The organism is Stutzerimonas sp. Brlt_14 (assembly GCF_051948915.1).
GTDB classification, from domain to species: Bacteria; Pseudomonadota; Gammaproteobacteria; order Pseudomonadales; family Pseudomonadaceae; genus Stutzerimonas; species Stutzerimonas stutzeri.
Genome location: NZ_JAYJLM010000009.1, coordinates 54,738 through 96,123, shown reverse-complemented (window position 1 = coordinate 96,123; position 41,386 = coordinate 54,738). Strand labels below are relative to the sequence as shown.

General features: G+C 66.4%; 41 protein-coding genes and 1 riboswitch (1 of these 42 running past the window's edge). Of the genes, 18 read left to right on the top strand and 23 right to left on the bottom strand.

Annotated elements, in window-relative coordinates; translation table 11 throughout:
* Positions 1-148: 148 nt before the first annotated feature.
* The 3 genes from VF716_RS20025 to VF716_RS20015 form a co-directional block, all read right to left on the bottom strand.
* Entirely contained in the window at positions 149-1,558 is a 1,410-nt protein-coding gene (locus VF716_RS20025) for a sodium-dependent transporter (protein ID WP_013981771.1), read from the bottom strand.
* 128 nt (positions 1,559-1,686) lie between these two features.
* Positions 1,687-2,781 (bottom strand): Glu/Leu/Phe/Val dehydrogenase dimerization domain-containing protein, encoded by a 1,095-nt coding sequence (locus VF716_RS20020; RefSeq protein WP_014595825.1) that lies wholly within the window; start codon positions 2,779-2,781, stop codon positions 1,687-1,689.
* 119 nt (positions 2,782-2,900) lie between these two features.
* Positions 2,901-6,371, bottom strand: a complete 3,471-nt coding sequence (locus tag VF716_RS20015; protein WP_108241463.1) for an indolepyruvate ferredoxin oxidoreductase family protein — start codon at positions 6,369-6,371, stop codon at positions 2,901-2,903.
* A gap of 241 nt (positions 6,372-6,612) precedes the next feature.
* Here VF716_RS20015 and VF716_RS20010 point away from each other — a divergent pair, with 241 nt between their 5' ends.
* Positions 6,613-7,083, top strand: a complete 471-nt coding sequence (locus tag VF716_RS20010; protein ID WP_014595823.1) for an Lrp/AsnC family transcriptional regulator — start codon at positions 6,613-6,615, stop codon at positions 7,081-7,083.
* Between the two features lie 236 nt (positions 7,084-7,319).
* Here VF716_RS20010 and VF716_RS20005 read toward each other — a convergent pair whose 3' ends face one another.
* Positions 7,320-7,736, bottom strand: a complete 417-nt coding sequence (locus tag VF716_RS20005; protein ID WP_011912054.1) for a DUF192 domain-containing protein — start codon at positions 7,734-7,736, stop codon at positions 7,320-7,322.
* A gap of 110 nt (positions 7,737-7,846) precedes the next feature.
* Between VF716_RS20005 and VF716_RS20000 the strand changes: the two genes are divergently transcribed.
* The 5 genes from VF716_RS20000 (at position 7,847) to VF716_RS19980 (ending at position 14,362) form a co-directional block, all read left to right on the top strand.
* On the top strand, positions 7,847-9,187 hold the full coding sequence (locus tag VF716_RS20000) for a short-chain fatty acid transporter (RefSeq protein WP_011912053.1): 1,341 nt from the start codon (positions 7,847-7,849) through the stop codon (positions 9,185-9,187).
* 270 nt (positions 9,188-9,457) lie between these two features.
* Positions 9,458-10,849, top strand: coding sequence for a GntP family permease (locus VF716_RS19995; protein ID WP_440552890.1), 1,392 nt, complete (start codon positions 9,458-9,460; stop codon positions 10,847-10,849).
* Between the two features lie 154 nt (positions 10,850-11,003).
* The gene (locus VF716_RS19990) at positions 11,004-11,774 is read left to right on the top strand and encodes a 3-hydroxybutyrate dehydrogenase (protein ID WP_440552888.1); all 771 of its coding nucleotides are present in this window, start codon (positions 11,004-11,006) and stop codon (positions 11,772-11,774) included.
* Positions 11,775-11,885: 111 nt separating this feature from the next.
* On the top strand, positions 11,886-13,466 hold the full coding sequence (locus VF716_RS19985; RefSeq protein WP_045633062.1) for a thymidine phosphorylase family protein: 1,581 nt from the start codon (positions 11,886-11,888) through the stop codon (positions 13,464-13,466).
* Positions 13,466-14,362 carry a ribose-phosphate pyrophosphokinase gene (locus tag VF716_RS19980; protein WP_125460459.1) on the top strand — a complete coding sequence of 299 codons (897 nt, stop codon included), beginning with the start codon at positions 13,466-13,468 and terminating at the stop codon, positions 14,360-14,362. Before VF716_RS19985 ends, VF716_RS19980 begins: the two co-directional genes overlap by 1 nt.
* 49 nt (positions 14,363-14,411) lie before the next feature.
* Here VF716_RS19980 and VF716_RS19975 read toward each other — a convergent pair whose 3' ends face one another.
* The 3 genes from VF716_RS19975 to VF716_RS19965 form a co-directional block, all read right to left on the bottom strand.
* Positions 14,412-15,194 carry a DNA-formamidopyrimidine glycosylase family protein gene (locus VF716_RS19975; protein ID WP_125460458.1) on the bottom strand — a complete coding sequence of 261 codons (783 nt, stop codon included), beginning with the start codon at positions 15,192-15,194 and terminating at the stop codon, positions 14,412-14,414.
* Positions 15,195-15,258: 64 nt separating this feature from the next.
* The gene (locus VF716_RS19970; RefSeq protein ID WP_185750605.1) at positions 15,259-16,143 is read right to left on the bottom strand and encodes an RluA family pseudouridine synthase; all 885 of its coding nucleotides are present in this window, start codon (positions 16,141-16,143) and stop codon (positions 15,259-15,261) included.
* 150 nt (positions 16,144-16,293) lie between these two features.
* Entirely contained in the window at positions 16,294-16,557 is a 264-nt protein-coding gene (locus VF716_RS19965; protein WP_014595814.1) for a PepSY domain-containing protein, read from the bottom strand.
* Positions 16,558-16,769: 212 nt separating this feature from the next.
* On the opposite strand from VF716_RS19965, the gene VF716_RS19960 reads away from it, so the two are divergent.
* The gene (locus VF716_RS19960; RefSeq protein WP_053528042.1) at positions 16,770-17,549 is read left to right on the top strand and encodes a DUF899 domain-containing protein; all 780 of its coding nucleotides are present in this window, start codon (positions 16,770-16,772) and stop codon (positions 17,547-17,549) included.
* A gap of 1 nt (position 17,550) precedes the next feature.
* Here VF716_RS19960 and VF716_RS19955 read toward each other — a convergent pair whose 3' ends face one another.
* Complete coding sequence (locus VF716_RS19955; RefSeq protein ID WP_045159153.1) at positions 17,551-17,910, bottom strand: copper-binding protein; 360 nt, start codon at positions 17,908-17,910, stop codon at positions 17,551-17,553.
* A 162-nt stretch (positions 17,911-18,072) separates the two neighbouring features.
* Between VF716_RS19955 and VF716_RS19950 the strand changes: the two genes are divergently transcribed.
* Genes VF716_RS19950 through VF716_RS19935 form a run of 4 tightly spaced genes read left to right on the top strand, consistent with a single transcriptional unit; the run spans position 18,073 to position 20,674 of the window.
* A complete protein-coding gene (locus tag VF716_RS19950; protein ID WP_014595811.1) occupies positions 18,073-18,381 on the top strand; it encodes a PepSY domain-containing protein in 309 nt (102 codons plus the stop codon).
* A 9-nt stretch (positions 18,382-18,390) separates the two neighbouring features.
* Positions 18,391-18,696 (top strand): PepSY domain-containing protein, encoded by a 306-nt coding sequence (locus tag VF716_RS19945; RefSeq protein WP_011912042.1) that lies wholly within the window; start codon positions 18,391-18,393, stop codon positions 18,694-18,696.
* Positions 18,696-19,361: a response regulator transcription factor gene (locus VF716_RS19940; protein ID WP_011912041.1), complete on the top strand. Its 666-nt coding sequence runs from the start codon at positions 18,696-18,698 to the stop codon at positions 19,359-19,361. The genes VF716_RS19945 and VF716_RS19940 overlap by 1 nt, the downstream gene beginning before the upstream one ends.
* Positions 19,358-20,674 carry a sensor histidine kinase gene (locus VF716_RS19935; RefSeq protein ID WP_049341574.1) on the top strand — a complete coding sequence of 439 codons (1,317 nt, stop codon included), beginning with the start codon at positions 19,358-19,360 and terminating at the stop codon, positions 20,672-20,674. The genes VF716_RS19940 and VF716_RS19935 overlap by 4 nt, the downstream gene beginning before the upstream one ends.
* 7 nt (positions 20,675-20,681) lie before the next feature.
* On the opposite strand, the gene VF716_RS19930 is transcribed toward VF716_RS19935, so the two are convergent.
* A complete protein-coding gene (locus tag VF716_RS19930; RefSeq protein ID WP_014595808.1) occupies positions 20,682-20,897 on the bottom strand; it encodes a hypothetical protein in 216 nt (71 codons plus the stop codon).
* Between the two features lie 312 nt (positions 20,898-21,209).
* Between VF716_RS19930 and VF716_RS19925 the strand changes: the two genes are divergently transcribed.
* From VF716_RS19925 to VF716_RS19910, 4 genes are all read left to right on the top strand, one after another.
* Positions 21,210-22,082, top strand: a complete 873-nt coding sequence (locus tag VF716_RS19925) for a helix-turn-helix transcriptional regulator (RefSeq protein WP_125886482.1) — start codon at positions 21,210-21,212, stop codon at positions 22,080-22,082.
* A 1,033-nt stretch (positions 22,083-23,115) separates the two neighbouring features.
* Positions 23,116-24,351, top strand: coding sequence for an exonuclease SbcCD subunit D C-terminal domain-containing protein (locus VF716_RS19920; protein WP_440552881.1), 1,236 nt, complete (start codon positions 23,116-23,118; stop codon positions 24,349-24,351).
* Positions 24,348-28,001, top strand: a complete 3,654-nt coding sequence (locus tag VF716_RS19915) for an AAA family ATPase (RefSeq protein ID WP_440552879.1) — start codon at positions 24,348-24,350, stop codon at positions 27,999-28,001. The genes VF716_RS19920 and VF716_RS19915 overlap by 4 nt, the downstream gene beginning before the upstream one ends.
* Positions 28,002-28,073: 72 nt before the next feature.
* Positions 28,074-28,290, top strand: a riboswitch (cobalamin riboswitch).
* 98 nt (positions 28,291-28,388) lie between these two features.
* On the top strand, positions 28,389-30,254 hold the full coding sequence (locus VF716_RS19910; protein ID WP_440552878.1) for a TonB-dependent receptor domain-containing protein: 1,866 nt from the start codon (positions 28,389-28,391) through the stop codon (positions 30,252-30,254).
* A gap of 19 nt (positions 30,255-30,273) precedes the next feature.
* Here the strand turns inward: VF716_RS19910 and VF716_RS19905 are convergent, their stop codons facing one another.
* The 12 genes from VF716_RS19905 to nrdR all read right to left on the bottom strand — a co-directional run bounded on the left by VF716_RS19905 (position 30,274) and on the right by nrdR (position 39,353).
* Positions 30,274-31,074, bottom strand: coding sequence for a cobalamin-binding protein (locus VF716_RS19905; RefSeq protein WP_440552876.1), 801 nt, complete (start codon positions 31,072-31,074; stop codon positions 30,274-30,276).
* Positions 31,074-31,481 carry a hypothetical protein gene (locus VF716_RS19900; RefSeq protein ID WP_049340828.1) on the bottom strand — a complete coding sequence of 136 codons (408 nt, stop codon included), beginning with the start codon at positions 31,479-31,481 and terminating at the stop codon, positions 31,074-31,076. Before VF716_RS19900 ends, VF716_RS19905 begins: the two co-directional genes overlap by 1 nt.
* Complete coding sequence (gene ribA, locus VF716_RS19895) at positions 31,478-32,095, bottom strand: GTP cyclohydrolase II (RefSeq protein ID WP_017244894.1); 618 nt, start codon at positions 32,093-32,095, stop codon at positions 31,478-31,480. The genes VF716_RS19900 and ribA overlap by 4 nt, the downstream gene beginning before the upstream one ends.
* 123 nt (positions 32,096-32,218) lie before the next feature.
* A complete protein-coding gene (locus VF716_RS19890) occupies positions 32,219-32,866 on the bottom strand; it encodes a retropepsin-like aspartic protease family protein (protein ID WP_045159147.1) in 648 nt (215 codons plus the stop codon).
* Positions 32,867-32,955: 89 nt separating this feature from the next.
* Positions 32,956-33,453 (bottom strand): phosphatidylglycerophosphatase A family protein, encoded by a 498-nt coding sequence (locus VF716_RS19885; protein ID WP_011912031.1) that lies wholly within the window; start codon positions 33,451-33,453, stop codon positions 32,956-32,958.
* 51 nt (positions 33,454-33,504) lie between these two features.
* On the bottom strand, positions 33,505-34,467 hold the full coding sequence (thiL, locus tag VF716_RS19880) for a thiamine-phosphate kinase (RefSeq protein WP_095460580.1): 963 nt from the start codon (positions 34,465-34,467) through the stop codon (positions 33,505-33,507).
* A gap of 12 nt (positions 34,468-34,479) precedes the next feature.
* The gene (gene nusB / locus VF716_RS19875; RefSeq protein ID WP_011912029.1) at positions 34,480-34,965 is read right to left on the bottom strand and encodes a transcription antitermination factor NusB; all 486 of its coding nucleotides are present in this window, start codon (positions 34,963-34,965) and stop codon (positions 34,480-34,482) included.
* On the bottom strand, positions 34,962-35,438 hold the full coding sequence (ribH, locus tag VF716_RS19870; protein ID WP_003289143.1) for a 6,7-dimethyl-8-ribityllumazine synthase: 477 nt from the start codon (positions 35,436-35,438) through the stop codon (positions 34,962-34,964). The genes nusB and ribH overlap by 4 nt, the downstream gene beginning before the upstream one ends.
* Before the next feature lie 59 nt (positions 35,439-35,497).
* Complete coding sequence (gene ribBA, locus VF716_RS19865) at positions 35,498-36,577, bottom strand: bifunctional 3,4-dihydroxy-2-butanone-4-phosphate synthase/GTP cyclohydrolase II (protein WP_013981740.1); 1,080 nt, start codon at positions 36,575-36,577, stop codon at positions 35,498-35,500.
* 11 nt (positions 36,578-36,588) lie between these two features.
* The gene (locus VF716_RS19860; RefSeq protein WP_011912026.1) at positions 36,589-37,251 is read right to left on the bottom strand and encodes a riboflavin synthase; all 663 of its coding nucleotides are present in this window, start codon (positions 37,249-37,251) and stop codon (positions 36,589-36,591) included.
* 537 nt (positions 37,252-37,788) lie between these two features.
* Positions 37,789-38,889, bottom strand: a complete 1,101-nt coding sequence (ribD, locus tag VF716_RS19855; protein WP_125842094.1) for a bifunctional diaminohydroxyphosphoribosylaminopyrimidine deaminase/5-amino-6-(5-phosphoribosylamino)uracil reductase RibD — start codon at positions 38,887-38,889, stop codon at positions 37,789-37,791.
* Positions 38,886-39,353 (bottom strand): transcriptional regulator NrdR, encoded by a 468-nt coding sequence (nrdR, locus tag VF716_RS19850; RefSeq protein WP_003304016.1) that lies wholly within the window; start codon positions 39,351-39,353, stop codon positions 38,886-38,888. Before nrdR ends, ribD begins: the two co-directional genes overlap by 4 nt.
* 113 nt (positions 39,354-39,466) lie before the next feature.
* Between nrdR and VF716_RS19845 the strand changes: the two genes are divergently transcribed.
* From VF716_RS19845 to thpR, 3 genes are read left to right on the top strand one after another with little or no spacing between them, the layout of a single operon-like run.
* A complete protein-coding gene (locus tag VF716_RS19845) occupies positions 39,467-39,892 on the top strand; it encodes a YbaY family lipoprotein (protein ID WP_014595795.1) in 426 nt (141 codons plus the stop codon).
* Positions 39,889-40,542, top strand: a complete 654-nt coding sequence (locus VF716_RS19840; protein ID WP_014595794.1) for a class I SAM-dependent methyltransferase — start codon at positions 39,889-39,891, stop codon at positions 40,540-40,542. Before VF716_RS19845 ends, VF716_RS19840 begins: the two co-directional genes overlap by 4 nt.
* 15 nt (positions 40,543-40,557) lie before the next feature.
* Positions 40,558-41,079, top strand: a complete 522-nt coding sequence (thpR, locus tag VF716_RS19835) for an RNA 2',3'-cyclic phosphodiesterase (RefSeq protein WP_049340838.1) — start codon at positions 40,558-40,560, stop codon at positions 41,077-41,079.
* Positions 41,080-41,098: 19 nt separating this feature from the next.
* Here the strand turns inward: thpR and yedF are convergent, their stop codons facing one another.
* Both yedF and yedE read right to left on the bottom strand, forming a co-directional pair.
* Positions 41,099-41,338, bottom strand: coding sequence for a sulfurtransferase-like selenium metabolism protein YedF (gene yedF / locus VF716_RS19830; RefSeq protein ID WP_125876776.1), 240 nt, complete (start codon positions 41,336-41,338; stop codon positions 41,099-41,101).
* Positions 41,307-41,386: the 3' portion of a selenium metabolism membrane protein YedE/FdhT gene (yedE, locus tag VF716_RS19825; protein ID WP_125882543.1), read on the bottom strand. Its footprint extends 1,147 nt past the window's final position; 80 of the gene's 1,227 nt are visible here — the last part of the coding sequence; the start codon falls outside the window, past its right edge; it ends in the stop codon at positions 41,307-41,309. Before yedE ends, yedF begins: the two co-directional genes overlap by 32 nt.

Here is a 41,386-nt window from a genome sequence, read left to right as displayed (position 1 = left end):
GGTGGGCTGAAGCCCACCCACCAAGGCCGGCGTCGGCCTCGATGGATGGACCTGAGCCCACCAAAAGGGCTTCGATAGAAGCCCGCAGCGTCCTTGTACCGTGGGCTTCAGCCCACCGGCGCGTTCTGCACGGACGACCGAGGTCGCGCTAGATCAGCCCGAGCAGGTTGAGGAATACCAGCACGATGGCCACCGGCGTGCCGTAGCGCAGCAGCTTCCACCAGGCCTGGAACAGCCCGGCGTTGCGAATGCCGATGGCCTCGCTGACCACGTGACGCTGCAGCACCCAGCCGGTGAACAGCACCGTGCCCAGCCCGCCCAGCGGCATCAACCAATTGGTGGTGAGGTAGTCCAGGGTGTCGAAGAAGGTCTTGCCGAACAGCTGGTAGTCCGCCCAGTGGTTGAACGAGAACACGCTGCCCAGGCTCAGCAGCCAGAGCACCAGGCCGCTGCCCAGCACGGCCTTGGTCCGGCTGATGCGAAAGCGCTCGGTGAGCCAGGCGATGCTCGGCTCCGAGAGCGAAATGGCCGAGGTCAGCGCGGCGATCACCAGCATCACGAAGAACAACCCGCCGACGACCTGCCCCAGCGGCATCTGGCCGAAAGCGATCGGCAGGGTGACGAAGATCAGCCCCGGCCCGGCCCCCGGTTCCAGCGCGTTGCCGAACACCAGCGGGAAGATCGCCAGGCCGGCCAGCAGCGCCACCGCGGTATCGGCCAGCGCCACCAGAATCGAGGTCTTGGCGATTGAGGTGCCTTCCGGCAGATAGGAGCCGTAGACCATCATCGCGCCGCAGCCCAGGCTCAGGGTGAAGAAGGCATGGCCGAGGGCGACCAGCACGCTCTGCGCGGTCAGCGCGGAAAAGTCCGGCACGAAAAGAAACTGCAGCGCCTGGGCGAACTCGCCTTCGATGGCGGCGTAGACCACCAGCACCAGCATCAGCACGAACAGCCCGGGCATCAGAAAGCGCAGCGATCGCTCCAGCCCGCCGCGCACGCCGAAGCCGACGATCAGCATGGTCGCCGCCAGCACCAGCGTGGCACAGACCACCAGGCGCAGCGGGTCCGCCAGCAGCGCGCCGAACAGCGCACCACTGGCCTCCCCGCTGACCCCGGTGAAGCCGCCGCTGAACGTCGCCGGCACATAGGCCAGCGCCCAGCCGGCCACCACCAGATAGAAACTCAGGATGAGAAAGCCGGTCAGCCCTCCGAGCCAGCCCACCACCCGCCAGCGCGAACTGGCCCCGGCCTCGCGCGCCAGCCGCGCCACGGCGCCATCAGGGTTCGCCCGACCACGGCGGCCGATCATCACCTCGGCCATCAGCAGCGGAATGCCGATCAGGAGGATGCAGGCGAGATAGACCAGCACGAAGGCGCCGCCGCCGTTCTGCCCGGTCACGTAGGGGAATTTCCAGATATTGCCCAGGCCCACCGCGGAGCCGGTGGCGGCGAGGAAGAACACCCAGCGGGAGGACCACAGGCCTCGGCTGGCATTGTCCTGGATGCGTGCGCGCGCGCCGGCGAAGGTGCCGGCCGCGAGGCTGGTTTTATCGGTCATTGCGGATTCCTGCTTGTTGTTTTTGTCAGGGATGGTGCGAACGAACGGAGCGGGTACGGCGCTGGCGATCAGAGCCCGCCGCCCCACTCAGCGAAGGCCGGCGCGCTCGGGCGACCGGCCATGTGCCGTCATGAAGCCTGCCGCTGCAGCGTCGCGACCTGCGGCGCGCCGCCGGCCTGCAAGCGCTCGAGCGCCAGGCGGTCGGCGATCACCGAGGTGCACTCGCCACTGGCGGCGGCCCGCTCGAAAATCTCGCGCAGCGTGCCGGCGATGGCGTTCACATGGGCATCGATCTGTGCGGCGCTGCCGCCGTTGCGCTGGTAGTAGACGTCGATGATGCCGCCGGCGTTGATTGCGTAGTCCGGCGCGTAGAGCTGGTTGCGCCGCTGCAGTTCGACGCCGATCTCGGCGCTGGCCAGCTGGTTGTTGGCCGCACCGGCGATCACCGGGGCACGCAGCACTTCCAGGGTCTGCTCGTTGAGGATGCCGCCCATGGCGCAGGGCGCGAAGACGTCAACATCGAGACCGTAGATGTCCTGCGGGCGCACCACGTTGGCTCCCAGCTCGTCCATTGCCTGCTTGACGTTGGCATCGAAGATGTCCGCCACCCACAGTTCGGCGCCCGCCGCTTTCAGGTGCCGCGCCAGCCCCAGGCCGACATGGCCGACGCCCTGGATCGCCACCTTCAGCCCGGTCAGCTCGTCGCGACCGAGGCGCTGGCGCACCGCTTCCTTGAGGCCGACGAACACGCCGTAGGCGGTAGACGGCGACGGGTCGCCGCTGGCGACGCTGCCATCGAGCAGGGTGCGCGGCGTGGCGCCGACCACATGGCGGGTGCGCTGGGCAAAGGCCTGCATTTCGGCATCGCCGGTGCCGGAGTCGGCGGCGGTGATGTAGCGCCCGCCAAGGCTGTCGACGAAGTCACCCATGGCGTGCAGCAGCGCCTGGCTCTTGCCGGTATGCGGGTCGCCGATGATCACCGCCTTGCCGCCGCCGAGCTTGAGCCCGGCCAGCGAGGATTTCAGCGTCATCCCGCGCGACAGCCGCAGCACATCGCGCAGGGCCTCGTCGTCACTGGCATAGGGGAACATCCGGCAGCCACCCAGCGCCGGCCCGAGGCGCGTGTCGTGGATGGCGATGATGGCTTTCAGACCCGACGCCTGGTCATGGCAGAAGACCACCTGCTCGTGGCGGTCGAAGTCAGGATGAGCGAAGACGGACATTGGGTTACCTCGTTCTTGTTGGTCTGGTGGCCTGTCACGGACAGGGCCTCGTTAGCGGGTATCGCCTGCGGCGGTGGCCATGCGGGGCGACCGATTTCACCCCGCTAGCGCACTGCGAGCTACGCCGCCGGCTGGAACAGCCGTACGCTCTGCACCTCGTCGCCTTTGGCCAGCTGCTCGCGGAGCAACTTCTCCTGCTGGCGGGCCTTGGCGATGGAACGCTCCTTCACCGGGCCGTAGCCGCGGATCTGTTCCGGCAGCGCGGCGATGGCCACGGCGGTGCGGTAGTTGGTCGGCTTGAGCTGGGCCAGCAGCTCGTCCACGGTCTTCTCGTACTCGCCGATCAGCTGGCGTTCGACGCGGCGGTCGTGGCCATAGCCGAACGGATCGAGCGGTGTGCCACGCAGGTAGCGGAACTTGGCCAGCACGCCGAACACATTGAGCACCCACGGCCCCAGCTCGCGCTTGCGCGGCTCGCCGGTAACCGCATCACGCTTGGCCAGCCAGGCCGGAGCGAGGTGGAACTGCAGCTTGTAGTCGCCCTCGAACTGCGCCTGGAGCTGCTGGCGGAATTCCGGCTCGCTGTAGAGGCGTGCCACCTCGTACTCGTCCTTGTAGGCCAGTAGCTTGAAGTAGTAGCGGGCGACGGCCTTGGACAGCGCCAGATCGTCCGCGCTATCGGCATCGCGCACGCGCTCGACCAGCTGGCGATAGCGGCGCGCCAGCCCGGCGTTCTGGTAGCGGGTAAGGAAATCCACGCGCCACTCGACGATCTCTTCCAGGGTCTTGCAGATCGGCTCCGCTATTTCGGCCGGACGCGCCAGCTGTTCGACTGCTTCACGATCTAGCACGGCACGGCGGCCCCAGCGGAAGGCCTGCAGATTCAGCTTGGCGGCAACGCCATTGAGCTCGATGGCCTTCTCGATGGCCTCGGCGCTGATCGGCAGCAGCCCCTGCTGATAGGCAAAGCCGAGCAGGAACAGGTTGGTGGCGATGCTGTCGCCCAAGAGCCGCGTGGCCAGGCGGGTGACATCGACGAAGTGGGTCTTGTCGGCGCCGACCGCGTCGCTGATCGCCTGGCGCATGGCCGCGCCGGGCACCTGGGCGTCCGGGTTGCGAGTGAACTCGGCGGTGGCGGACTCGTGGCTGTTCACCACGGCATTGCTGATCTGCTCGTTGAGGCGGGTCAGCGATTCATCGCCCGCCGCGACGATCAGGTCGCAGCCCAGCAGCAAGTCTGCTTCGCCGGCGGCGATACGCACCGCGTAGATGTCGCTCTGCTTGGCGGCGATGCGCACGTGGGTGGTCACCGGGCCGAATTTCTGCGCCAGGCCGGCCTGGTCGAGCACGGTGCAGCCCTTGCCTTCCAGGTGCGCGGCCATGCCGAGCAGCGCGCCAAGGGTGGTCACGCCGCTGCCGCCAACGCCGGGGATCAGCACATTCCACGGCCGCTCCAGCGACGGATGCTGCGGCTCGGGCAAGGTCGCCGCCTCGATACCGCCAGCCACGGCTTCGGGCTTGCGCAACCCGCCGCCATGCACGGTGACGAAGCTCGGGCAGAAGCCCTCGACGCAGGAGAAGTCCTTGTTGCAGGCGTTCTGGTCGATCTCGCGCTTGCGGCCCAGCTCGGTTTCCAGCGGCAGCACAGCCAGGCAGTTGGACTTCTCGCCGCAGTCGCCGCAGCCCTCGCAGACCGCCGGGTTGATGAAGGCGCGCTTGGCCGGGTCTTCCAGCTTGCCGCGCTTGCGCCGACGACGCTTCTCGGTGGCACAGGTCTGGTCGTAGATGATCACCGAAACGCCCTTGAATTCACGCAGCTCACGCTGCACCGCATCCAGTTCGCGGCGATGGTGGAAGCTGGTGATCGGCGCGAAGGTATCGCGGGTCGGGTACTTGTCCGGCTCGTCGCTGACCAGGGCAATGCGCTTGACGCCCTCGTGGAAGATCTGCCGGCTGAGCTGGTCGACGCGCAGCTCGCCGTCGATGGGCTGGCCGCCGGTCATGGCCACGGCATCGTTGTAGAGAATCTTGAAGGTGATGTTGACGCCGGCTGCCACTGCCGCACGCACCGCGAGGCTGCCGGAGTGGAAGTAGGTGCCGTCGCCGAGGTTCTGGAACATGTGCGGGGTGTCGGTGAACGGCGCCTGGCCGATCCAGTTGACGCCCTCGCCGCCCATCTGGGTAAAGGTCTCGGTGCGCCGGTCCATCCACTGCACCATGTAGTGACAGCCGATACCGGCCGAGGCGCGGCTGCCCTCGGGCACCTTGGTGGAGGTGTTGTGCGGGCAGCCGGAGCAGTAGTGCGGCGTGCGCACGGTGCTGTAGCTGCGCGCGGCCAGGGCCTTCTCCTTGGCGGCCAGGAAGGCCAGGCGTGCCTGGATGCTGTCGCTGGTGTAGATCGGCGCGAGGCGCTTGGCGATCACCCGGGCGATCATCGCCGGGGTCAGCTCGGAGAGGTTCGGCAGCAGCGAGTTGCCCTGCTCGTCGAACTCGCCGACCACCCGCGGACGCTTGCTGACGGGCCAGTTGTAGAGCTGTCCGGTGAGCTGGTCCTCGATGATGCTGCGCTTCTCCTCGACCACCAGAATCTCGTCCAGCCCCTGGGCGAACTCGTGCACCGAGACCGGTTCCAGCGGCCAGCTCATGCCGACCTTGAGCACCCGCAGGCCGACCGAGGCGCACAGCGCTTCGTCCAGGCCCAGGTCGTCCAGCGCCTGACGCACGTCGAGATAGGACTTGCCGGTGGTGATGATGCCAAGCCGCGGATTCGGCGAATCGAGCATCACCCGGTTCAGGTTGTTGGCCCGGGCGAAGGCGCGTGCGGCGTAGATCTTGTACAGGTTGAGGCGCTTTTCCTGAGCCAGCGGCGGGTCCGGCCAGCGGATGTGCACGCCGTCCTCGGGCAGCTCGAAATCTTCCGGGATACGCGTCTGCACGCGCAGCGGATCGACTTCCACCACGGCGGAAGAGTCGACGTTCTCGGCAATGGTCTTCAGCGCCACCCAGCAGCCGGAGTAGCGCGACAGCTCCCAGCCAATGATGCCGTAGTCGAGGATTTCCTGAACGTTGGCCGGGTTCAGCACCGGAATCGAGGCGGCAATGAAGGCATGCTCGCTCTGGTGCGGCAGCGTCGAGGATTTGCAGCCGTGGTCGTCACCCGCCAGCAGCAGCACGCCACCCTTGGGCGACACACCCGCCGCATTCGCATGCTTGAACACGTCGCCGGCACGGTCGACGCCCGGCCCCTTGCCGTACCACATGGCGAACACGCCGTCGTACCGGGCGCCGGGGAACAGGTTGGTCTGCTGGCTGCCCCACACCGCGGTGGCGGCCAGCTCTTCGTTGACGCCCGGCTGGAAGTGGATGGCGTGTTGCTTGAGGTAGTTGCGGGCTTCCCAGAGGCTCTTGTCCAGCCCGCCCAGTGGCGAGCCGCGATAGCCGGAGATGAAGCCACCGGTGTTCAAACCACGGGCCTGATCACGCTGATGCTGCAGCATCGGCAAGCGGGTCAGCGCCTGGGTGCCGGTGAGGTACAGATGACCGGTAGCAAGCCGGTACTTGTCGTCCAGACGGATCTCGGCCAGAGACATGGGGCGCTCCTAATTTGTTGTTATCGGAGTCAGGGTGGCGTTGTTCGCTACCCGCCTGACGCAGTCATGGAGAAACCGCACGGTTGTCTCTCCACGCCGGCAATCGGCAGGGGATCACCCCACCGTCGCGTGTCGATTAACAGTCTGGCCGTGACGCGGAGAGATTTTCTTTCTACTTTTGCGGTAGAACAGCGGTTCTGTGCATGACCCATTCGCAAACAACAACAAAACAGGAACGACCATGCAGTCCACACCTCTGAGTAGCATCGATCGCAAGATCCTCCTGCTGCTGCAGCACAACGCCGATCTGTCCGCTGCGGAAATCGCCGAGAAGGTCGAGCTGTCGCAATCGCCCTGCTGGCGACGCATCCATCGCATGCAGGAGGAAGGGCTGATCGAGCGCAAGGTCGCCCTGCTCAACCCGAAGAAGCTCGGGCTGAACATGACGGTGTTCGTCAACATCAAGCTCTCGGCCCACGGCCGCAGCAACCTCGACGAGTTCGAGCGGGCGGTGGTGGGTTATCCCGAGGTGCTGGAGTGCCACACCATGGCCGGTGAGTCGGATTACCTGCTCAAGGTGGTGGCGCGCGACATCGACAGCTACGAGCGCTTCCTCCGCGACCAGCTGCTGCAGCGCCCACATGTGCAGGAAGCGCACTCGCACATCGCCATGAGCGAGGTGAAGCGGACCACGGAGTTGCCGCTGGATTGAGGCTTCAGACCGGGTTCGCAGCAGGCGGTGGATAAGGCGGAGCCGTATCCACCCTACGGGCGAAGCAGCCGCCACGAGGGATGAAAGCGTAGGGTGGAAAACGGCCAGAGCCTTTTCCACGCGTCCACCAAGATCGCCTCCGACAACGTCCCAAGCAACCGCATGCGTCGGGCCTGGTCACGGTGGATAAGGCTTCGCCGTTATCCACCCTACGCACCGACGCACCGCTTGGACTCCTATTCCTCCGGAATCCCTTCCAGCCGCGCACCCCGACCGATCCCCCGCTCGGCGAACCAGCCCTGATGCATTTCCAGGGCATAGAGTGCCGGCTTCTCGGAGCAGCGCACGTCCGTGCTCAGCGGTTCCAGATCGATCACATCGACGACCGCCCCGTCCTCATCGAGAAACGCCGCCGACAACGGCAACGGCGTGTCCTTCATCCATAGACAGTGCCGCCGCACCTCGTCGAAGCGAAACAGCATGCCGCTGTCCGCAGCGAGTTCGGTGCGCCCCATCAGGCCACGCTGACGCCGCAGGAAGGTATCCGCATATTCGGCCTGCACATGATGCCCGCCAACCTCCAGTCGCAACGGCTGGGCGGGCTGGGCGGTGGTCGCGACGGCCATCAGCGATAGCAGCAACGCAATACGCATAAAGCAATCTCCTGAGACCGGGTGCGGCGGAACAGCCAGCCCCGGCCGCACTCATAAGCGAAGCGCCGCACCTGCGCGGCGACATAACGACAACAAGGGAGAACCCCATCGTGCTCAACAGAATAACCGCCGCCAGCGTCTACCTGGTGCAACGCTTCCTTCCCTCGCCCTTCGTCTTCGCCATCCTTCTCACGTTGATCGTGCTGATCGCCGCCATGCTCAGCACCGGTCAGGGCCTGCCGGCCATGGCGCAGCACTGGGGCAACGGCTTCTGGAACCTGCTGGCCTTCACCATGCAGATGTCGCTGATCCTGGTCACCGGCCATGCCCTGGCACGGGCCCCGGCAATCAATCGCCTGCTCGACCGCATGGCCCGTATCCCGCAGTCCCCGGGCCAGGCCATCGTGCTGGTGACTCTGGTGGCGCTGGCCGGTTCCTGGATCAACTGGGGCTTCGGCCTGGTGATCGGCGCCGTGTTCGCCCGCGCGCTGGCACGCCAGGTGCGCGGCGTCGACTACCCACTGCTGGTGGCCTCGGCCTACTCAGGATTCCTGATCTGGCACGGCGGCTTTTCCGGCTCGATCCCGCTGTCGCTGGCCAGCGGCGGGGCCGATCTGGAGAAGATGACCGGCGGCGCGCTGACCGAAGCCATCGGTGTCGGCCAGACGCTGTTCGCTTCCTACAACCTGATCATCATCGCCGTGCTGGTGGTGGGCCTGCCGCTGCTGAACTGGGCCATGCAGCCGAAGACGCCGAAAGTGGTCGACCCGGCGCTGCTGGAAGAGCCCCAGCCAAGCGATATCCCGCGGGAAACCGCCACCCAGCGCCTGGACGACAGCCGCATTCTCGGCCTGATCATGGTCGCGCTGGCGGTGCTGTTCTTCTACCGGCACTTTAGCGTGAACGGTCTGGCGCTGAGCCTGAACATCGTGATCTCGATCTTCCTCTTCGCCGGCCTGCTGATGCACGGCACGCCGGAGCGCTACATGCGCGCCATCGAGGAAAGCATCCGCGGCATCGCCGGCATCGTCGTGCAGTTCCCTTTCTACGCCGGGATCATGGGGATGATGGTCGGCGCCAACGCCGCTGGCCTGTCCCTCGGCCGGCAGGTCACCGACACCTTCATCGCCTGGTCGTCGGCCGAGAGCTTCCCGGTGCTGGCCTTTCTCAGCGCCGGGCTGGTCAACGTCTTCGTGCCCTCCGGCGGCGGCCAGTGGGCGGTGCAGGGGCCAATCATGCTGCCGGCCGGCGCGGCGCTGGGCGTGGCGCCGGAAGTCACGGCCATGGCGATCGCCTGGGGCGATGCCTGGACCAACATGATCCAGCCGTTCTGGGCTCTGCCGCTGCTGGGCATCGCCGGGCTCGGTGCCCGCGACATCATGGGCTACTGCCTGCTCTGCCTGGTGTTCTCCGGTGTGGTGATCGCCGGCGGGCTCTATTTCCTGACCTGAGGCCGGAGCATCCCGGACGGCACGCTGTCCGGAATGCTGGACCACGCTGTCCAGGATGCAAGACACAAGCGCCGTCCAGCTATCTGGACACTCAAGATAAAAACCATGCAAATCAGCGAGTTGCGTATCTGGCACGGAACTCGCTAAATCACCGTGCGGCCTGTCCGCAGCCGAAACAAGAAAAACAATGCGCCTGCCGTGCAGCAGCGAGTCCCCGAATGCCCTCGGCAGCGTTCGGTCGTGCCGCACGGGGCCAGGAGATCGTCCCCGATGAGCTTCGTCATCGCCCTTGCTGCATTGGCCCTGCTGATGCTCGCCGCCTACCGCGGCTACAGTGTCATTCTGTTCGCTCCCATCGCCGCCATGGGCGCGGTGCTGCTCACCGACCCGTCCGCCGTGGCGCCGGCCTTCACCGGCATCTTCATGGAGAAGATGGTCGGCTTCATCAAGCTGTACTTCCCGGTGTTCCTGCTCGGTGCGGTGTTCGGCAAGCTGATCGAGATGTCGGGTTTTTCGCGCTCCATCGTCGCCGCGGCGATCCGCCTGCTCGGCACCAGCCAGGCAATGCTGGTGATCGTGCTGGTCTGCGCGCTGCTGACCTACGGCGGTGTGTCGCTGTTCGTCGTGGTGTTCGCGGTGTACCCGTTCGCTGCCGAGATGTTCCGCCAGAGCAACATGCCCAAGCGCCTGATCCCGGCGACCATCGCCCTCGGCGCGTTCACCTTCACCATGACGGCCATTCCCGGCACGCCGCAGATCCAGAACATCATCCCCACCACCTTCTTCAATACCAACACCTGGGCCGCACCCTGGCTGGGCCTGATCGGCACGGTCTTCGTGTTCGGCCTGGGCATGCTCTATCTCAAGTGGCAGCTCGGCAAGGCCATTGCCGCTGGCGAAGGCTATGGCACCAACCTGCGCAACGAGCCGGAGACGCCCGCCGACATCGCGCTGCCCAACCCCTGGCTGGCACTGTCGCCGCTGCTGCTGGTGCTGGTCGCCAACCTCCTGTTCACCCGCTGGATTCCCGAGTTCTACGGCACCAGCCACACGCTGCAGCTGCCCGGCATGAGCGCACCGCTGGTGACCGAGGTCGGCAAGCTCACCGCGATCTGGGCGGTGGAGGCCGCGCTGCTGCTGGGCATCGCCCTGGTACTGGCGACCAGCTTCGGCACCCTGCGCGGCAAGCTGGCCGAGGGCAGCCGCACGGCGGTCGGTGGTTCGCTGCTGGCGGCGATGAACACCGCGTCGGAATTCGGCTTCGGCGCGGTGATCGCCTCGCTGCCGGGCTTCATCGTGGTGGCCGATGCGCTGTCGGCGATTCCCAATCCGCTGATCAACGAAGCCATCACCGTTAACCTGCTGGCCGGCATCACCGGCTCGGCCTCCGGCGGCATGAGCATTGCCCTGGCCGCGATGGCCGACAATTTCGTCGCCGCCGCCAACGCCGCACAGATACCCCTGGAAGTGCTGCACCGGGTAGCCTCGATGGCCTCCGGCGGGCTCGACACCCTGCCGCACAACGGCGCGGTGATCACGTTGCTGGCAGTCACCGGACTGACCCACCGCGAATCCTACAAGGACATCTTCGCCATCACCCTGATCGCCACCGCCGCGGCCTTCTTCGTGATCGGCGTGTACTACGCTACCGGCATCGTCTGATGGGGCGCGCCCGGCTCACCGGGCGTTGTGCGCCGCTGTTGCGGGCCGGGCGCTTCCGGCCGGCGGCACGACGAGCGCCGCGCGATCAGCTGTGCCTTCCGACAACAACAAGCAAAGGGCGCCGCGCACGACGGCCGCCACACGGAAGAATCGCATGAACCTCACAGGCAAGACCGCCCTGGTCACCGGCTCCACCAGCGGGATCGGCCTCGGCATCGCGCTGAAGCTGGCCGAAGCCGGCGCCGACCTGATCCTCAACGGTTTCGGCGATGCCTCGACAGCGCTGGCCGAAGTCGGCCGCCATGGCCACAAGGTCGGCCACCACGGCGCGGACGTGTCCGATCCGGCACAGATCGCCGAGCTGTTCGCCTATGCCGAGCGCGACTTCGGCGGCGTCGACATTCTGGTCAACAACGCCGGCATCCAGCATGTCGCGCCGGTGGAGCAGTTTCCGGTGGAGCGCTGGGACGCCATCATCGCCATCAACCTGTCCTCGGCGTTCCATACCACACGCCTGGCCCTGCCCGGCATGCGCCAGCGCGGCTGGGGGCGGATCATCAATATCGCCTCGGTGCACGGGCTGGTCGGCTCCGAGCAGAAGGCCGCCTACGTCGCCGCCAAGCACGGGCTGGTCGGGCTGACCAAGGTGGTGGCGCTGGAAACCGCCACCACGCCGATCACCTGCAACGCCATCTGCCCCGGCTGGGTGCTGACCCCACTGGTGCAACAGCAGATCGACGAGCGCGCCCGTCAGGACGGCGATGAACAACGCGCCCGCCACGATCTGCTGGCCGAGAAGCAACCCTCGCTGGATTTCGTCACCCCGGCGCAGCTGGGAGCCCTGGCGCTGTTTCTCTGCAGCGAGGCCGGCGACCAGGTGCGCGGCGCGGCATGGAACATGGATGGCGGCTGGGTGGCGCAATGATCGGGTTTACTGACCTGCGGCAACGCGAGCGGGCATAACCGGCGCGCCTGCTTGGCAAGCGGCCGCGGGCTGAGGCTAGATAGCCATCACCTCCCCAGCGAAACCGCCCGCATGACCAGCATTTCCAGCGACACGCCGCTCAACGGCAAAGCCCCGGTGCACCTGGCGCTGCGCCGGGTCGCCATCGACACCTACCGCGAGAATGTCGCCTATCTGCACCGCGACTGCGCCGCCTGCCGCGCCGAAGGCTTCCAGGCGCTGGCCAAGGTGGAGATACGCGTCAACGGCCGGCGCATCCTCGCCAGCCTCAATCTGGTGGACGATCCGGCCATCGTCGGCTGTGACGAGCTGGGGCTGTCCGAGGACGCCTTCGCCCAGCTCGGCGCCGAAGCCGGCGTACCCGCGGCGATCGCCCAGGCCGAGCCGGCCGCATCGATCCCGGCGCTGCATCGCAAGATCGCCGGCGAGCGCCTGAACCGGGATGACTTCCTGGCGATCATGCGCGACATCGCCGAACACCGTTACTCGAAGATCGAGCTGACCGCCTTCGTGGTCGCCTGCAACCAGGGCGAGCTGGATCGCGAGGAGGTCTTCTTTCTCACCGACGCGATGATCCGCGTCGGCCGCCGGCTCGACTGGCGCGAGCACCCGGTGGTGGACAAGCACTGCATCGGCGGCATCCCGGGCAACCGCACCTCGATGCTGGTGGTGCCGATCGTCGCCGCCCACGGCATGCTCTGCCCGAAGACCAGCTCGCGGGCCATCACCTCGCCGGCCGGCACCGCCGACACCATGGAAGTGCTGGCCAACGTCGAATTGCCGTTCGAGCGCCTCTGCGAAATGGTCCGCGAGGAACGCGGCTGCCTGGCCTGGGGCGGCAGCAGCGACCTCTCCCCGGCCGATGACGTGCTGATCGCCGTCGAGCGGCCGCTGTCGATCGACTCGCCGGGGCAGATGGTCGCCTCCATCCTGTCGAAGAAGATCGCCGCCGGTTCCACCCATCTGCTGCTGGACATTCCCATCGGCCCGACCGCCAAGGTGCGCTCGATGGCCGAGGCGCAGCGCCTGCGAAAGCTGTTCGAGTTCGTGGCCACGCGCCTGGGCCTGACCCTGGACGTGGTCATCACCGATGGTCGTCAACCGATCGGCAATGGCATCGGCCCGGTACTGGAGGCGCGCGACGTGATGCAGGTGCTGCAGAACGACCCGGCGGCGCCGATCGACCTGCGTCAGAAGGCCCTGCGCCTGGCCGGACGCATGCTCGAGTTCGATCCCGATGTGCGCGGCGGCGACGGTTACGCCATCGCCCGTGACATCCTCGACTCCGGGCGGGCGCTGAAGAAGATGCGCTCGATCATCGCCGCCCAGGGCGGCAAGCCGTTCGACCACAACCATCCGCCGCTGGCACGGCTCAGCTTCGATGTACTGGCCGACTGCGACGCGGTGGTCACCGGCATCGACAACCTGCAGCTGGCACGCATCGCCCGGCTGGCCGGCGCACCCAAGGTGCAGGGCGCCGGCGTGGACATCCTGCGCAAGCTCGGCGAACCGGTGCGGGCCGGCGACTGTCTGTATCGCGTTTACGCGGACTTTCCCGCCGACCTTGCCTTCGCCCGCCAGGCCACCGAACGCGCCAGCGGCGTCAGCCTCGGCAGCCCCGAGCAGGTCCCAACCGTATTCGTGGAGTTCTGATGCAAAGCCAGCTGCTGTATTTCGATGACGAGCGCGCCGCCGCCCTGCGCCTGGCCGAAGCCTCCGGCCTGCCCGCCGCCTCAGTCGAGCGCCACCGTTTTCCCGATGACGAGCTGCGCCTGCGCCTGCCGCTGGCCGAAGGCGAAGCGATCGCCGAGCAATTGGTGCTCTACCGCGGCCTCGACCACCCCAACGAAAAGCTGGTCGAGCTGCTGCTGGTGGCCGGTGAAGCGCGCCGCCTGGGCGCCAAGCGACTGATCCTGGTCACGCCCTATCTGGCCTACATGCGCCAGGACATCGCCTTCAACCCGGGCGAGGTGGTCAGCCAGCGAGTGATCGGCCAGCTGCTGGCCGGCCAGTTCGACGCACTGATCACCGTCGACCCGCACCTGCACCGCGTCGCCACCTTGCAGGAGGCGGTGCCGCTGGCCGATGCGGTCACCCTTTGCGCGGCCCCGGCGCTGGCGCGACTGATCGCCGAACGGCATCCCGATGCGCTGCTGATCGGCCCGGATGCCGAGGCGCTGCAATGGATCGAGGCGGCCGCCGCCGAGCATGGTTTCGAGCATGGCGTGTGCAACAAGCTGCGCCATGGCGACCATCAGGTGGAGATCGCCTTGCCGGACCTGCAGTTCGCCGGGCGCCATGTGGTACTGCTCGATGACGTCGCCAGCTCCGGGCGCACCCTTGCCGAGGCCGCGCAGAAACTGCTGGCCGCTGGCGCCGCCTCGGTGGACGTGGCCGTGACCCACGCGCTGTTCGCCGGCGACGCGCTGCAGGTAATCCGCGCGGCCGGTGCCGGGCACGTCTGGAGCACCGACTGCATCGCCCACGAGAGCAATGCCGTGAGCATGGCGCCGCAGCTGGCCGAGGCGCTAGGGCCGTTGCTGCATTGAGGCGATAGGAGCCCGACCGCCGCGCGGACAAGGCTGCGCCGTCGTCCGCCTATCCTTCATCCACCGCGCTCGGCTGGTCGGGGCTGATCTGCGTGGCATCGCCGTAGCGCTTCTGGCAGCGCTCGCAGAAGAACGCCCGGCGCCGGCTGCGCCCCAGTTCTTTCGCCTTCATCAGCGGAATCCGGCAGCGCGCGCAGGTGTTCTTGCCGTGCGCCAGCCAGTTGGCCTTGAGCACGCCGGCCCGCTTCCACTCGAGAAACTGGAAGCTGTAGGTGCGCGCCTCGCGCACCAGCTCGCGTAACTTGGCTGGCGGCAGTTCGCCGATCAGCGACAGCGGGTGCACGCGGATGCGATAGAGCACCTCGTTCTTGATGATATTGCCGGAGCCGGCGAACAGCGTCTGGTCCAGCAGCGCATCGCAGGCCAGCAGACGCGGGTGCTCGCGCAGGCGCTTGAGCGTGCCGCGCGGGCTCCAGACCGCGCTCATCACATCCATGCTCCAGTCGTAAGCCGCATCCAGCGGCCCCTCGATCAACTGCACCGAACAGGCATAGAAATTCAGCTCGCCGTCTGCGAAGCCGAGGCTCAGGCGCGGCGTGGAGTCCTTGCGTTCGTTGATGCGGTAGCTGCCGAACAGCAGCAGGTGGATACGCACGGAGACATCCTCCAGCTCGATCAGCAGATGCTTGCCCCAGCTGCGGAATTCACGCACCACCTGGCCGGTCAGCCGTGCCTTGTCGACCTTGGCACTGCCTTCGGCGCGCTCGATGCGCTGACCGGTGAACGCCGCGACTTCCTCGCGGAGAATGACGATGGATGGACCTTCGGGCATGGATGCACCAGCTGATCTGCCTTTGTCGATCAGACTCGCCCGTGCGGCGAAGGTGCGTAGCGCGCTACCAGGCCAGCTGCAGACTGCTCTCGAACTCGCGCGGTTCACCACTCAGCGGATCGCGGAAGCGCAAGCCACGCGCCAGGAGCTTGAGCGGGCGGCTGTAATCGTCCTGGTCGCGCTCCTCGCGCGGTAGCAGCTGCGGGTAGAAGGGATCGTTGCAGATACCGGCGCCGAGGGTCGCCATATGCAGACGCAGCTGGTGCTTGCGCCCGGTGATTGGCGTCAGGGCGTAGCGCCAGAGGTGGTCGCGGCGCTCGAGCACCTCGATCAGCGTTTCGCTGTTCGGCTCGCCGTCGCCTTCGCGCATCAGGAAGAACGGCTCGCCCGGCACCATGCACAGCTGCCGGCGCAGGGGAAACTCGAGCCCGGGCAGTGCCGGGCAGATCGCCTCGTAGCGCTTGGCGATCCGCCGCTCGCGGAACAACGCCTGGTAGGCGTCGCGGCTCTCGCGGTTGGCCGAGAACAGCACCAGCCCGGCGGTGAGGCGATCGATACGGTGAATCGGCACCAGATCGGCGTTACCCAGCCGTTTGCTGAGCCGCGCCAGCAGGGTTTCGTTGACGTACTCGCCAGCCGGCATCACCGAGAGAAAGTGCGGCTTGTCCGCCACCACCAGATGCTCGTCGACGTGCAGGATGCGCTCTTCGAACGGCACCGGCGTCTCGTTGGGCACCTCGCGGAAATAATGCACGCGCATGCCGACCCGGTACGGCCGGGCCGCGTCGATCGGCTGCATGTCGGCATCCAGCACCCGGCCGCGGGCCATGCGATCGAGCCAGGTGGCGCGGTCGATTGCCGGAAAGCGCTCGCACAGGCAGTCGAGCACCGTAGGCCAGTCGCCTTGGGGCAGGTGCAGGGTGCTGGGACGGGAATCGGAGGGGGGCATCGGATCGGGTGCACAACGACAGGAGCATCGATGATACCCGCTCTGCCGGCGGCTGCCTCCTGCGGGAAGCGCCGCGGCAGACGAGAGACGAGTCCACGACCCGGACGGTCGATGAACCCGGCGCGGCGTTTCGGCCGCGCGGCAGACGTATCAGTCTTCCTTGTCCTTGGTCACCTCGCCGGTGCGGCCGTCGATCTTGAACTCGTACTTCTTGCCATCCTGCTTCATGCCCTCGCCTTCCCAGCCGTCGCCATCGGCTTCGATGCCGTGCAGCTCGGTGTAGCCGGCGGCCTTGGCCTTTTCCACGGCCTGCTCGAGGGTGATCCAGTCGGCGCCGGGCTTGTCGGCGGCGAAGGCGGCACCGGAACCCAGGATGGCAACAGCGAACGCGGCGGTCAGTGTCTTGTTGTACATCTCGTTTTTCCTTCTGCGAACGGGATCGTATCGGGCCTTTGGTGCTGGCCCCTGCCTGAAATACGAGCCCAACGGCGGCCGCTAAGTTCAACCGCCGCGGTGTGCATTCGCCGGCTCGTTGTCGATTCCGGCAGGTGCCAGACGACTCCTTCACAGGGGCATCGCTGCGCGACGCGGGCCCTGCCACCGATCCATGCACGGAGGTTTTTGCCATGACAACGCACAAGGTCGTATCCGACCAGGACTGGCTCGCCGCCCACAGCGCTCATCTGCGCGAGGAGAAGCAGCTCACCCGCCAACGCGACGCACTCTTCGAGAAGCGCCGACAATTGCCCTGGCGGCGCATCGGCCAGGATTACCGCTTTCACGACGCTGGCGGCACGGTTCGCCTGAGCGAGCTGTTCGAGGGCCGCAGCCAGCTGGTGATCAAGCACTTCATGTTCGGCCCGGACTGGAGCGAGGGTTGCGTGGGCTGCTCCTTCGAGGCCGATCACATCGGCGGCGCGCTGCTGCACCTGCTGCATCATGACGTCAGCTTCGCCGCCATCTCCCGCGCGCCATTCGAGCGGCTGGAGGCGTTCCGCCGTCGTATGGGCTGGCAGTTCCGCTGGCTGTCGTCGGCCGGCAACTCGTTCAACCGCGACTTTCACGTCTCCTTCGATGACGAGGACATCGTCGAGGGCAAGGTTTTCTACAACTATGCCTGGCAGCCCTTCGTCTGCGAGGAGCTGTCGGGTTTCAGCGTCTTCTACCGGGACACACAGGGCGAGATCTTCCACACCTTTTCGGCCTTTGGTCGCGGCGCCGAAGAGCTGCTCGGCACCTACGTGCTGCTGGACATGACGCCGAACGGCCGCAACGAGACCGGTCCGCGACACGACCTTACCGACTGGGTCCGTCTGCATGACCGCTACGACAGCGATGATCGCGTCGCCGCTGACGGGCGAACGGAGCCGGCCGCCGGCTGCTGCCACGAGCAGATGCGGCGCTGAGCTAACGTCGCCGGATGCTGACGATCTGCGGGTCCATCTCGCCGTCGGTGAAGCGAAACTCCACCGCATCGCCCACGCCCAGCCCCTGCAGCTGAGCGGCGCTGGCCTTGAACGGCATCACCATCGCCGGCCACTTCAGCTCCGGTATCGCCTCGTGGGCGATGGTGACGCTGCCCTGGTGTCGGTCCAGCTCGCGGATCACACCCTGGGCCTGGTGAGTGGTGGCGGCTTCCAGACCGTCACCGGGCAGAACATCGTCCACCGCTGGCGCAGCCGTGGAGGGCTTGAGCAGGTCTTCTGCCAAGGCGTGGCCGCTGCTCAGCCAGAGCGCAGCCAACAGCGAGAACGACAGAGGTTTCATGGCGCTATCCGTCATCTGATGAACCACTGCAAGCGTAGTCGCCGGGGCGCTCGGCGCCCTCGCTCGAATGGTGCATTCGTAGCCGGCGGGCGACATTCAGTTTCGTGTAAGCCAGCCCTCGTAACCTGTGAATCGTCGAAACCAACCACAGGAATCAACACCATGAAAACACTGACTACCCTGCTGACCGCCGCCACCCTCGCCCTTGGTGCCAACCTGGCGCTGGCCAAGGACATCGGCCCGGATGAAGCCCTGCGCCTGCGTGACGCCGGTACCATCCAGTCGTTCGAGAAGCTCAACGAAGCGGCCCTGGCCAAGCACCCCGGCGCCACCATCGAGGAGTCCGAACTGGAAGAAGAGTACGGCCGCTACGTCTATCAGCTTGAACTGCGCGACGACAAAGGTGTGCAATGGGATCTGGAGCTCGACGCCAAGACCGGCGAAGTGCTGAAGGATCAACAGGATGACTAAAGGCCACCCATGCGTGCCCCTCTTCTTGTAACGCTGCCACTGGTTCTGCTGCTCGCCGCCACCCCGGCGGTGAGCCGCGACCTGGATCAGGACGAGGCCCTGCGGCTGCGCCGCGAAGGGCTGATCCTGCCGCTGGAGACGCTGATCCAGCGGGCAATGGAACGCTACCCCGGGGCGCGTCTGCTGGAGGCAGAGCTGGAAGAGGAAGATGACCTCTACGTCTATGAAATCGAATTGCTGACCACCCAGGGCGTTGCCCGCGAGCTGGAGTTCGATGCTCGCGATGGCCGCCTGATCAAGGACGAGGAAGACTGATGCGTCTGCTATTGGTCGAAGACAACGTTCCGCTGGCTGACGAATTAGTCGCCAGTCTCAGCCGCCAGGGCTACGCCACCGACTGGCTCACCGATGGCCGCGACGCCGAATACCAGGGCGCGACCGAGCCCTATGACCTGATCATTCTCGACCTCGGATTGCCCGGCAAGCCGGGGCTGGAGGTGCTGCACGCCTGGCGCGCCGCCGGCGTCACCACACCGGTACTGATCCTCACCGCACGCGGCTCCTGGGCCGAGCGCATCGATGGTCTCAAGGCCGGCGCCGACGACTACCTGACCAAACCCTTCCATCCCGAGGAGCTGCTGTTGCGCATCCAGGCGCTGCTGCGCCGTGCCCACGGTCTGGCCAACCAGCCGATGTTGCAGGCCGGAGGCCTGGAGCTGGACGAGTCACGCCAGTGCTGCCGCAAGGACGGCCAGGACATCGAGCTGACCGCTGGCGAGTTCCGCCTGCTGCGCTATTTCATGTTGCATCCGGGCCAGCTGCTGTCGAAAACCCAACTCACCGAACACCTGTACGACGGCGAAACCGAGCGCGATTCCAACGTCATCGAAGTACATGTCAACCGGCTGCGCGGCAAGCTCGGCCGCGAGCTGATCGAAACGCGCCGCGGCCAGGGCTATCGCTTCGGCGGCGCGGCGTGAAGTCGATCCAGCGCAGCCTCGGCCTGGCCCTCATCGCCACCCTGCTGCTGGTGGCGCTGGTGCTCGTGCAGACCAGCCTCTGGCTGTTCGAATCCGGTCTCAGGCGCAGCCTGGAAACCGATCTGCGCGAAGAGACCGAGGGCCTGTTGGTAGCGCTGGTCAAAGGGCCGAACGGCGACCAGCTGGATCTGCAGCGCCTGAACCCGCGCTATCAACGACCGTTTTCCGGACACTACTTCCAGATCGAGCTCCCCGGCCGCACCTGGCGTTCACGCTCGCTGTGGGACGCCACGCCGCAATGGCCGGAGCGCCCGGGCCTGACCGAGGACCTGCTGGATGGCCCGCAGGAGCAACGCCTGCTGGGCTACCGCGCGGAATACCGCCGCGACGGCCAACCGATCATCATCAGCGTGGCGCAGGACTACACACCGGTTCTCGACAGCTTCGCCCGCGTGCGGCTGAGCGGCCTGGGGCTGGTGGGCTTCGCCCTGCTCGCCCTGCTGCTGTTGCAGCGCTACGCCATGGGCCTGGCGCTGCGCCCGCTGGAGCGCGCCCGACAGCAGATCGCCCAGTTGCAGCAGGGCCAGCGCCAGCAGCTGGACCAGCAGGCGCCGGTGGAACTGCAACCGCTGGTGGAGCAGATCAACCACCTGCTCAGCCATACCGAGGAAACCCTGCAACGCTCACGGCATGCACTGGGCAACCTTGGTCATGCGCTGAAGACGCCGCTGGCGGTACTCGGCAGCCTGGTACAACGCGAAGAACTGGCCGCCCACCCCGAGTTGCGGGCCAGCCTGCTGGAACAGCTGGAGCAGATCCAGCAGCGCGTGAGCCGCGAGCTGGGTCGCGCACGACTGTCGGTGGATGTGCTGCCCGGTGCCCATTTCGATTGCGATGCCGAACTGCCGGCGCTGTTCGACACCCTGGCGATGATTCACCGCGCCGACCTCGAGCTGCGCTGGCACGCCCCGGCTGGCTGCCGTGTGCCGCGTGACCGCGAAGACATGCTCGAGCTGCTGGGCAACCTGCTGGACAACGCCTGCAAATGGGCGCGCAGCCGCGTCGAGCTGACCATCGAGCAGACGCGCGACGGCTTCGTGCTGCTGGTGGACGACGACGGGCCGGGAATTCCCGCGGCACAGCGCGAGCAGGTCATCAACCGCGGCGTGCGGCTGGACGAACGCGCAGAAGGGCACGGCCTGGGGCTGGGAATCGTCAGCGACATCCTGACGGCGTGGCGTGGAGCGTGGAGCCTGGAGGAAAGTCCGCTGGGTGGGCTGCGCGTGCGTATCGCACTGCCCGCGGTGCGCTGAGCGGGGGTTACTGCGGGCGGGCCAGTTCGTTACGCATGTCTTCGAGAATGGTCTCCACCAACAGCGTGTTCTGTACCTGATGCCCGGCGACGATACGCGTGGCGTGGGTGCCATTGATCGGGTAACCGACGTGAACCTCCAGACGGCCGTCCGCCTTTGGTTCGACACGGGTGCGGTATTGCGAAGTGAAGGTTTCGGCCAGATGACGGGACAAAGTCTTCATGGAGCATCTCTACAGTGAGCCTGACACAAAGACCATGTTCAGGGGTCGGAGATTCCAGCCGTCCATCGGGAAGCGCTCAGCCTTCACCAAACGGTAACCCGTTCACCCTTTTCGCTCGCCGTCGGCGTACGCCAGCCAGGCCAGTAACGCCATCGCGACAAAGGCCACGCCGGACCACGTGAGTGCAGCGATCAGCAGATTCATGTCGGTCACCTCGCCGAGTTGAAACACACCCTGAATATATGTAGCGTTGCACGACACGTCGACCTGCTCGACATAGGCATGTAAACCTTTGGTACAGGTGCAACAGCGATGAAAAGGAAGCAATCGATCAGTCAGATACGCTGGGATCTGGCACTGCGCTACCGGCTGATCGAGACCATCGCCTGGTGGGAAGGCCGCCTGACCACGGGCCACCTGATGCAGAGCTTCGGCATCAGCCGCCAGCAGGCCTCGAAGGACATCAACACCTACCTCAACGAACATGCGCCCAAAAACCTGACATATGACCGTCACCTGAAAGGCTACAAGCCGAGCAAGGCCTTCCAGCCACTGTTCATCGACGGCAGCGCCAGCGCCTACCTGCACCTGCTCGACCAGAACCGCGTGCGCGCTCCGCACATCGAAGGCCTGGCGCTGGCCTATGCACATACGGAAGTGCTGCAGGTGCCGGACCGCAGCATCCGCCCCGAGGTGCTGCGCCCGATCCTGCAGGCTTGCCGCGAGGGGCTGCGCCTGGAGAGCGAGTACGTCTCGCTGGCCAACCCGGAGATGGAGATTCGCGTGATGGCGCCGCACACGCTGGTCTTCACCGGCATGCGCTGGCATGTGCGGGCCTACTGCGAGAAGAACCGCGCGTACCGCGACTTCGTGCTCAGCCGCTTCCGTGGCGAGCCGGACCTGATGGACGAAAGCGAACACACCCGCGAGCAGGACGAGGCTTGGAACACGCCAGTGACGGTGCTGATCGAGCCGGATGCGCGCCTGAGCCCGGCACAGAAGGCAATCATCGAGGTGGACTACGGCATGCTCGACGGTCAACTGCCGGTGGAGACCCGTGGCGCACTGGTGCAGTACGTGCTGCAGCGCTTCGGCATCGACCCGAACACCGTGCAGGCCAATGCGGCGGCGCAGCAGCTGCAGGTGGGGAATCTGCAGGCGTTGAAGGGGTGGTTGTACTCGTGAGGGCTTGTGAGGGTGGTCGTGACCGTGAAGGACCGCTGCCTCCATGTGGGAGCGGTCTTGACCGCGAAGGGCGTCGGCACGGATTTCGGTATGTGAGCGCCGCGCTTTTCTTGGCATTTAGCTCAGGTTTCGCCCTGCTGGGCGACTTACTTTTTTCAGTCGCGAAAAAAGTAAGCAAAAACGCTTGCCCCCGCATCCGGCCCGTCGCTTCGCTACGGGTTCGCTCGCTACGCCGCCGCTCCGAGGGCCGCCGTACAAGGGCCCTCCATGGCCCTTTACGGCTCTCGCGGCATCCATGCCGCTCGCCCCTCTCCACGACGGCTCCGCTCACCCTCCTGAAGGGGCGACTGGTGCCGCCTGCTCGTTCGTGCAAGAAACATCATGCTGGGACTACCGCCGGAGACTTACAGACAGCTCTGCCCCCATGTCTCGCCGGTGATGTAGGGTGGAAAACTGCGCAGCATTTTCCACCGCAGGCTTCAAGCAAGTTTTTGCCGGGCCAGCGCGGCTTAATTTGCAAACCAGTGGACAGGCTTCGCGTTACCCACGCTACGGACCCGTTTAGAAACTTCCAGTCGGCTCGGACTCCAGCCCCCGTCAGAAGGCCGAGTGGAGGTGCTGCGCAGGGGGACGCGAGGCATGGACGCCGAGCGAGGAGCGAAGGGACAGGGACGTCCCTTCGCGACGGCCCCCGGAGCAGCGCCGGAGGGAGGGAGTTTTGTGTAGCAAACCGGGGGCGCCTAGCCCGGATGTCGGGGTGGCCTTCTTTTTGGTTACTTTCTCTTGGCGAGACAAGAGAAAGTGACGCGCCGTGCAAGGCGCGACCTGTAGTTCCGGCCGAGGAAAGCGCTGCGACGTTCGCAGGCATAGGCGCCCAACAAGGTGGAAAACGCTGCGCGGTTTTCCACCCTACGGAAAGCGCCACACCCAGACACCGGGCATTGCGCTCCGCCCCACCAAAATCTCCAAACAAATTGCGTCCCGTCCCAACGTCACGGCGCGCCCACCTTCGCTCAACGAGAGCCCAAAGCCCATGCGCCTGATCCACACCTCCGACTGGCACCTCGGCCAGACCCTCCACGGGCAGGACCGCGACCACGAACACGCGCAGTTCCTCGCCTGGCTGCTCGACCAGCTGGTAGCCCACCGCGCCGACGCCCTGTTGATCGCCGGCGACGTGTTCGACACGGTCAACCCGCCACTCAAGGCCCAGGAGCGCCTCTACGACTTCATCGTCCGCGCCCACGAAAAGCTCCCGCAGCTGGACATCGTGATGATCGCCGGCAACCACGACTCGGGCGGGCGCATCGAGCTGCCGGCGCCGCTGATGAGGCGCCTCAATGCCCATGCCGTCGGCCGCATCAGCTGGGTCGCCGAGGGCCAGCTGGACCACCAGCGGCTGCTGGTGCCGCTGCACGACGCCGCTGGCAACACCGCCGCCTGGTGCCTCACCCTGCCCTTCCTGCGCCCGGCCGAGGTCACCGGAATGACGCTGGGCGACGACTACATGGCCGGCATTCGCCAGGTGCATGAACGCCTCATCGCCGCCGCCGAGGCCGTGCGCCAGCCCGGCCAGGCGCTGGTTGCCATGAGCCATGCGCACATGGCCGGCGGCGCGGTGTCGGAGGAGTCCGAGCGCAATATCGTCATCGGCAATGCCGAGGCCCTGCCGGCCAGCCTGTTTCCCGAGTCCGTCGCCTACGTCGCCCTCGGCCACCTGCACAAGCCGCAGCAGGTCGCCGGGCAGGCGCGCATCCGCTACAGCGGCTCGCCACTGCCGCTGTCCTTCGCCGAGGTCAATTACCCGCATCAGGTGCTGCTGGTCGAACTCGACGGCGAGCAGCTGGCGCAGGTCGAAAGCCTGCCGGTGCCGCGTGCGGTGGAGATGATCCGCATCGGCCGCGCTCCGCTGGCCGAGGTGATCGCCGCGCTGGAGGCGCTGCCGCCCACCGGCCTGTTCGACGAACATCTGCCCTGGCTGGAGGTACGCGTGCTGCTCGACGAACCGCTGCCGGACCTGCGCCAGCGCATCGAAACCGCGATAACCGGCAAGACCTGCCGACTGGTGCGCATCGCCAGCGAATACGCCGGCAAACGCGGCGAGACGGAATCGGACGTGCTGCTCGGCCTCGACCAGATCACCCCGCAGGAACTGTTCGCCCGCGCATGGGAGGCCGAGTATGGCAACCCGGCGGATGAACAGGCGCTGGACGATTTCGCCGCGCTGCTGCAACGGGTCGAGTTCGCCCATACGGAGGATGACCGATGAGAATCCTCGCCATCCGCCTGAAGAACCTGGCGTCGCTGGCCGGTGAGCAGGTCATCGACTTCACCGCGGAACCCCTGGCCAGCGCCGGGTTGTTCGCCATCACCGGCCCTACCGGCGCCGGCAAGAGCACCATTCTCGACGCCCTGTGCCTGGCGCTGTTCGGCAGCACGCCGCGGCTCGACAGCGTTTCGCCGCTGAACAAGGTGCCCGAGGTAGATGCCGAGATCGGCGGTGGCGACGAGCGCAACCTGCTGCGCCGCGGCTGCGGCAGCGGTTACGCCGAGGTCGATTTCGTCGGCGTCGACGGCCACCGCTACCGCGCACGCTGGGAGGTCAAGCGCGCCCGCGAGAAGATCGACGGCCGCCTGCAGGCCAGCAGCCAGAGCCTTACGGATCTCGACAGCGGCACGCTCCTGGCCAGCGGCAAGAAACGCGAATTCAAGGAATTGCTTGAAGCCCGCCTTGGGCTGACCCTGGCCCAGTTCACCCGCGCCGTGCTGCTGGCGCAGAGCGAATTTTCCGCCTTCCTCAAGGCCGACGACAACGAGCGCGGCACCCTCCTGGAAAAGCTCACCGATACCGGCCTCTACAGCCGCCTCGGCCAGGCCGCCTTCGAGGCCGCCAAGGAGGCGAAGGAAGGCCTCGCCCGTCTGGAGCAGCAGGCCGGCGGCCTGCAACCACTGGAGCCCGAGCAGCGCGAGGTTCTGAAGAACGAACATCAGGCTCAGCTCGACGAACTGAAAGCGCTGCAGCAGCAGCTCAAGGCGCTGGAAGCGCAGCGGCAATGGCTCAGCGAACTGCAGCGCCTGGAAAACGAGCGAGAAGCGGCATGCCAGCAACTGCAGGATGCCGAAGACGAGCGCGAAAACCTCGCCGAGGCCCGGCGCATCCTCGACCTGTTCGAGCAACTGGCGCCGCAACGCCATCGTTTCCTGCGACTGCAGGATCTCGGCCCGCTGCTGGACAAGGCCGCCGACAGCCTGGCGCGCCTGCAGCATGAGGAACAGGCCGTGCAGCAGCGCCTGGCCGAGCTGCAGAGCCAATGCAGCGCCGCCAGCGAGCAACTGCGTTCGGCCGAACAGGCGCGCCAGGACGCCGAGCCGCGGCTCGTCCAGGCGCGCCGTGAAGAAGAACGCCTGCAGCATTTGAACGCCGACCTTGCCGCGATCCGCGAAGAAAGCGTCCAGGCCGATGCCGCGGCCAGCGCCGGCGAGGCAACGCTCAAACAGCTCGAGCAGCAGCAACAGCGCACCGCCGAACAGCTCGCGGCGCTGGCACAGCCACTCGAAATGAGTGCAGCCCTGCAACCACTCTGTGCGGCATGGGACGGTTACCGTCCGCGTCTGCAACAGGCCGTCCAGCTGGCGGCACGTCTGCAGCAAGGCCAGCGCGAGCTCCCCGCGCTGGAAGCGCAGGCCCAGGCCGCCGAAACCCAGCAGAATGTGGCCCGCGAGGCGCTGGACGACCTGCAACGCGAGCGTGACAGCGATGTCGGGCTGGCCGAACAGCTGGCCCAGCTGCATCGACAGCTCGACGACTGGCGCCAGGCCGAGCGCGAAACCGAGGCCCTGCGCGAGCTCTGGTCGCAGCAGCGTGCGCTCGAAGCCAGCCGGCGCGAACTGGCCGACGCCGCCACCGACCAGCAGGCCGAACTGGACAGCCTGGTACCGCTGGGCAAACAGGCTCGCATCGATCGAGATGCGGCCGAGCAGGCGCTCACGGTCACCCTTGCCGTGCTCGAGCGCCAGCGTCTGGCGCGCAGCGAGAATGTCGAGGCGTTGCGCGCGGCACTGGTGCCCGGCGAGCCCTGCCCGGTCTGCGGCAGCCACGAGCATCCCTGGCAACAGACCGATGCACTGGTCGCCAGCCTTGCTCGGCACGATGACAGCGAGGCCGAGCGCGCGCGTCAGGCATTACAGCAACAGGACCAGCGCCTGCAGGAGCTGCGCGATCGCCATGTCGCGCTTAGCACACAGTTGCGCCAGACCCAGCAGCGCCAGAGCGAAGTCGACGCGCAGCTGCAGGCCCTGGCGCCGCGCCTGCTCGCTCTGCCCGCGCACGCACGATTGCTTGAGCAGCCTGAAGCCGAGCGTTCGCAATGGTTGGAAACGCAGCTGACGGCACTCAAAGGCCAGATCACCAGCGCCAGCCAGCGTCAGCAGCAATTGCTCGCCCTGCAACAGCGCAGCGAAACCCTCCAGCAGGCCTGGCAGGCCGCGCGCGAGGCCTGTGTCGAGGCGACTCAACGGCTCGCGCGCCAGCGCGATGCCTTGGCCCGCGACAGCCAACAACTCGACGAGGAGCTGGCGGCCTTCGCCGAACTGCTGCCCGTCGAGCAACTGCAGCGCTGGCGCGAAGACCCGGCGCAGACCTTTATGCAGCTGGACGCCAGCATCGCCACGCGGCTGCAGCAGCTGCAGGCGCAGTCCGAGCTGAGCGAGGAGCTGCGCCAGGGCGAACAGCGCCGCAGCGACGAACAGTTGCAACAGCACCATCGTCAGGAGAAACAGGCAGGCTGCAGCGTGCGACTGGCTGAGCGCGAAAAGCTTCTGCTCGCCTGCCAGCAGGCGCTGCGGACCAGCCTTGGCGAGCAAAGCAGCGCCAGCGCCTGGCAACATCAGCTGGACGCGGCCATCCAGACTGCGCGGCAAACCCAGGCCGGGATCGATCAGCAGCTCAACGAGAGCAAACTTGGCCTGACACGCCTGCACAGCGAGCAACAGAACTGCCGCCAGCGCCACGCCGAATTGCAGCAGGAACGCGACGCGCTGAACGCGGAACTGGGCGCCTGGCGCGCCGCCCATCCGGCGCTGGACGACACCATCCTCGCCCAGCTGCTGCAGATGGACGACGCGCTGCTGGCCGAGGCGCGCCAGCGCCTGCAGCAGAACGCCGAAACCCTGACCCGCTGCCGCGAACGGCTGGATGGCTGCCTTAATCGTCTGAACATGCACAAACAGCAGCAGGCCGAAACGCCGGACATCGAACGGCTGCAGCAGCGCCATGCCGAGCAACTGCAGCAATGCGAGCAGGCGGACCAGCGCTGCGCGGAAACCCGTGCTCAGCTGCTCGACGACGACAAGCGCCGCCGCCAGAGCCAGGCGTTGCTGGCACAGATCGGCGAGGCGCGCGCCGAAATGCAGCGCTGGGGGCGCATCGCCGCGCTGATCGGCTCGAGCGACGGCGGCGCCTTCCGCAAGATCGCCCAAGCCTACAACCTGGATCTTCTGGTGCAGCACGCCAACGTGCAGCTGCGTCAGCTGGCCCGCCGTTATCGGCTCAAGCGCGGCGGAAGTCCGCTGGGCCTGCTGGTGATGGATACCGAGATGGGCGACGAGCTGCGCTCGGTGCATTCGCTGTCCGGCGGCGAGACCTTCCTCGTCTCGCTGGCCCTGGCACTGGGCCTGGCCTCGATGGCGTCGAGCAAGCTCAGGATCGAATCGCTGTTCATCGACGAGGGCTTCGGCAGCCTCGATCCCGAGTCGCTGCAGATCGCCATGGACGCGCTGGATTCGCTGCAGGCCCAGGGCCGCAAGGTGGCAGTGATCAGCCACGTGGCCGAGATGCACGAACGCATCCCGGTGCAGATTCAGGTGCAGCGCCAGGGCAACGGGCAAAGCGGGCTGAAGATCGTCGGCGGGCTGTCCTAGCGGTCGCCGGGCTGGCAGACCTTGCGGCCATTGGTCCGCTTGTGTTTCGCCAGCATCGGCCGTAAGGTTCGCGCGTTTTCTTATCCGCCCAGGTGTGCGCGACCAAAAGGTCCGCATTAAACGGGAAGCCGGTGCGCTCGAAGAGCAAGGCCGGCGCTGCCCCCGCAACGGTAATCGACCGCGATCCTCAGGGATCGCCGTCCGCTCGACAGCCACTGTGTTCCGACATGGGAAGGTGAGCGTGATGCGTGTCGAAAGCCCGGAGACCGGCCTGACGGATTCGACTGGTGTTGCGGAGGGCAGCACCGTCAAGCGCTGCTGCCCGTCATCCTCGCGCTTGTTCCTGCCCTCCTCAAAAGTCTGCGATCTTTTGAGGATTTCTTACCGATGAAATTGTCCCGTTTGGCCCTGGCCATCGCCCTGACGCCCGGCCTGGCGCTCGCCCAGACATCGCCCCGCGAGGACGCACTGAAGCTGTCCGATACTCTGATCACGGCCAACCGTGACGTGCAGCAGCGCAGCGAAAGCAGTGCTGCCAGCACGGTGTTCACCCGCGAGGATATCGACCGGCTACAGCCCTCCAGCGTGAGCGAACTGCTCAACCGTGTACCCGGTGTGCAAGTCATTCAGAATGGCGGGCGCGGCACCAGCAGCAGCCTTTTCATACGTGGCACGAGCAGCGCCCAAAGCCTGGTGCTGGTGGATGGCCAACGGATCGGATCAGCTTCCGCTGGTGGCTCGCCACTGGAGTACCTGAACGTCGAACAGATCGAGCGTATCGAAGTGCTGCGCGGTCCACGCTCGGCGGTCTATGGCGCCGACGCCATTGGCGGGGTCGTTCAGATTTTCACGCGTCGCGCCAGTGGCGAAGGACTCAATCCCCGCCTGCGTCTGGGTTACGGCAGCCGCAATACCTGGGAGCGCAGCCTGGGGCTTTCCGGCGGCAACGAAAGCACCCGTTTCAGCCTCAGCGCCAGCGCCGACGACACCCGTGGTATCAACCATACGGACAGCCGTGTGCGTCCCGACAGTGACCACGACGCCTACCGCAACAATGCCTTCTCGCTGAACCTCAACCATCGCTTCAACGAGCGCCTGGAAGGTGGTTTCAGCGTGCTGGACCAACGTGGCGAAAGCGAATTCGATTACGGTAGCTACGGCGCTTATCCCTACTCGGACTTTCAGCTGAGCAGCTATTCGGGTTTTCTCAGCGCCAATATCAACGAACGCTGGACGTCCCGCGTGGAACTGGGTCATAGCGAAAACCGTTATATCGAGCGTGCGGATGACGTCAGCCTGAGCGGCCCGTTCAGCACTTATCGCGATTCGGCCAGTTGGCTGAACACACTGGCCCTGGGCAGCGGCCAGAGCCTGTTGCTCGGCTTCGACTGGCATATGGACTCGCTCAATAGCGACACTCAATACGATGAAGACGAGCGCTGGAATCAGGCGCTGTTCGTCCAACACAGCTGGCAGGGTGAAGTTTTTTCGACCGAGCTCGGCCTGCGTCATGACAAGAACGAACAGTTCGGCAGCGAGAACACCTTCAATGGTGCACTGACTTATCACCTCGATGCCGATAACGACTTGATCCTGTCCTATGCGGAAGGTTTCCGTGCACCGACGTTCAACAATCTGTACTGGCCAGACTTCTGTGATCCTTCCTTCGGCTGCTCCAGTTCGTCCAACCCGAACCTAAAGCCTGAAAGCTCTAAAACCTACGAACTGCAATGGCGTAGCCAACTGGCAGAGAAGACACTTCTGCAAGCCTCGCTGTACCGCACCGACATTGAAGACGCCATCGTCTTCGTCGACATTCCGCGCAACGTACAGAAAGCACGCATAAATGGCTTCGAGGCCTCGTTGCAGCAAGAGCTGTTTGGCTGGCAGGGCAGCGCCGCCCTGAGCATCATCGATCCGCGCGATCGCGACAGCGGCCACACCCTGCCCCGTCGCGCCAAGCGCACCCTCAGCCTGGATCTCGATCGCCAACTCGGTGACATCGGTATCGGCGCCACCTGGCAGGCATTCAGCCGCAGCTACGACACACTCGCCAACACTGAGGAACTGCCTGGTTATGGCCTGCTGAGCCTGCGCAGCAGCTGGCAGGCAACCCCGGAAATCACCCTGGGACTCAAAGTCGACAACGTTCTGGACAAGGAGTACACCCGAGCCATCCACTGGACTGGCGCCGAGTACATGGGTGAAGGCCGCACCGCCCTAGTCTCCGTCACCTGGACTCCCTCGCTGTAATCGCTACCGACGCGCCCGCTCAGGGCGCTGCCGCCATCACCTGGCAGAGCTTCCGGATCGCCCCCAGCATCTGGAAGCTCGGTCGCTCCAGGCCCTTGTCCGGCACTTCCAGCAATCGCCCGTTGCGCACGGCATCGAGCTGTGGCCAGGCCTGCCACTCGTCCAGCTGCGCCCCGCTGCCGGCCAGGATGACTTCCGGGTCGCGGGCGAGCACCGCTTCGATGCTCACCTGCGGGGCGGCCAGGGTCAGGTCGGCGAAAATGTTTTGCCCACCACACACCTCGATGGCTTCGCTGATGATCTGTTGCCCGCCGAGGGTATACAGCGGGCGGTTCCAGATCTGGTAGAACACCCGCAGCGGCCGTTCACGGGCGTAGGCTGTGCGCAGCTCGGCAAGGCCGGCGCGAAACGCCTCGGCCAGGCGCTCGCCCTGCTCCGTGCGGTCGACCGCCTGGCCGATCACCTTGAATTGCTCGGCCAGCCCGTCGAGGCGAGTCTGCGCCACCACCAGCACGGGAATACCGAACTGCCGCAGCTGCTCGCGCTGGCTGCGCGGCACGCTGTCCGGCCAGAGCAGGACCAGATCGGGGCGCAGGCTGAGCAAGGTCTCCATCTCCACCTGTCCATAACGCCCCACCGACGGTACCTGAGCCAGGGCAGCGGGACGTTCGCCGCCGTCCAGCACACCGGCCAGGCGGTCTACGGCATCGAGTTCCAGCATGATTTCGCTGAGCGAGGGCGCCAGGCTTACGACCCGCTGCGCGGCAACCGCAGGCAACGTAGCCAGCAGTGCCAGGGCGGCCAGCAGCAGGAGACGCATCAGTGCAGCTGCCGCGGAATACGGTAGAGCACCAGCAGCACCAGGCTGCCGAATACCAGCAACAGGCGGGCGACCGGCTCCATGCCCAGCAGAGCCCCGGCGGCCGCGAACCAGGCCGGCAGCGACGCGATCAACAGGCCGCGTCGGCGAACGCGGCGCAAACGCGCCCAGGCTTCCGCCTCGGCAGGACTGTCCAGCGCCTGCTCGGTGGCGATCAGTGCGTGTTTGAAGGCGGTGAAGGCCCGCAGGCTGAAGAACAGCGAAACCATGCCAGCAGCGAAGAGCGGTAGCCCCCAATCGGCAACCACCACCGATGCGCGCCCGAGCACCAACACAGGCACCACCATCAGCAGCGTATGCAGCCAGCCGTCACGCGCAAGCTGGCGGCGGGCGGCGACGCGGCTCACGACTGTTCGGCTTCGCCCTGGTGGATCTCGCCGAGCATATGACCGAGCTTGCCGGCCTTGGTCGCGAGGTACTTGCGGTTGTGCGGGTTGTGTGCGATCTGCAGCGGTTTGCGCTCGGCCACGCGGATGCCGAAGCCCTGCAGCGCCTTGACCTTGCGCGGGTTGTTGGTCATCAGTTTGATTTCACCGATGCCCAGATGCTCGAGCATCGGCAGGCAGATACCGTAGTCGCGCATGTCCGGGGCGAAGCCCAGGCGCTCGTTGGCCTCAACGGTATCGGCGCCGGCATCCTGCAGCTCGTAGGCGCGGATCTTGTTCAGCAGGCCAATACCACGGCCTTCCTGGCGCAGATAAAGCAGTACGCCGCGGCCTTCGTCGGCTATCGCGCGCAGCGCCGCTTCCAGCTGAAAGCCGCAGTCACAGCGCAGGCTGAACAGCGCATCGCCGGTCAGGCATTCGGAATGCAGACGCCCCAGCACCGGCTTGCCATCGGCCACATCGCCGAGGGTCAGCGCGACATGTTCCTTGCCAGTGTCCTGGTCGAGAAAACCATGCATGGTGAACACGCCGAACGGCGTCGGCAGTTGGGAAGCGGCGACGAACACGACAGACACGGGCGGAAATCCCAGGCGGCAGAAAAGCGGACATTGTAACACTAACTGCGGGCGAATCAGGCGCGAGAGTTTCGCCGACGAGCGCGCCGATACTGCCGTCCAGACCGGCAACCCGGTCGGCGCTCAGGACGTCTTCGACTCCAGCACCAGCACGCCCTGCTCCTCGCGCCAGCTGACGCGACCGAGAAAGCTCATGCCGAGCAGCGCGTCGGTGGGCGAACCGCCCTCGACGACGACGGCCTCGACGCCGAGCACTTCGATCGCCCCGACCTTGACGCTGTTCAAGTGCACGCGCCAGGCCTTGGCCGTGCCGCTGGCGGTGCTCACCACCATCGCCCGACCGTTGACGCGGTAGTCGATGCCCAGCCGGCGGGCTTGGTGCTCGTTGATCGCCACCGAGGTGGCGCCGGTGTCGACGAGAAACTGGATCGGCTGGCCATTGATCGCACCGGCGATCCAGTAATGGCCGCCGGTACCCTTGGCCACGCTCAGCTGGGTCTTGCTCGGCGCCGCGTAGGCACCGCTGTATTCGCGGCTCAGGTTGTAGTGCCGCTCGACGCCGTCGACCCTCAGCACCGCACCGTTGGCGTCGGCACTGACCACCTGGACGCCACCCGGCCCGGTCTGCCCGACCCTGACCAGCTTGCGCTGGCCGTCGACATTGACCACCGCCGCGCCGGGAAACAGCCCGACCACCTGCACCATTGAGGCGGCCTGTGTCAGCGCGGGCAGCAGCAACAGGCCGGCGAACAGAACGGGGATGCTACGCATGGCTATTCCTTCCTCGAAACCTGGCCGCCCGGACCGGAGCCGCCGATCATCCACCAACCGTCAGCGGCCTGCAGCGACCGGACGCACAATCAAACCAACAGCGCCACCAGTCCCTGCATGACCGCCCAGGCGGCGACCCCGGCAAGGATATCGTCGAGCATGATGCCCACTCCGCCATGAATATGCCGATCCACCCAGCTGATCGGCCACGGCTTGGCGATGTCCATCACGCGAAACACCACGAAGCCGAGCAGCAGCCAGTACCAGCCCTCCGGCACCAGCCAGAAGGTGATCCAGATACCCACGAATTCGTCCCAGACGATGCCTTCGTGGTCGTGCACGCCGAGCTCGCGCGCCACCTTGCCGCACAACCAGACGCCGAACAGCATGGTCAGGCCGAGCATCAGCAGATAGCCCCAGCCTGGCAGCAACTGCCACAGCGGCACAAACGGCAGCGCGACCAGCGAACCCCAGGTGCCCGGCGCCTTGGGCATCAACCCGGACCCGAAGCCGAACGCCAGGTTGTGCCAAGGGTTGGACCAGACCAGGGTTTGCGGCTTGGCCGCGACCGGTGAGGTATCAGTCAAAACAGCGTTCCTTATCGAGTCGGAGGCAAGCGGCTGCTCTCGCAGCGGCGCTTACGCATTGAAATGGTTGTAGCCGCGCTCGGAGACGGGCACTTCGTTGCCCGCTGCATCGATCAGCTGAACACCCTGCCCCGCCATCACCCGGCCGATGACCTGCACCGGCCAGCCGGCAGCCTGCAGCGGCGCCAGCTCGGCAGGCGGCAGGGTGAAGGCCAGCAGGTAGTCGTCGCCGCCAGCCAGCGCGCAACGCAGCGCTTCGGCGTCGCCGGCGAAACGGCGCAGCGGCTCGGACAACGGCAGCCGATCACGCTCGATCTGCAGCGCGACGCCTGATGCCTTGGCAATATGCCCGCAGTCAGCCAGCAGGCCGTCGGAGATATCCAGCGCCGCCGTGGCCTTGCCTCGTAGCACCTCGCCCAGGGCCAGCTGCGGCTGCGGCGACCAGTAACGCGCCAGCAGGTGTTCGGCGACATCCGCATCGGCTTCGACCTGCCGCAACACCAGCGGCAACGCGCCGGCTGCCTCGCCCAGCACGCCGCCGACGCAGAGCAGATCGCCGACCTGCGCGCCGGACCGAACCAGTGCCTGCCCGGACGGCACGCGGCCGAACACGGTGACGGTCAGGCTCAGCGGGCCACGGGTGGTATCGCCGCCAATCAGACGCAGGCTGCAGTCGAGCGCCATGGCATCCAGTCCGCGGGCGAACTCGGCGAGCCAGAGCGGATCGCCGCTCGGCAGGCTCAGGGCAAGGGTGAAGCCGATGGGTGTGGCAGCCATGCCGGCCAGGTCGCTGGCGGCGACGGCCAGGGCGCGCTGGCCGAGCAGGAACGGATCGCAGGGATCGGGGAAATGCACGCCGGCGACCAGGGTGTCGGTGGACACGGCCAGCTGTTCACCGGAGGGAATCTGCAGCAGGGCGCAATCATCGCCGATGCCGAGAACGACTTCGCCGCCGGCCCTGGCGCAAGCGGCGGCGGCGAAGTAGTGACGGATCAGCTCGAACTCACCCAGCAAGGCGAGCGGCCCTCAACGCTTGTGGTTGCGCACTTCGGCGCTGCGCAGCGAGGGGGCCAGCTTGTCCAGCACACCGTTGACGAACTTGTGTCCGTCGGTGGCGCCGTAGACCTTGGCCAGCTCGATGCCTTCGTTGATGACCACGCGGTACGGCACGTCGATGCGCTGCATCAGCTCGTAGGTCGACAGGCGCAGGATGGCCAGCTCCACCGGATCGAGCTCGTCCAGCGGACGGTCGAGATTCGGCGCAATGGCCTGGTCGACCTCGGTCTTCTTGCGCGCCACGCCATTGAGCAGTTCGTGGAAGTAGGCACCGTCAACACCGCTGAAATCGTTGTCGACGCGGAACTGCGCCTCGATCTCGTTGAGGCTCTGACCGGCCATGTGCCACTGATACAACGCCTGCATCGCCAGGCTGCGAGCGACCCGGCGCGTGGCGATCTTGCCCTTGGCCTTGGGCTGCGGTGCGTCCTGGCTATCGTCGTGATTCAGGCTCACTTCGCCTCCAGCTGCGACAGCAGGCTCACCATTTCCAGTGCGGAAAGTGCGGCTTCGGCGCCCTTGTTACCGGCCTTGGTGCCGGAGCGCTCGATAGCCTGTTCGATGGAATCGACGGTCAGCACGCCAAAGGCGACCGGTACGCCGAACTCCATGGAGACCTGGGCCAGGCCCTTGGTGCACTCACCGGCGACGTACTCGAAGTGCGGCGTGCCACCGCGGATGACCGCGCCGAGGGCGACGATGGCGTCGTATTCACCCTGCTGTGCGACCTTCTGGGCGACCAGCGGAATCTCGAAGGCACCCGGTGCGCGGATGATGGTGATGTCGTTTTCGCTGACGCCGTGGCGAACCAGCGCGTCGACCGCGCCGCTGACCAGGCTCTCGACGACGAAGCTGTTGAAGCGGCCTACGACCAGGGCGTATTTGCCCTGCGGGGCGATGAAGGTTCCTTCGATGGTCTTCAGGGGCATGGGTGCTTTCTCATCTCTTTAAAGAACGAAGGCGCCGCGGACTGCGCGGCGCCTCTGATTTATTCGGCCGGGAGGTATTCTACAACTTCCAGATCGAAGCCGGATATCGCGTTGAACTTCATCGGCGCGCTCATCAGGCGCATCTTGCGCACGCCCAGGTCACGCAGGATCTGCGAACCGGCGCCGACGGTGCTGTAGGTGGCCGGGGTCGGCGGCTGCTGACGGGTCAGCTGCGCCAGCAGCTGCGGGCCGGTCAGCGGATTGCCGAGCAGCAGCACCACGCCCTTGCCGGCCTTGGCCACCTCGCTCATCGCAGCGCGCAGGCTCCAGCGCCCCGGCACGGTGACCAGCAGCAGATCACGCAGCGGCTCCATGTTGTGCACGCGCACCAGGGTCGGCTCTTCCGGGGAAATTTCACCGCGGGTCAGTGCCATGTGCACGGTGTCCTCGACGCCATCACGGTAGGTGACCAGGTTGAACTGGCCCAGCTCGGTTTCCAGCGGCTGCTCGGAAACCCGCTGCACGGTACGCTCGTGGATCATGCGGTAGTGGATCAGGTCGGCGATGGTGCCGATCTTCAGCCCGTGCTGCTCGGCGAAGACTTCCAGCTCAGGACGGCGCGCCATGGTGCCGTCGTCGTTCATGATCTCGCAGATCACGCCGCTGGCCTCGAACCCGGCCATGCGCGCCAGGTCACAGGCAGCCTCGGTGTGGCCGGCACGCGCCAGCACGCCGCCCGGTTGCGCCATCAGCGGAAAGATGTGGCCGGGGCTGACGATGTCCTCGGCCTTGGCGTTCTTCGCCACCGCGGCCTGCACGGTACGCGCGCGGTCAGCCGCGGAAATGCCGGTGGTCACCCCTTCGGCGGCCTCGATGGAAACGGTGAACTTGGTGCCGAAGCCCGAGCCGTTGCGCGGCGCCATCAGCGGCAGCTTGAGCAGCTCGCAGCGTTCGCGGGTCATGGGCATGCAGATCAGGCCGCGGGCGAAGCGCGCCATGAAATTGATGTGCTCGGCGGTCACGCACTCGGAGGCGACAATGATGTCGCCCTCGTTCTCGCGATCCTCGTCATCCATGAGGATGACCATCTTGCCGGCGCGGATGTCTTCGATCAGTTCTTCAGCGGTATTGAGCGCCATCGGGCGTCTCCTCAATTCTTCAGGTAGCCGTGCTCGGCGAGAAAACCTTCGGTGAGCCCCGAGGCCTTGGGTTCGGCGGCCTTGTCGCCCATCATCAGGCGCTCCAGGTAACGCGCCAGCAGGTCGACCTCCAGGTTCACCTGCCGCCCGGGGCGGTAGTCGGCCATGATGGTTTCGCCGAGGGTGTGCGGCACGATGGTCAGCTCGAATTCGGCGCCATTGACCGCATTGACCGTGAGGCTGGTGCCGTCCACGGTGATCGACCCCTTCAGCGCAATGTACTTGGCCAGCTCGCGCGGCGCGCGGATGCGGAACTGCACGGCGCGGGCATTATCTTCCCGCGCCACGACCTCGCCGACACCATCGACATGGCCGCTGACCAGATGACCGCCGAGGCGGCTGGTGGGGGTCAGGGCCTTTTCCAGGTTGACCCGGCTGCCGGCCTTGAGATCGATGAAGGCGGTGCGCGCCAGAGTTTCGCGGCTGACGTCGGCCCAGAAGCCGTTACCCGGCAGCTCCACCGCCGTCAGGCAGACGCCGTTGACGGCGATGCTGTCGCCCAGCTTGACGTCGCCCAGATCGAGCTTGCCGGTTTCGACCAGCACGCGGACGTCGCCGCCCTTGGGTGTGAGCGCACGGATGGTGCCGATGGCTTCGATTATTCCGGTGAACATGTGGCCTCCCGTGGAAGGCGGATAAAACGCTGCATACGACGAACTCCTGTTTTTGAAAAACAGGGCGCTACGGATCGATAGGGATGCATGACGGGTGCACGGACGGCGCCCATCGGAATATCCCGCTCTCTCTCATCCGGACTATACCGTCGGCCCCGGAATCACACCGGGTCTGCTGACCTTGCCGAAGCAAGCGCTCGCGGGCTAGACGCGATTGAAAGCTACTGCGCGCAGAGCATGCTGCGTTGTGCTCCTCCTCGAAGTGCTCATTTACCAAGGCCTCGCTGCCCCCAGTAAAGCCCGCCTTCTCGTCGAATCACGCCTTGCCTGCTCAGCGCTCGCTACGCTTTCATCCTTGTAACTGCGCCATTACCGCCGGTGGGGAATCGCACCCCGCCCTGAGAACGTTGGGCCGTTTGCGGCCCGGCAGCGTTTTTAACACAAATAGCGACGCGGGGCAGCCCGTTATCGCCCGGTAGCAGCTATCTGAATGCAAGACGCAGGCTATCGGCGGACACCGCCGACACGGGTTGCCGATCAGTTGGCCGGGCGCGCCACGATCTTCCAGTCGTCGCCCACCGCACGGATGTCGACGATCTTCAACTCGCGCGCCTCGCTCATGCGCTCGAGCGGAAGCTCCAGCAGCGGCCGCGCCGAGGAGCCGAGAAACTTGGCCGCCATGAACAGCTGGTACTCGTCGATCAGGCCGAGGCTGGCGAACGCACCGACCAGCCGCGGTCCGGCCTCGACCAGCACCTCGTTGGCACCACGGGCAGCCAGCTCGCGCAGCAGCGCGGCCAGGTCGACCCGCTCCTGCCCCAGCACCAGCGCCTCGTGACCGGCGCGACGATAGGTCTCCTCGCAGCCGGCGACCACCGTGACGACCAGCGCCGGACCGGCCTGAAAGAACGGCGCATCCAGCGGCACGCGCAGCCGACCATCGACCAGCACCCGCAGCGGCGGGCGCTGCAGCGCCAGCGCAGTGGTTTCCGCATCCAGCCCCAGTTCGGCGCCGCGCACGGTCAGCCGCGCGGCATCCATCAGCACGGTGTCGGCACCGGTCAGCACCACGCTGGAGCGGGCGCGCAGGCGCTGCACCTCGGCACGCGCCGCCGGGCCGGTGATCCACTGGCTCTCGCCGCTGGCCATCGCGGTGCGCCCGTCCAGGCTCATGGCCAGCTTGGCGCGCACGTATGGCAGGCCGCTTTCCATGCGCTTGATAAAGCCCGCATTGAGTTCCCGCGCCTCGCCTTCCAGTACGCCGCTGGCAACTTCGATACCGGCGCTGCGCAGCCGCTCCAGACCGTTCCCGGCGACCTGCGGATTGGGGTCCTGCATGGCCGCCACCACGCGCCCGACCCCCGCCTTGACCAGCGCTTCGGCACAGGGCGGCGTGCGCCCGTAATGGCTGCAGGGTTCGAGGGTGACGTAGGCGGTGGCACCGCGGGCGCGCTCGCCCGCCTGGCGCAGCGCATGGACTTCGGCATGCGGCTCGCCGGCGCGTACGTGCCAGCCCTCACCGACCAGTTCGCCATCGGCGACGATGACGCAACCGACCCGTGGGTTCGGATGGGTCGAATAAAGCCCCTTGCGCGCCAACTGTAGCGCCCGGGCCATCCAGGCGTGATCGGCCGTCATTCGGGCTTGGCCGGCTCGCGGGACAGCCGCTCGATTTCCTCGCGGAACTCGTTGAGGTCCTGGAAGCGGCGGTAGACCGAGGCAAAGCGGATATAGGCGACCTCGTCGAGCTTCTGCAGCTCGGCCATCACCAGCTCGCCGAGCACGCGCGACTTGATCTCGCGCTCGCCGGTGGCGCGCAGCTGATGCTTGATATGGGCGATCGCAGCTTCCAGGCGCTCGACGCTGACCGGGCGTTTTTCCAGCGCACGCTGCATGCCGGCGCGGAGTTTCTGCTCGTCGAACGGCTGGCGACTGCCGTCGGATTTGATCAGTCGCGGCATCACCAGCTCGGCGGTTTCGAAGGTGGTGAAGCGCTCGCCACAGGCCAGGCACTCGCGGCGGCGGCGCACCTGATCGCCCTCGGCGACCAGGCGGGAATCGATGACCTTGGTGTCATGGGCACCGCAGAAGGGACAATGCATGGGGCTGGAATCGGTCGTACGTCGGGACGGCCATGGTAGCGCATCCGACCGGCAAGACAAGGCGACGGCTTTGCTGCTATACAAGCCCGCAATCGCCGTTCAGGAGGCCGTCCGTGCCATCACGTTTTCTCGTTCTGCCCGCCCTGCTGACGCTGCTCGCCGGCTGCGGCAGCCAACCCAGCGAACCACCGACGGCTCCCGTCGAGCTGAGCACCGCACCCCACTCCAAACTGCTCAACGAACTGAGCGGCAGCCTGATCGGCGCACCGGCCGGCAGCGACGTGGAGCTGGCCCTCTTGGAGGTCGATCGACGCGACCAGCCCGACCGCCTGCTCAGCAACGTGCAGCTCAAGGGTCGCGACGGTGAGCTGCCGTTCATCCTCCAGTTCAACCCCGACGCCTTCCCGGCCGGCCAGCGCGTCGAGCTGCGCGGCCGCGTCACGCGCGCCGGCCAGCTGATCATGCGCCTGCCGCCGCGCACCATATCGAGTGCCGCCAGCCAGGCGCTCGGACCGCTGCAGCTGGTTCCGGCACCGTGAGCGCACCGGCGCAGCTGCAGGCCGCGCTGCACGAACTGCTGGGCGATGCCCGCCTGGTCGCCGAGACGCTGCCGGACACCGAGCTGCGCCTCTGGCTGATCGATGCGGCCAACATGGATCGCGCCTTCAGCCCCGAGGAAACCCGGCGCATTCTCGACGAGCCACCCTATTGGTGTTTCTGCTGGGCCAGCGGGCTGGTCCTGGCCCGCTGGCTGGCCGAGCGTCCGGACTGGGTGCGCGGCAAGCGCGTGCTGGATTTCGGCGCGGGTTCCGGCGTAGCCGCCATCGCCGCGGCCAAGGCAGGAGCCGCCGAGGTGGTGGCCTGCGACCTGGACCCGCTGGCACTCGCCGCCTGCCGGGCGAACGCCGCGCTCAACGGTGTCGAGCTACGCTATTCGCAGGACTTCTTCGGCGAAGCGGATCGCTTCGATCTGATCCTCGTCGCCGATGTGCTCTACGACCGCGCCAACCTGCCGCTGCTGGACCAGTTTCTCAGCCGCGGCCGGGAAGCGCTGGTGGCCGACTCCCGCGTGCGGGACTTCGCCCACCCGCTGTACCGGCGCCTGGACGTACTCGATGCGTGCACCTGGCCGGATCTGGCAGAGCCGGCGGAGTTTCGCCAGGTGAGCCTCTACCACGCGACGCGCTAGCCATACGGAGACACCATGAGCGAGGAAAGTCTGCGCCTGTTCTTCGCCCTGCCCTGCCCGCCCGAGCAGGCGACGGCCATCTGCGCCTGGCGTGACGGCCAGGCATTCGACGGGCGCCCGGTGGCCGAGGCCAATCTGCACATGACCCTGGCCTTTCTCGGTGCCCAGCCGAAGGAGCGACTGGATGCGCTGCTGACCATGGCATCAGGCATCGAGGGGACGGCATTCGATCTCCGGCTGGACCGGCTCACCACCATCGGCAAGGGCTTCATCTGCCTGCAACCGAGCACGACGCCGCAGGCCCTGTCGAGGCTGGTCGCTACCCTTGCCGAGCATCTGGCCGCGCTAGGCGTGGTGCTCGACAGCCGGCCCTTCCTCCCGCACCTGACGCTGGTCCGCCAGGCCCGCAATCGACCAAGCGGCGCCGCGCCGGGCTTCGCCTGGCACGCCGACCACTTCGGCCTCTATCTGTCGACGGCAACGCCGGGCGGCGTGCGCTACGACGCGCTGGGACGCTGGCCGCTGGCAGCGCCATAGCGACCGTCACATGGCCCGCTCAGCGCGGCACTTCGATGAGAAAGCGGAACAGCGGACCGTGCTGCTCCACCGCCAGGCAGTTGTAACCCTTGGCCGTGGCGTCCTCGGGAATGCCGTGCACCGACTGCGAACAGTCCGTCACCACTTCCAGCAACTGCCCAGGTTGCATGGTCGCCAGGGTTTCCAGCGTGGCGATGGCGTTGTATGGGCAGTGCTCGCCACGCAGATCAAGCGAGAGATTCGGTTCGGCCTGGCTCACGGGCAGGACTCCTTTTCGGTTGGAAACGACGTGCGTTGAGGTGCACCA

Bases quoted from the DNA above. Each gene is read 5' to 3' on its own strand.
- VF716_RS19970 (WP_185750605.1), bottom strand. From the start codon at position 16,143: ATGCCCCCCTCCGATTCCCGTCCCAGCACCCTGCACCTGCCCCAAGGC.
- VF716_RS19950 (WP_014595811.1), top strand. From the start codon at position 18,073: ATGAAAACACTGACTACCCTGCTGACCGCCGCCACCCTCGCCCTTGGT.
- VF716_RS19990 (WP_440552888.1), top strand. From the start codon at position 11,004: ATGAACCTCACAGGCAAGACCGCCCTGGTCACCGGCTCCACCAGCGGG.
- VF716_RS19920 (WP_440552881.1), top strand. From the start codon at position 23,116: ATGCGCCTGATCCACACCTCCGACTGGCACCTCGGCCAGACCCTCCAC.
- VF716_RS20025 (WP_013981771.1), bottom strand. From the start codon at position 1,558: ATGACCGATAAAACCAGCCTCGCGGCCGGCACCTTCGCCGGCGCGCGC.
- VF716_RS19995 (WP_440552890.1), top strand. From the start codon at position 9,458: ATGAGCTTCGTCATCGCCCTTGCTGCATTGGCCCTGCTGATGCTCGCC.
- VF716_RS19860 (WP_011912026.1), bottom strand. From the start codon at position 37,251: ATGTTCACCGGAATAATCGAAGCCATCGGCACCATCCGTGCGCTCACA.
- VF716_RS19975 (WP_125460458.1), bottom strand. From the start codon at position 15,194: ATGCCCGAAGGTCCATCCATCGTCATTCTCCGCGAGGAAGTCGCGGCG.
- VF716_RS19910 (WP_440552878.1), top strand. From the start codon at position 28,389: ATGAAATTGTCCCGTTTGGCCCTGGCCATCGCCCTGACGCCCGGCCTG.
- VF716_RS19890 (WP_045159147.1), bottom strand. From the start codon at position 32,866: ATGCGTAGCATCCCCGTTCTGTTCGCCGGCCTGTTGCTGCTGCCCGCG.
- VF716_RS20020 (WP_014595825.1), bottom strand. From the start codon at position 2,781: ATGTCCGTCTTCGCTCATCCTGACTTCGACCGCCACGAGCAGGTGGTC.
- VF716_RS19965 (WP_014595814.1), bottom strand. From the start codon at position 16,557: ATGTACAACAAGACACTGACCGCCGCGTTCGCTGTTGCCATCCTGGGT.
- ribD (WP_125842094.1), bottom strand. From the start codon at position 38,889: ATGACGGCCGATCACGCCTGGATGGCCCGGGCGCTACAGTTGGCGCGC.
- VF716_RS19955 (WP_045159153.1), bottom strand. From the start codon at position 17,910: ATGAAACCTCTGTCGTTCTCGCTGTTGGCTGCGCTCTGGCTGAGCAGC.
- VF716_RS19940 (WP_011912041.1), top strand. From the start codon at position 18,696: ATGCGTCTGCTATTGGTCGAAGACAACGTTCCGCTGGCTGACGAATTA.
- VF716_RS19960 (WP_053528042.1), top strand. From the start codon at position 16,770: ATGACAACGCACAAGGTCGTATCCGACCAGGACTGGCTCGCCGCCCAC.
- VF716_RS19905 (WP_440552876.1), bottom strand. From the start codon at position 31,074: ATGCGTCTCCTGCTGCTGGCCGCCCTGGCACTGCTGGCTACGTTGCCT.
- VF716_RS20015 (WP_108241463.1), bottom strand. From the start codon at position 6,371: ATGTCTCTGGCCGAGATCCGTCTGGACGACAAGTACCGGCTTGCTACC.
- ribH (WP_003289143.1), bottom strand. From the start codon at position 35,438: ATGCCCCTGAAGACCATCGAAGGAACCTTCATCGCCCCGCAGGGCAAA.
- VF716_RS19930 (WP_014595808.1), bottom strand. From the start codon at position 20,897: ATGAAGACTTTGTCCCGTCATCTGGCCGAAACCTTCACTTCGCAATAC.
- VF716_RS19980 (WP_125460459.1), top strand. From the start codon at position 13,466: ATGCAAAGCCAGCTGCTGTATTTCGATGACGAGCGCGCCGCCGCCCTG.
- ribBA (WP_013981740.1), bottom strand. From the start codon at position 36,577: ATGGCGCTCAATACCGCTGAAGAACTGATCGAAGACATCCGCGCCGGC.
- VF716_RS19945 (WP_011912042.1), top strand. From the start codon at position 18,391: ATGCGTGCCCCTCTTCTTGTAACGCTGCCACTGGTTCTGCTGCTCGCC.
- VF716_RS19915 (WP_440552879.1), top strand. From the start codon at position 24,348: ATGAGAATCCTCGCCATCCGCCTGAAGAACCTGGCGTCGCTGGCCGGT.
- VF716_RS20010 (WP_014595823.1), top strand. From the start codon at position 6,613: ATGCAGTCCACACCTCTGAGTAGCATCGATCGCAAGATCCTCCTGCTG.
- thpR (WP_049340838.1), top strand. From the start codon at position 40,558: ATGAGCGAGGAAAGTCTGCGCCTGTTCTTCGCCCTGCCCTGCCCGCCC.
- VF716_RS19925 (WP_125886482.1), top strand. From the start codon at position 21,210: ATGAAAAGGAAGCAATCGATCAGTCAGATACGCTGGGATCTGGCACTG.
- VF716_RS20005 (WP_011912054.1), bottom strand. From the start codon at position 7,736: ATGCGTATTGCGTTGCTGCTATCGCTGATGGCCGTCGCGACCACCGCC.
- nrdR (WP_003304016.1), bottom strand. From the start codon at position 39,353: ATGCATTGTCCCTTCTGCGGTGCCCATGACACCAAGGTCATCGATTCC.
- VF716_RS19985 (WP_045633062.1), top strand. From the start codon at position 11,886: ATGACCAGCATTTCCAGCGACACGCCGCTCAACGGCAAAGCCCCGGTG.